66 protein-coding genes and 1 tRNA gene (1 of these 67 running past the window's edge) are annotated in these 52,400 nt (G+C 61.5%); 30 read left to right on the plus strand and 37 right to left on the minus strand.

Annotated features, from left to right (window positions below):
• Window positions 1-37 precede the first annotated feature (37 nt).
• From DXY03_RS12425 to DXY03_RS10230, 4 genes are all read right to left on the minus strand, one after another.
• Complete coding sequence (locus DXY03_RS12425) at window positions 38-196, minus strand: DUF389 domain-containing protein (RefSeq protein WP_179948702.1); 159 nt, start codon at window positions 194-196, stop codon at window positions 38-40.
• Window positions 187-504: a hypothetical protein gene (locus DXY03_RS10220; protein WP_179948703.1), complete on the minus strand. Its 318-nt coding sequence runs from the start codon at window positions 502-504 to the stop codon at window positions 187-189. The genes DXY03_RS12425 and DXY03_RS10220 overlap by 10 nt, the downstream gene beginning before the upstream one ends.
• A 13-nt stretch (window positions 505-517) precedes the next feature.
• A complete protein-coding gene (locus DXY03_RS10225) occupies window positions 518-1,312 on the minus strand; it encodes a prohibitin family protein (protein WP_115010334.1) in 795 nt (264 codons plus the stop codon).
• 103 nt (window positions 1,313-1,415) lie between these two features.
• Complete coding sequence (locus tag DXY03_RS10230) at window positions 1,416-1,694, minus strand: hypothetical protein (RefSeq protein WP_114988186.1); 279 nt, start codon at window positions 1,692-1,694, stop codon at window positions 1,416-1,418.
• 571 nt (window positions 1,695-2,265) lie between these two features.
• Between DXY03_RS10230 and DXY03_RS10235 the strand changes: the two genes are divergently transcribed.
• Window positions 2,266-2,559: a hypothetical protein gene (locus DXY03_RS10235; RefSeq protein WP_115010335.1), complete on the plus strand. Its 294-nt coding sequence runs from the start codon at window positions 2,266-2,268 to the stop codon at window positions 2,557-2,559.
• A 6-nt stretch (window positions 2,560-2,565) separates the two neighbouring features.
• Here DXY03_RS10235 and DXY03_RS10240 read toward each other — a convergent pair whose 3' ends face one another.
• Complete coding sequence (locus tag DXY03_RS10240) at window positions 2,566-2,862, minus strand: hypothetical protein (RefSeq protein WP_115010336.1); 297 nt, start codon at window positions 2,860-2,862, stop codon at window positions 2,566-2,568.
• Between the two features lie 107 nt (window positions 2,863-2,969).
• Between DXY03_RS10240 and DXY03_RS10245 the strand changes: the two genes are divergently transcribed.
• The 5 genes from DXY03_RS10245 to DXY03_RS10265 all read left to right on the plus strand — a co-directional run bounded on the left by DXY03_RS10245 (window position 2,970) and on the right by DXY03_RS10265 (window position 4,830).
• Window positions 2,970-3,458, plus strand: coding sequence for a hypothetical protein (locus DXY03_RS10245; protein ID WP_244272429.1), 489 nt, complete (start codon window positions 2,970-2,972; stop codon window positions 3,456-3,458).
• Between the two features lie 155 nt (window positions 3,459-3,613).
• Window positions 3,614-3,820 (plus strand): hypothetical protein, encoded by a 207-nt coding sequence (locus DXY03_RS10250; RefSeq protein WP_114988190.1) that lies wholly within the window; start codon window positions 3,614-3,616, stop codon window positions 3,818-3,820.
• 81 nt (window positions 3,821-3,901) lie between these two features.
• Window positions 3,902-4,186: a hypothetical protein gene (locus tag DXY03_RS10255; RefSeq protein ID WP_115010338.1), complete on the plus strand. Its 285-nt coding sequence runs from the start codon at window positions 3,902-3,904 to the stop codon at window positions 4,184-4,186.
• 95 nt (window positions 4,187-4,281) lie between these two features.
• Window positions 4,282-4,473, plus strand: coding sequence for a hypothetical protein (locus tag DXY03_RS10260; protein WP_006850529.1), 192 nt, complete (start codon window positions 4,282-4,284; stop codon window positions 4,471-4,473).
• A gap of 39 nt (window positions 4,474-4,512) precedes the next feature.
• On the plus strand, window positions 4,513-4,830 hold the full coding sequence (locus tag DXY03_RS10265; protein WP_115010339.1) for a DUF3288 family protein: 318 nt from the start codon (window positions 4,513-4,515) through the stop codon (window positions 4,828-4,830).
• A 524-nt stretch (window positions 4,831-5,354) separates the two neighbouring features.
• Here DXY03_RS10265 and DXY03_RS10275 read toward each other — a convergent pair.
• A complete protein-coding gene (locus DXY03_RS10275; RefSeq protein ID WP_115010414.1) occupies window positions 5,355-5,558 on the minus strand; it encodes a hypothetical protein in 204 nt (67 codons plus the stop codon).
• A gap of 119 nt (window positions 5,559-5,677) precedes the next feature.
• On the minus strand, window positions 5,678-5,860 hold the full coding sequence (locus DXY03_RS10280; protein ID WP_114988193.1) for a hypothetical protein: 183 nt from the start codon (window positions 5,858-5,860) through the stop codon (window positions 5,678-5,680).
• A 128-nt stretch (window positions 5,861-5,988) separates the two neighbouring features.
• On the opposite strand from DXY03_RS10280, the gene DXY03_RS10285 reads away from it, so the two are divergent.
• On the plus strand, window positions 5,989-6,261 hold the full coding sequence (locus DXY03_RS10285) for a DUF3303 domain-containing protein (protein ID WP_115010415.1): 273 nt from the start codon (window positions 5,989-5,991) through the stop codon (window positions 6,259-6,261).
• Between the two features lie 96 nt (window positions 6,262-6,357).
• Here DXY03_RS10285 and DXY03_RS10290 read toward each other — a convergent pair.
• A tRNA-Arg gene (locus DXY03_RS10290) sits at window positions 6,358-6,431 on the minus strand.
• Window positions 6,432-6,520: 89 nt separating this feature from the next.
• Here DXY03_RS10290 and DXY03_RS10295 point away from each other — a divergent pair.
• Complete coding sequence (locus tag DXY03_RS10295) at window positions 6,521-7,231, plus strand: helix-turn-helix domain-containing protein (protein WP_115010340.1); 711 nt, start codon at window positions 6,521-6,523, stop codon at window positions 7,229-7,231.
• A gap of 33 nt (window positions 7,232-7,264) precedes the next feature.
• Here DXY03_RS10295 and DXY03_RS10300 read toward each other — a convergent pair whose 3' ends face one another.
• Window positions 7,265-7,501: a hypothetical protein gene (locus DXY03_RS10300; protein WP_115010341.1), complete on the minus strand. Its 237-nt coding sequence runs from the start codon at window positions 7,499-7,501 to the stop codon at window positions 7,265-7,267.
• 19 nt (window positions 7,502-7,520) lie between these two features.
• Window positions 7,521-8,378: a 16S rRNA (cytidine(1402)-2'-O)-methyltransferase gene (gene rsmI / locus DXY03_RS10305; protein WP_115010342.1), complete on the minus strand. Its 858-nt coding sequence runs from the start codon at window positions 8,376-8,378 to the stop codon at window positions 7,521-7,523.
• Window positions 8,379-8,404: 26 nt separating this feature from the next.
• On the opposite strand from rsmI, the gene DXY03_RS10310 reads away from it, so the two are divergent.
• Window positions 8,405-9,322: a 3'(2'),5'-bisphosphate nucleotidase CysQ gene (locus DXY03_RS10310; RefSeq protein WP_115010416.1), complete on the plus strand. Its 918-nt coding sequence runs from the start codon at window positions 8,405-8,407 to the stop codon at window positions 9,320-9,322.
• Between the two features lie 7 nt (window positions 9,323-9,329).
• Here DXY03_RS10310 and DXY03_RS10315 read toward each other — a convergent pair whose 3' ends face one another.
• The 14 genes from DXY03_RS10315 to sppA form a co-directional block, all read right to left on the minus strand.
• Window positions 9,330-11,495 carry a polyribonucleotide nucleotidyltransferase gene (locus tag DXY03_RS10315; RefSeq protein ID WP_115010343.1) on the minus strand — a complete coding sequence of 722 codons (2,166 nt, stop codon included), beginning with the start codon at window positions 11,493-11,495 and terminating at the stop codon, window positions 9,330-9,332.
• A gap of 107 nt (window positions 11,496-11,602) precedes the next feature.
• Window positions 11,603-11,905: a 30S ribosomal protein S14 gene (gene rpsN / locus DXY03_RS10320; RefSeq protein ID WP_011363576.1), complete on the minus strand. Its 303-nt coding sequence runs from the start codon at window positions 11,903-11,905 to the stop codon at window positions 11,603-11,605.
• Window positions 11,906-11,962: 57 nt separating this feature from the next.
• Window positions 11,963-13,045 (minus strand): RIP metalloprotease RseP, encoded by a 1,083-nt coding sequence (gene rseP, locus DXY03_RS10325; RefSeq protein WP_115010344.1) that lies wholly within the window; start codon window positions 13,043-13,045, stop codon window positions 11,963-11,965.
• Window positions 13,046-13,069: 24 nt separating this feature from the next.
• Window positions 13,070-14,347 (minus strand): serine--tRNA ligase, encoded by a 1,278-nt coding sequence (serS, locus tag DXY03_RS10330; RefSeq protein WP_115010345.1) that lies wholly within the window; start codon window positions 14,345-14,347, stop codon window positions 13,070-13,072.
• Between the two features lie 42 nt (window positions 14,348-14,389).
• Window positions 14,390-14,551, minus strand: coding sequence for a hypothetical protein (locus DXY03_RS12380; protein WP_006852120.1), 162 nt, complete (start codon window positions 14,549-14,551; stop codon window positions 14,390-14,392).
• Window positions 14,552-14,629: 78 nt separating this feature from the next.
• Window positions 14,630-16,120, minus strand: a complete 1,491-nt coding sequence (locus DXY03_RS10335; RefSeq protein WP_115010346.1) for an AAA family ATPase — start codon at window positions 16,118-16,120, stop codon at window positions 14,630-14,632.
• Window positions 16,117-16,653: a DUF177 domain-containing protein gene (locus tag DXY03_RS10340; protein ID WP_115010347.1), complete on the minus strand. Its 537-nt coding sequence runs from the start codon at window positions 16,651-16,653 to the stop codon at window positions 16,117-16,119. The genes DXY03_RS10335 and DXY03_RS10340 overlap by 4 nt, the downstream gene beginning before the upstream one ends.
• Window positions 16,650-17,780: a membrane protein insertase YidC gene (gene yidC, locus DXY03_RS10345; RefSeq protein ID WP_114988224.1), complete on the minus strand. Its 1,131-nt coding sequence runs from the start codon at window positions 17,778-17,780 to the stop codon at window positions 16,650-16,652. The genes DXY03_RS10340 and yidC overlap by 4 nt, the downstream gene beginning before the upstream one ends.
• A gap of 56 nt (window positions 17,781-17,836) precedes the next feature.
• Complete coding sequence (locus DXY03_RS10350; RefSeq protein WP_114988225.1) at window positions 17,837-18,244, minus strand: PH domain-containing protein; 408 nt, start codon at window positions 18,242-18,244, stop codon at window positions 17,837-17,839.
• Window positions 18,241-18,627: a ribonuclease P protein component gene (locus DXY03_RS10355; RefSeq protein WP_115010348.1), complete on the minus strand. Its 387-nt coding sequence runs from the start codon at window positions 18,625-18,627 to the stop codon at window positions 18,241-18,243. The genes DXY03_RS10350 and DXY03_RS10355 overlap by 4 nt, the downstream gene beginning before the upstream one ends.
• Window positions 18,628-18,688: 61 nt before the next feature.
• Complete coding sequence (rpmH, locus tag DXY03_RS10360) at window positions 18,689-18,826, minus strand: 50S ribosomal protein L34 (RefSeq protein ID WP_011363584.1); 138 nt, start codon at window positions 18,824-18,826, stop codon at window positions 18,689-18,691.
• A gap of 46 nt (window positions 18,827-18,872) precedes the next feature.
• The gene (locus DXY03_RS10365; protein ID WP_115010349.1) at window positions 18,873-19,448 is read right to left on the minus strand and encodes a DUF2808 domain-containing protein; all 576 of its coding nucleotides are present in this window, start codon (window positions 19,446-19,448) and stop codon (window positions 18,873-18,875) included.
• A gap of 75 nt (window positions 19,449-19,523) precedes the next feature.
• A complete protein-coding gene (gene aroH, locus DXY03_RS10370; RefSeq protein ID WP_115010350.1) occupies window positions 19,524-19,907 on the minus strand; it encodes a chorismate mutase in 384 nt (127 codons plus the stop codon).
• Window positions 19,904-20,716 (minus strand): signal peptide peptidase SppA, encoded by an 813-nt coding sequence (gene sppA, locus DXY03_RS10375; RefSeq protein WP_115010417.1) that lies wholly within the window; start codon window positions 20,714-20,716, stop codon window positions 19,904-19,906. Before sppA ends, aroH begins: the two co-directional genes overlap by 4 nt.
• Before the next feature lie 53 nt (window positions 20,717-20,769).
• On the opposite strand from sppA, the gene DXY03_RS10380 reads away from it, so the two are divergent.
• The 3 genes from DXY03_RS10380 to DXY03_RS10390 are packed head-to-tail and all read left to right on the plus strand — an operon-like array spanning window position 20,770 to window position 24,633.
• The gene (locus DXY03_RS10380; RefSeq protein WP_114988229.1) at window positions 20,770-21,711 is read left to right on the plus strand and encodes a DMT family transporter; all 942 of its coding nucleotides are present in this window, start codon (window positions 20,770-20,772) and stop codon (window positions 21,709-21,711) included.
• Window positions 21,708-22,817 carry a glycosyltransferase gene (locus tag DXY03_RS10385; RefSeq protein ID WP_115010351.1) on the plus strand — a complete coding sequence of 370 codons (1,110 nt, stop codon included), beginning with the start codon at window positions 21,708-21,710 and terminating at the stop codon, window positions 22,815-22,817. Before DXY03_RS10380 ends, DXY03_RS10385 begins: the two co-directional genes overlap by 4 nt.
• On the plus strand, window positions 22,792-24,633 hold the full coding sequence (locus DXY03_RS10390; RefSeq protein WP_115010352.1) for a glycosyltransferase family 39 protein: 1,842 nt from the start codon (window positions 22,792-22,794) through the stop codon (window positions 24,631-24,633). Before DXY03_RS10385 ends, DXY03_RS10390 begins: the two co-directional genes overlap by 26 nt.
• An 11-nt stretch (window positions 24,634-24,644) precedes the next feature.
• Here the strand turns inward: DXY03_RS10390 and DXY03_RS10395 are convergent, their stop codons facing one another.
• Window positions 24,645-25,166 carry a DciA family protein gene (locus DXY03_RS10395; protein ID WP_115010353.1) on the minus strand — a complete coding sequence of 174 codons (522 nt, stop codon included), beginning with the start codon at window positions 25,164-25,166 and terminating at the stop codon, window positions 24,645-24,647.
• Between the two features lie 64 nt (window positions 25,167-25,230).
• On the opposite strand from DXY03_RS10395, the gene DXY03_RS10400 reads away from it, so the two are divergent.
• Genes DXY03_RS10400 through DXY03_RS10420 form a run of 5 tightly spaced genes read left to right on the plus strand, consistent with a single transcriptional unit; the run spans window position 25,231 to window position 28,951 of the window.
• A complete protein-coding gene (locus DXY03_RS10400) occupies window positions 25,231-26,004 on the plus strand; it encodes a PspA/IM30 family protein (RefSeq protein WP_115010354.1) in 774 nt (257 codons plus the stop codon).
• Window positions 26,005-26,060: 56 nt separating this feature from the next.
• The gene (trxA, locus tag DXY03_RS10405; protein WP_170950537.1) at window positions 26,061-26,387 is read left to right on the plus strand and encodes a thioredoxin; all 327 of its coding nucleotides are present in this window, start codon (window positions 26,061-26,063) and stop codon (window positions 26,385-26,387) included.
• Window positions 26,374-27,564 (plus strand): aminotransferase class I/II-fold pyridoxal phosphate-dependent enzyme, encoded by a 1,191-nt coding sequence (locus DXY03_RS10410; RefSeq protein WP_115010355.1) that lies wholly within the window; start codon window positions 26,374-26,376, stop codon window positions 27,562-27,564. The genes trxA and DXY03_RS10410 overlap by 14 nt, the downstream gene beginning before the upstream one ends.
• Window positions 27,548-28,339, plus strand: a complete 792-nt coding sequence (locus DXY03_RS10415) for a biotin--[acetyl-CoA-carboxylase] ligase (RefSeq protein ID WP_115010356.1) — start codon at window positions 27,548-27,550, stop codon at window positions 28,337-28,339. The genes DXY03_RS10410 and DXY03_RS10415 overlap by 17 nt, the downstream gene beginning before the upstream one ends.
• Before the next feature lie 39 nt (window positions 28,340-28,378).
• Complete coding sequence (locus tag DXY03_RS10420) at window positions 28,379-28,951, plus strand: HAMP domain-containing sensor histidine kinase (RefSeq protein WP_115010357.1); 573 nt, start codon at window positions 28,379-28,381, stop codon at window positions 28,949-28,951.
• On the opposite strand, the gene DXY03_RS10425 is transcribed toward DXY03_RS10420, so the two are convergent.
• The 3 genes from DXY03_RS10425 to DXY03_RS10435 are packed head-to-tail and all read right to left on the minus strand — an operon-like array spanning window position 28,893 to window position 31,561.
• On the minus strand, window positions 28,893-29,279 hold the full coding sequence (locus tag DXY03_RS10425; protein WP_115010358.1) for a response regulator: 387 nt from the start codon (window positions 29,277-29,279) through the stop codon (window positions 28,893-28,895). The two genes, DXY03_RS10420 and DXY03_RS10425, sit on opposite strands and share 59 nt — an antisense overlap.
• A gap of 19 nt (window positions 29,280-29,298) precedes the next feature.
• Window positions 29,299-29,997: an ABC transporter ATP-binding protein gene (locus DXY03_RS10430; protein WP_114988237.1), complete on the minus strand. Its 699-nt coding sequence runs from the start codon at window positions 29,995-29,997 to the stop codon at window positions 29,299-29,301.
• On the minus strand, window positions 29,990-31,561 hold the full coding sequence (locus DXY03_RS10435) for an NAD(P)H-quinone oxidoreductase subunit N (protein ID WP_115010359.1): 1,572 nt from the start codon (window positions 31,559-31,561) through the stop codon (window positions 29,990-29,992). Before DXY03_RS10435 ends, DXY03_RS10430 begins: the two co-directional genes overlap by 8 nt.
• Before the next feature lie 111 nt (window positions 31,562-31,672).
• Between DXY03_RS10435 and topA the strand changes: the two genes are divergently transcribed.
• Genes topA through DXY03_RS10460 form a run of 5 tightly spaced genes read left to right on the plus strand, consistent with a single transcriptional unit; the run spans window position 31,673 to window position 37,646 of the window.
• Entirely contained in the window at window positions 31,673-34,387 is a 2,715-nt protein-coding gene (gene topA, locus DXY03_RS10440; protein WP_115010360.1) for a type I DNA topoisomerase, read from the plus strand.
• Window positions 34,387-34,815, plus strand: coding sequence for a hypothetical protein (locus tag DXY03_RS10445; RefSeq protein WP_115010361.1), 429 nt, complete (start codon window positions 34,387-34,389; stop codon window positions 34,813-34,815). The genes topA and DXY03_RS10445 overlap by 1 nt, the downstream gene beginning before the upstream one ends.
• A complete protein-coding gene (locus DXY03_RS10450; RefSeq protein WP_115010362.1) occupies window positions 34,812-35,465 on the plus strand; it encodes a DUF2232 domain-containing protein in 654 nt (217 codons plus the stop codon). Before DXY03_RS10445 ends, DXY03_RS10450 begins: the two co-directional genes overlap by 4 nt.
• Window positions 35,437-36,636, plus strand: coding sequence for a nicotinate-nucleotide--dimethylbenzimidazole phosphoribosyltransferase (locus DXY03_RS10455; protein WP_115010363.1), 1,200 nt, complete (start codon window positions 35,437-35,439; stop codon window positions 36,634-36,636). The genes DXY03_RS10450 and DXY03_RS10455 overlap by 29 nt, the downstream gene beginning before the upstream one ends.
• Window positions 36,633-37,646: an ABC transporter substrate-binding protein gene (locus DXY03_RS10460; protein ID WP_115010364.1), complete on the plus strand. Its 1,014-nt coding sequence runs from the start codon at window positions 36,633-36,635 to the stop codon at window positions 37,644-37,646. The genes DXY03_RS10455 and DXY03_RS10460 overlap by 4 nt, the downstream gene beginning before the upstream one ends.
• Here the strand turns inward: DXY03_RS10460 and DXY03_RS10465 are convergent.
• Window positions 37,620-38,741 (minus strand): aldo/keto reductase, encoded by a 1,122-nt coding sequence (locus DXY03_RS10465; protein ID WP_115010365.1) that lies wholly within the window; start codon window positions 38,739-38,741, stop codon window positions 37,620-37,622. The genes DXY03_RS10460 and DXY03_RS10465 overlap by 27 nt on opposite strands.
• Complete coding sequence (locus DXY03_RS10470; protein ID WP_114988245.1) at window positions 38,738-39,286, minus strand: bifunctional nuclease family protein; 549 nt, start codon at window positions 39,284-39,286, stop codon at window positions 38,738-38,740. Before DXY03_RS10470 ends, DXY03_RS10465 begins: the two co-directional genes overlap by 4 nt.
• A 49-nt stretch (window positions 39,287-39,335) precedes the next feature.
• Here DXY03_RS10470 and DXY03_RS10475 point away from each other — a divergent pair, with 49 nt between their 5' ends.
• Complete coding sequence (locus DXY03_RS10475; protein ID WP_115010418.1) at window positions 39,336-40,004, plus strand: riboflavin synthase; 669 nt, start codon at window positions 39,336-39,338, stop codon at window positions 40,002-40,004.
• On the opposite strand, the gene DXY03_RS10480 is transcribed toward DXY03_RS10475, so the two are convergent.
• Genes DXY03_RS10480 through DXY03_RS10495 form a run of 4 tightly spaced genes read right to left on the minus strand, consistent with a single transcriptional unit; the run spans window position 39,989 to window position 43,510 of the window.
• The gene (locus tag DXY03_RS10480) at window positions 39,989-40,360 is read right to left on the minus strand and encodes an AbrB-like transcriptional regulator (protein WP_115010419.1); all 372 of its coding nucleotides are present in this window, start codon (window positions 40,358-40,360) and stop codon (window positions 39,989-39,991) included. The genes DXY03_RS10475 and DXY03_RS10480 overlap by 16 nt on opposite strands.
• A 54-nt stretch (window positions 40,361-40,414) precedes the next feature.
• Window positions 40,415-41,014 (minus strand): cytochrome c oxidase subunit 3, encoded by a 600-nt coding sequence (locus DXY03_RS10485; protein WP_115010366.1) that lies wholly within the window; start codon window positions 41,012-41,014, stop codon window positions 40,415-40,417.
• A complete protein-coding gene (gene ctaD / locus DXY03_RS10490; protein WP_115010367.1) occupies window positions 41,011-42,678 on the minus strand; it encodes a cytochrome c oxidase subunit I in 1,668 nt (555 codons plus the stop codon). Before ctaD ends, DXY03_RS10485 begins: the two co-directional genes overlap by 4 nt.
• Window position 42,679: 1 nt before the next feature.
• Window positions 42,680-43,510, minus strand: a complete 831-nt coding sequence (locus DXY03_RS10495) for a cytochrome c oxidase subunit II (protein ID WP_115010368.1) — start codon at window positions 43,508-43,510, stop codon at window positions 42,680-42,682.
• 200 nt (window positions 43,511-43,710) lie between these two features.
• Between DXY03_RS10495 and DXY03_RS10500 the strand changes: the two genes are divergently transcribed.
• From DXY03_RS10500 to DXY03_RS10525, 6 genes are read left to right on the plus strand one after another with little or no spacing between them, the layout of a single operon-like run.
• Window positions 43,711-44,637: a heme A synthase gene (locus DXY03_RS10500; RefSeq protein WP_115010369.1), complete on the plus strand. Its 927-nt coding sequence runs from the start codon at window positions 43,711-43,713 to the stop codon at window positions 44,635-44,637.
• Window positions 44,630-45,613 (plus strand): heme o synthase, encoded by a 984-nt coding sequence (locus DXY03_RS10505; protein WP_115010370.1) that lies wholly within the window; start codon window positions 44,630-44,632, stop codon window positions 45,611-45,613. The genes DXY03_RS10500 and DXY03_RS10505 overlap by 8 nt, the downstream gene beginning before the upstream one ends.
• Window positions 45,614-45,663: 50 nt before the next feature.
• Window positions 45,664-46,677 carry an ATP-binding cassette domain-containing protein gene (locus DXY03_RS10510; protein ID WP_115010371.1) on the plus strand — a complete coding sequence of 338 codons (1,014 nt, stop codon included), beginning with the start codon at window positions 45,664-45,666 and terminating at the stop codon, window positions 46,675-46,677.
• A gap of 9 nt (window positions 46,678-46,686) precedes the next feature.
• Window positions 46,687-47,541: an ABC transporter permease gene (locus DXY03_RS10515; protein WP_115010372.1), complete on the plus strand. Its 855-nt coding sequence runs from the start codon at window positions 46,687-46,689 to the stop codon at window positions 47,539-47,541.
• A gap of 4 nt (window positions 47,542-47,545) precedes the next feature.
• Complete coding sequence (locus tag DXY03_RS10520) at window positions 47,546-48,094, plus strand: hypothetical protein (RefSeq protein ID WP_115010373.1); 549 nt, start codon at window positions 47,546-47,548, stop codon at window positions 48,092-48,094.
• Window positions 48,095-48,099: 5 nt separating this feature from the next.
• Window positions 48,100-48,789: an N-acetylmannosamine-6-phosphate 2-epimerase gene (locus tag DXY03_RS10525; protein ID WP_115010374.1), complete on the plus strand. Its 690-nt coding sequence runs from the start codon at window positions 48,100-48,102 to the stop codon at window positions 48,787-48,789.
• On the opposite strand, the gene groL is transcribed toward DXY03_RS10525, so the two are convergent.
• Window positions 48,790-50,469: a chaperonin GroEL gene (groL, locus tag DXY03_RS10530; protein WP_115010375.1), complete on the minus strand. Its 1,680-nt coding sequence runs from the start codon at window positions 50,467-50,469 to the stop codon at window positions 48,790-48,792.
• A 130-nt stretch (window positions 50,470-50,599) separates the two neighbouring features.
• On the opposite strand from groL, the gene DXY03_RS10535 reads away from it, so the two are divergent.
• A complete protein-coding gene (locus DXY03_RS10535; protein WP_114988256.1) occupies window positions 50,600-50,776 on the plus strand; it encodes a hypothetical protein in 177 nt (58 codons plus the stop codon).
• A 9-nt stretch (window positions 50,777-50,785) separates the two neighbouring features.
• On the opposite strand, the gene fabG is transcribed toward DXY03_RS10535, so the two are convergent.
• Both fabG and DXY03_RS10545 read right to left on the minus strand, forming a co-directional pair.
• Window positions 50,786-51,538: a 3-oxoacyl-[acyl-carrier-protein] reductase gene (fabG, locus tag DXY03_RS10540; protein WP_115010420.1), complete on the minus strand. Its 753-nt coding sequence runs from the start codon at window positions 51,536-51,538 to the stop codon at window positions 50,786-50,788.
• Window positions 51,539-51,585: 47 nt separating this feature from the next.
• Window positions 51,586-52,400, minus strand: partial view of a TrkA family potassium uptake protein gene (locus DXY03_RS10545; protein ID WP_115010376.1) — the 3' portion only. Its footprint extends 241 nt past the window's final position; the window shows 815 of its 1,056 coding nt (coding positions 242-1,056); its start codon lies off the right edge, out of view — the gene reads right to left on this strand; the stop codon is at window positions 51,586-51,588.

Consider the following 52,400-nt stretch of genomic DNA (forward strand, 5'->3'; position numbering starts at 1 on the left):
TTGACGGCCATTCTGTTTTTGCTGCCCACCGGTGCCGTCAGTTGCTGGCATCGGGGTTGACCTTGGCGTAGGTCGCGATGGCACCTGCAGCCAGAGCGATCCCCAAATCAAATGTGTTGGGCTCAAGCCGGGCGACGATCTGTTCTGGCAAGGCCTCGACCACAAGCAAGCCCTGACTGCGTGCGATTAGGCCCATCCCATCGACAGGATCAAGGTGATCCCTGCTCTGGCAACAAGGGTGATCAGTGATCGTGACAACAGCCTGGCCTGCCCGATCAGAATCGCGAACACCGCCACCCGCAGCGGCAGGATCCACGGCGCCACAACCATGGCACCAATGATCACAGCATTGTTGTCGGCGACCAAACCCAGGCTGGCGATCAGGCTGGCGCCAACCGTCAGAACGATGAAGGACTCGTTCAGTCGTGCTTCGCCGTCGTAACTGCGGCGCAGTTCTTCGAGACGATCTTTGTCTTCGAGAAGCGATTGTTGATCAACAACCACGGCTGGCGTTGGTTCAGCTGCGTCGCCCCACAATTACTGGAGGTGTGCTGGCGTTGCTGCCCGGAAGGGCCGGTACCACCTCCGTTTGCCCATCCCATTTGTCGAGGAAAAGCTTGTAAAGCACCTGATCGTCAAGGCTGCGGTTGAGAGTGTCGTAGCGCAGGGCTTCTTGCTCAGCGATCTTCACTTCGGTCTGGGCGCGGAGCAGTTGCTGCTCTGCGATCTGTTTCTGTTCAATGGCAGCGCGATATTCCTCGGCGATCTGCAGGCCTGTGAGGTCTAGACCGCGCACTTCCACATAATCAAATTTGTCGAGTTCTTCGGCGATCGTGCGCTCCACCAGGGCGGAGATGTCGTTCCATTCGGTGGCAATGGTGACGAGCTCGTATTGGGAGAAGACCGATTTCAGGGCTTTCAGCAATGACGGCTGAATGATGCGGGGGTAGATCTCGCGATCGTTGCCGGCGATCGTTCTGTAGATCCGTCCGGCTTCGTTGGGGCGAACGGCATATTTCACGGTTGCGGTGGCTTCGATCACCTGGAGGTCTTTGGTGAGGGTGGCAAATTCCTCCGGTTTGACCTGGGTGCGCACATCAAAGGGATACACCGATTGAATGAACGGCACCTTGAGATTGAGGCCCGGGAGTCTCGATCCTCCGCTCACCTTGCCCAAGGTGGTGACCACGGCAACCTTGCCGGCCGGAACGATGAACAGAGCCTGCCCCAACAACAGCAGCGCGCTGAGAACGACGGCAACCACCACGGCGAGGCTATTGGCGGGATCGTTGATCCGTCGTGGGGTTTGCATGCTGGGCCGAGATCCTGAATCGATGATGTCGGGTTTGCTCGTGGACCGTTGGATTAAGGCCCGGTTCTCCGCCTAACCGACATCATCAGGATCCGAAGGATGCCTAGTTCAACCAAAGCGATTTAAAGGCTCTTGGGTATGAATCGCGCATGCTCATCGAGGTCTCGCGGATGAAGGTGATGCACGCCTTGGATCCGTCGAACACTTTCGCTTTGATCATCATCTGCATGGCTTGCTGAAGCGTTTTTCCTTGTCCCAGGCTGGTGTCGATGATCTTCACCGCTTCGGCCGGTTCACAAGGACCCAGCTCAAGAGCGCCTGCTGAAGACGGGAGCACGCTCAGAGCAATCGCTAGCAGCAGCAATCCGTTCAGGGCACGCATCTGGTCGAGATCTTGTGTTGCTGCACGGAGCCAGCCAATGGCGTGAATCTGAGTCTTGCCTGACAAAATTTTGGTTTGATTTCACTGGCCTGGGCCCTGGCTCATCAGACCTGAATCAGTCTCTTCAGTCATTGAGATGAGTCAGATCCGTGAACAAAGTTGTCCAGATGTGGCTTGCCTCTTCTGCATGGACATGCTCCTTGGCCATGTGAGCTCTGCAGACAGGGCTGCCTTGTCATGGGAGAAGGCATAAAAAACCTCCGTTAAACGGAGGAATAAGCCAAGTAATCCCCATCACCCGGCTTTTCAATAAGTGTAGTGCTTCTCGTCAAGTTTGTGCAGCTGATCCACCAGATGTGGTGGATTGAATTTCACAAAACACCGTTTGGCGGCAGCTTGTCCACAGGAAGGTGGAAAACTTTGGCAGCCCGTGTTGTCGCCATTTCTTCAAAAGGCCTGCAATCACTGGTTCGTTCGGGTAGGCTGTGGATATCCCCATCACTCGGCCGCCCATATGAGGCGGCTTTTTTGTGCCTGGGCTGCCAGTGTGGTCCCGTATTCCACAAGCCCTATGACGGTGAACCGGGAGCAGGCCAGGGATGCGCTGGCGACACTTCTCGAGGTTTTCGCGGGGCCGAACTACTCGGGCGCATTGCGTGATGGTGATCTCACCACCCGCCTTGAGCGATGCACGGGCTGGGTGAAGGCTGAAGCCTCTGAGGCGGCATCTCTGATCGAATCATGCGTCCCCCATGGCAAGCCGATGCTTGCTCAGGCTCAGCAACGCCTGGCTGTTCTGGAATCGTTGAAGATGTTGCAGGCGGTTGCCGTCAGCCATTTCGGCCCCCTCGACGATCCCAGCTAAGGCGCGTCAGTCGCGACGCAGCCAGGGCGAAGCATTGCTAAACCAGTCGCCGAGATCATCTTCTGGATGTTCAGGGTCGTCTGGATGACGTCGCCCCAGGTCGAGATCGGCCATCAAGCCGTCGAGGCCTTGTTGTGTGCCTTCCCGTTGAAAACGTTGCGCTCTGCTCACCCACGTGCTCACGCTTCGATCGCGTTCGGCAAATTTTTGAAGGTAGACGCGTTCCTGGAGTGACACGAACTCACCCTGCGCCAGGCGGCTGCAAATGTTTTGCAGTTTCAAGCGTGTCGATGTGGTCAGCATGATCGGTTCACCTTTTTCAGGTGATAGGGAGTTCCGACCCTGCCGTCAGTGGCCCAAGGCACCATTCGTTGCACGGGTGCATGGGCTGGTTTTCATATCCTGACGGGATGGATCATGAGGAAACCCAGAGCCTGACGCCGATTGCATCGGACTCGCCTTGGCTGGAGCGCTGTGGCACCTTGTTGCGTCCGCAGAGTGATCCTGCCTTGTTCGGTTCAGCGGACGCAGATCTGTATTTCGCTGCAGACGGTCAACCGCGCTTTTACGTGATGCGGATTCGCCGCCGGCCTCCTGTGCTCAAGTCGATGACGCGGCACCATCGCGTGAGTCAGTGTCTGGGGTCTGCCGATGCCCAGCCCTGGTGGCTGGCCATGGCCCCTTCCACGGATTCCGGTTGTCCGCCCCCCGCTTCCTCGATCGCTCTGATCAAGTTTCAGGCCGGAGAAGCCTTCAAGCTGCATCCGGGAACGTGGCATGCAGGCCCTTTTGTTCAGGAGCAATCAGCGCTCTTTTTCAACCTTGAATTGAGAACGACCAACGAAGACGACCACAATTCGCTCGCATTGGCGCAGCTTTTGCGGTTGAACTTGATTTAATTGCCTCTGGCTGTAACGGGATGAACAGCGCAACTGTGATTGTGTGCCCTATATTTATTGTGTAGCAACCGCTACTAACGTTCACTTCGCTACACAGCGAAGCGCAGTTCGACTCAGGGCATGGAACGGGGCCTGAGCTTTCTACGAGGAACACCATGAATGCTCTTCAGCTTCTGAAGGAGCGTGAGCTGCGCGTGCAGCTCCGCAACAGCTCCAAAAAGGCCGTGGCTCGCGGATCTGAATCCGGCGACTACACCTCTGCACATCTCTCTCCCGTCAAGCTGGCGAAAGAGAAGGTTGCTCCAACTCAGTTGAAATACCGAGGAGTGACCTACGAGGCCATGCGAGCCAATTGGCTCTGATCCCTGTTTCATTCAAGGGATGAAGCCCCACTTCGGTGGGGCTTTTTGTTTGGATGGACTGATCGTGCGTGCAAGTCGACAGTGGCCTTTGATGTTGCGACCACCGGGTCAATGTCGTATCTGGATGTAAGGGATCAACTGCCATCGATTGACCCAGAAAATCTTTCGCCGCAGGACGTTCTGACCATTCTCCTGCATCTGTTCCAGCAGCAGCCCGGATTCGTTGACCGTGGCCATGAGGTCAACAATAAAGAGACAGCTTGGGTGAATGGCTTTCTCTTTCGTCTTCAAAATGACGCCTCAGCTGAGCGTCTTTCCATTGAGGAAGTTGGTTCCAGTGTCGATAAAATCTCGGCTTTGCGCTGATTACAACAGCTGATCAAGCGATCCCAACGAGTTTCTGTTGATCCTGCACAGAACGTGCGTGCTCCTCGAGCCTTTGTTCAGTTCGAACCAGGCGCATGTTTGCTGTTCAAGAGCTAACAGTTGATGGTTGGTCCAATCGTGCCGAACACGCTTCCAAAGACAATGCCTTCTGGCATGCCCGTGCCCGTAGTGATGCTGATGGGCACACGTATCGCCTGATCAGCGAGGAAAAGCACGTTGTCTGCCTGCTCACCAGTCGTGGTTCTGAGTGCTGGGAGCTCGACTGATCTGCTGCTCTGCTCCCCCTGTTCAGGCATGATCGGTGGATGGCCGACGACACGCAGCAAACCCATCCGCTTTACGCCATTGATCGCGACCAGATCGATGCTGTGTTGGGTCATGAAGGCGAACCAGGCCCGCAGCAGTTGACAACGATTGCGGCGTTATTATCGCGATATGCGGATTTTCCTGGCGCTGAAGATATTCGTGATGATCTGCAGAAATGTCTCACACTATGGGGACTTTCGCGCGATGAGTTGAATCTCAAGACGCGTGAAATCTGGGAGAGTGGCTGGCGGCCTGGGCAGGATCCTGTGGCTGAAGGTGTTGGTTCTGGGGCCGATGTGGAGGATGCAGACGCTTGATGCTTGCCGGAATGGCTCTTCCCTTAACTGTTTAAACGTGAGCCCCAGATGAGATCGGGTGGCTCCTGTTTCATGGGCGATCAGCCAAAGAGGAAGGCCGCCCTTCCCGGTGGAAAGACGGCCTAACGCGCTCGTTTGTGCATCGTTCAACCCATCACTTCAGCTAGGGAAAGAAAGGGTCGAAGCGTCTGGCTCGAGGCGCCCTGGGGCCATGGGCTCGAGGTGTTGGGTCGTTTTCTCCGAGGGCACCTGAAACGGTGCAAGTGGAGCGTCGATTGGCGTGGCGGACCATTGCGTGCCCACCAAAGGACAAACCCAGGTCATTGTTGAGACTGTTGGAGCAGGGGCCAGAAAGTCAGTCTGCTTCTTCGGTCTGCTGGGGTGGAGTTTCGTCCGTCATGGGCTCCTCCGATCTCGATGCCCATAGTTTTGTGCCTTCTGGGCACAAAGTCATCAGCATTAAGGCGCATTGCCTTGAGGGCTTGAACGATCGATTGTTGGGATGGCGTGCCTTTCAGTTGGTTTCAAGCCTCGGGCTGGTTGTCGACGCCCCTTGATGCCCGCTCTGCCGCTGTGAGGTATTCCTCGATGAGGGGGGAGTGTTCACCCCGCTGAACGGCGCTGATCTCCCGTTCGATGTTCTGAATGAACAGCTCGTTCCCGTTCCGCTTGGCCACCGCAAGCACACGTTCGAGGCGTTCCAGTTCCGCCTGCTGCTCGTTATTCATGCCATGGAACGACAGTGATTCCCCACGCTGGCAGGGTTGGATCAAGAACGCCGAACAAGCTTGCCTGACGTGTTGCTGAGCTCGATGGGTTGTGCTCTGAGGCTGAGGTCAAAACCCGCTTATGCAGCCTCTGATTCCTCCTCCTCATACAAAGCCTTGAGCTGATCGAGCTCAACCATCAGATATTGAATTTCAAGCCAGTCCGTCGAGAGGTCAATGGCGGTTTCCAGGCGGTCAATCTGACGCTTGAGAAGCTCCGGCATTCCGCCATCTGGCTGCATGGCTCCCATGTAACCGCGCATAACGCTGGATGCAAGACGATTGCTGACGACGATTGAGGGAAGGGCTTGCAGCGATCTATCCAGCCGTGTTTGCCCTCACAGACAAGCTGTTTGGCCTGTGGGAATGTTCGTTGGCTTCAACACCTTCCATGACCTTTTTGATGCGCTGGTCGTTCAAGACCGGCTACCACGAAATTGCTTCTAAGAAGTTCCTGGCAACGGGTGCGCCTTTCCCTGAGTGCACGTCCTGGAAGCGTTGGCACGCACCGGGTTCTGTTGAGGGCTGGATTCTCGTGGAGGCAGACAACGCCGATGCCTGTTACGAGCACGCCGCGGAGTGGGCCGAGTGCCTTGACTGGGAGGTCACCCCAGTGCTGTCAGATGAGCAAGCTGGCCCCCTCATCGCCAAGGCCTACAGCTGATTGTTTGATCTGATCGGTGCCCCTCATGCTCCGGGGGGCTCCACAACCCGTTTGAACCCTTCTGACACGTATTCGTTGGAGTGGCTTCGTTTTACACGCCCCCTGATGGATTCGAACCATCGACCGACTGCTTAGAAGGCAGTTGCTCTATCCAGCTGAGCTAAGGGAGCAAGCGCCCACATCTTGGCAGGCTGCTTCGAGGCAGGCTGGATTTGGAAGCCTTGCGCCACCTAAGGTGATGGGCTCTTGATCGGCATCCATGGCCCCGCGTCGTCTCAGCGACAGCGAGAAGCAGGATCTGGTCGGTCGTTACAAGGCCGGCGAGTCAACATCAGCTTTGGCTGAGGCCTTCGGCTGCAGCCCTAACACCGTGAGCCGCACGGTGAAAGCACTGTTGCCAGCTGATGCTTATACCGCGCTGAAGGCCAGCAGGCAAAAGGGGCTGGCGACTCCTCCTCCGCCAACCGTCACTCAGGCGGAAGAACCAGAGGCTGACTCCCTCAAGGAAGACGACAGCAGCCTGGCTCTTGATGACGCCGATGACTTCGGCGAAGACTCTGATGAGGAGCTCGCCGAAGACGATGACAACGGCAGCGTTGAAACGTTCACGGAGCTTGTTCCCCTGCTCGGGGTGGGCGATCTCAGTGATCGCCCAATGAATCAAGCCCAACCGTTCAGTGTCGACCTGCTGCCGGACAGCGCTTACATGCTGGTCGACAAGGTGGTCGAGCTGGATGCGCGCCCCCTCAAGGAGTTCCCCGAGTTGGGCCTCCTCGACGATGCCGAGCAGGAACGTCAGGGGTTGTGCCTGTTTGCCAGCCCCCGCGCGGCCAAGCGCCAGTGCGGGCGGAGTCAGCGGGTGATCAAGGTTCCTGATACGGCTGTATTTCAGCGCACCAGCAGTTACCTGCTGGCCAGGGGCATTACACGACTGGTGCTGGACGGAACCTTGATTGCGCTGGATGCCTGAGCACCGCCGCTGATTGCTCTTACCTGATTGCTCTTAATCGAAGCGATCGCGTTGATCGGGAAGCAAAACGGCCGTTGCGGTTCCGCCGCTGATTACCCCGATCACCATCGCAATCCCCACGAGAAAACCCGTGGGAAGAGGCACTGAGCGCTGCCCCCCGAGTTGGAGCCCGTGGCGATCCTGAAGGTTCTGGGCTCCAAGGCAGAGCAGCAGCAGCAGCAGCAGGCCACCGCCAAAGCTGATCAGCAGAAGACGCAGGCGAATTAACACAGCACAACCGTCGACGGGCTCAGTTTGACGTGCCCTGGTGCAAGAGGGCATACAGGCGTCGTCTGGACAGCCCTGTGGTCTGGGCCAGTTGCCGGGCAGCGTCGCTGGCGCTTGCACCCTCGTCCTGCAACACCTGCAGCTGCCTGAGCAGGTCGTCGTCGTTGGGTTCTTCCACGTCCTGCGATGGTGCTCCCCCCAGCACAACCGTGCACTCCCCCTGAGGTGGGTGCTGCTGAAAGTGCAGCAGGGCGCGATCCACCGTTGGTCCCACCTGCTCCTCATGGCGTTTGGTCAGTTCCCGTGCTACGTGCAGAGGACGGTCTCCTCCGCAGTGGTGCTGGAGTTCCTCGAGCAACGTGATCAGGCGGTGCGGCGCTTCGTACAGCACCGTTGTGCGGGGTTCATGGCTGATGGCTTCGAGGCGGGCCCGCCGTTCCTTGCCTTTGGTCGGCAGAAATCCTTCGAAGCAGAAGCGTCCGCTGGGCAGGCCGCTGCTCACCAGAGCAGTGGTGGCGGCGCAGGGGCCGGGGATGCAGATCACGGGATGGCCGGCCTGGTGCGCGGCGGCCACAAGCTCTTCACCGGGGTCGCTGATGCCCGGCAGCCCGGCATCACTGATCACCGCCAGGCTTTGACCCTCCGCCAGCAGATCCAGCAGTTGGGGCACGCGGGTGCGGGTGTTGTGCTGATGAAAGGACAGCTTGCGACCGCCCGCACCAAGTCTGCTGAGCAGCTGTCCGCTGTGGCGGGTGTCTTCACAGGCGATCACATCCACGCTGCGGAGCAAGTCACGGGCGCGTGGTGACAGGTCCCCCAGATGACCAATGGGAGTGCCCACCAGATAAAGGCTGCCGCCACTTGGTTCATCCCCCTGCATCACAATGGCCAGCGCCTCTGTTGATCATGATGCCCAGCTCTGCCGTCCTCCCCGCTGGCGTTGACAAGGAGGCTCTGCTGACGGAAGTGCGTCGCCTGAGTTGGGGTGCCGCCGACATCCTGCGGGCCTATGCCCGCGGTGAGCAGCCTCCGCATGGTTTCCCCAAGGCTTTGAGTGTCGATGAAGGCGGAGAGGGCCCCGTCTCTGCAGCTGATCTGGCCGTGAACCAGTGGTTGCTGGATGGTCTGTCGGCCGCGTTCCCCCAGGCCGACTGGACGCTGCTCAGCGAGGAGACCGCCAAGGAGCAGCTCACGGAAGGCCAACCGCTGCCGGCGGAATGGCTGTGGATTCTCGATCCCCTGGATGGCACCAAGGATTTCCTGCAGGGCACAGGCGAATACGCCGTTCATCTGGCCCTGGTGCGCGACAAGCGGCCGGTGATCGGCGTTGTGCTTCTGCCGGAAGCCGATGAACTTTGGATCGGCATCGTTGGTGAGGGTGCCTGGTGTGAAGACCGTCAGAGTGAGCGGTCGCCGGTTCGCTTCAGCGACAGAAGTGAGGTTTCAGATCTGATCCTGGTGGCCAGCCGCAGCCACCGCGACGACCGTTTGGTCAAGCTCATTGATGCCCTCAATCTCGGCGGTTCCAAAGCCGTGGGCAGCGTTGGCTTCAAGGTGGCCACGATCCTGAGAGGTGAAACCGACCTCTATGTTTCCCTCTCCGGCAAGAGCGCTCCCAAGGATTGGGACATGGCTGCTCCGGAGGCGGTGTTGCTGGCGGCCGGTGGTCGTTTCACCCATGCCGATCAGGCCGACCTCACGTACAACACTGGCGATGTGCGTCAGGCCGGCTGTCTGATCGCCAGCCATGGAAAAGCCCACGCCGAGCTCGGAGAGCGTGCGACGCGGGCCATGGCCGAGATCGATCCCGGCTTTCAGGTCTGAGACCTGATCAGCTGAGCGGTGCCACCGGGGTGGGCTGAGGCTCCACTTCGGCGGCATCGCCGGCCTGGGGCACACCACGCAGTGTGAGGTTGATGCGGCCGCGGTTGTCGATTTCGCGCACCCGCACGGTCACCTCGTCGCCCACCTTCACCACGTCTTCGACCTTCTCGACGCGAGCTTCGGAGAGCTGCGAGATGTGGATCATGCCTTCCTTGCCCGGAAGGATCTCCACGAAGGCGCCGATCGGGATGATCCGGGTGATCGAACCGGAGAACACCTCACCCTCGTTCACCTTGCGGGTCAGGCCTTCGATGATCTTCTGGGCTTCTTCAGCCGCAGCACCATCGTGGGACGCGATGGTCACAATGCCGCCGTCCTCGATGTCGATCTTGGTGTTGGTGCGCTCGGTGATGCCCTTGATCGTGCGTCCACCGGGGCCAATCACGGTGCCGATCAGCTCTGGATCAATCCGGAAGCTGAGCAGACGTGGGGCATGGGGAGACAGGTTGTCCCGAGGGGTGTCGATCGCCTCGAGCATCTTCTCGAGGATGTGGAGCCGTGCCGGACGTGCCTGGTTAACGGCTTCAGCCACCGTCTTCACCGAGAGGCCGGTGATCTTCATGTCCATCTGCAGGGCGGTGATGCCCTTCTCGCTACCGGCCACCTTGAAGTCCATGTCGCCAAGGAAGTCCTCGATGCCCTGGATGTCGGTGAGGATCCGCACCTCATCGCCCTCTTTGATCAGACCCATGGCTGCGCCACTCACCGGAGCCTTCAGCGGCACGCCGGCATCCATCAGCGACAGGGTGCTGCCGCAGACGGAACCCATCGAGGTGGAGCCATTGGAGCTGAGCACTTCGCTCACCACGCGCACCACGTAGGGGAAGGTGTCCTTCTCGGGAAGCACCGGAAGAATGGCGCGTTCGGCGAGGGCGCCATGGCCGATCTCACGACGACCGGGGGAGCGCATCGGCCGCGTTTCACCGACGGAGTAGGGCGGGAAGTTGTAGTGGTGCAGGTACAGCTTCTCGGTGTTGGGATGGAGATCGTCCATCTCCTGGGCATCGCTGGGGGTGCCCAGGGTTGCGGTGGAGAGCACCTGGGTGAGTCCGCGTTGGAACAGACCAGAACCATGCACCCGGCGCGGCAGGACGCCGGCCATGGCGCTGATCTGACGCACCTCGTCGAGGCCGCGTCCATCCACACGCTTGCCGTCTTTGAGAATCTGCTGGCGCATCAACTTCTTGGTCAGCGCCTTGAAGCTGTTGCCGAGCAGTTTCGGGCTGCTGGCCAGGGCTTGGCGAACGGCGTGGTCGTCCTTGAGACCTGCGATGGTCTCGGACACCTCGCTCTTCACGGTTTCCAGGGCTGTGTCCCGCTCGTCCTTGCTCTGATCAAATTTGCTGAGGACAGCGCTGATCGCCTTGGTGCACTGCTTCTCGAGATAGGCAGGAACGGTGCTGTCTTCCTCCGGCTTCTCCGGCTTCACCTGGGTGATGCCCAGATCCTTCAGCAGCTGTTCCTGTGCCTTGATCAGTTCGCAGATCGCTTCGTAGCCGAAATCAATCGCCTCGATTACGTCTTGCTCGGGCAGCTGGTTGGCGCCGGCCTCAACCATCACCACGCCGTCAGGGGTGCCGGCGACCACCAGGTCCAGATCACCCCGTTCGATCTCCCGATAACTCGGGTTGAGCACGAAGTCATCCCCGAGCAGTCCCACCCGCACGGCGGCCATCGGGCCGTTGAAGGGGATGCCCGCCAGCAACGTGGCAATCGATGCACCCGTCACCGCAAGAACATCGGCGGGGACCCGCTCATCAAGGGACAGGCAGGTGGCCACCACCTGCAGGTCGTCGCGCAGCCAGCTGGGGAACAGTGGCCGCATCGGGCGGTCAATCAGTCGGGCCGTGAGCGTGGCCCGTTCGGGGGGGCGGCTCTCACGACGCATGTAGCTGCCGGGAATGCGGCCAGCTGCATAAAGCCGCTCCTCGTAATCGCAGATCAGTGGCAGGAAATCAATGCCTTCTCGGCCGCCTGAACGGGTTGCGGTCACAAGCACGGCGGTGTCGCCACACTCCACCAAGACGGATCCTCCCGCCTGAGGGGCGAAGCGCCCGGTGGTCAGTCGAATCTCGCGTCCGTCAAAGGAGATCGACTGGGTTTGTCCTTGCACGACGTCTTATGTCCTTTTGTCAATCCCAAGTCTGACATTTCATGGCTGCTCTTCACAAGAAAGGGGAGGCCAAGCCTCCCCCTCACGACGCCGTGGCGACAGGCTGATCACCAGCTGGACTTGACCACGCCGGGGAGTTCACCTTTGTGGGCGCGCTCACGCAGCTGGTTACGGCAGAGACCGAAATCGCGATAGACGCCGCGGGGCTTGCCGGTGGCCCAGCAGCGGTTGCGCACACGGATGCGTGCGCTGTTGCGGGGCAGAGCCTGGATCTTGCGATGGATTTCCAGGCGATCCATCGGATCTTCGGCTGCGTTGAAGGCTGCCATCAGTGCTGCGCGCTTGGCTGCATAGCGCTCAACCGTTTTCTTGCGCTTCACATCGCGAGCGATCATCGACTTCTTGGCCATGCAGCTGAGAGCAGCGAGTGAACGAATCGTCAACGATACATGGGCGCCATCACCCCCCTAGCGACCCATCAATTGCTGGACCACCGGCAGTTGGCTGGTGTCACGCACGATCAGCACAAGCGTGAGCCCAACCAACAGAAGAAAACCGGATTGCACGAAGGCCATTTGGATCCGTTCGGACACCGGACGCCCCCGAACGGATTGAATCGCCAGCATCATCATCTGCCAGCCATCGAGCAGCGGCAGCGGCAGTGAATTGAGCACCGCCAGATTGATGGAGATCAGGGCTGAGAAGAGCACCAACCCGGATCCCCCCTGCTGGCTGAGCTGAGCTCCCATCTCAACGATTTTGACGGGGCCACTCACCTGCCCCGCCGTGGCGCGGAAGTTGGTCAGGAGGCCGGCGTAGCCACGCACGGTTTGCTGCAGCATTTGGCTGAATTGCGAGCCGGTGGTGAGCACCAGTTCACCGGGATTGCGCACAGGGCGCATCTCCCCACTGATGTTGGCCTGCAGCTGGGCGCCGATTTTTCCTGTGCCCTGTTGATCGTCAGGGATGAGTTCAAGGGTGGACGTCTCGTCTCCTCGCTTTCGCTCCACACGGATCGCTCGCTCGGGTGCTGCTTTCACATCCCGAACCATCGCTTCAACGCCCCGTTGTCCTGCAGCAAGGGGTTGGGCATTCAGGCTGAGGATCTGGTCACCGGCACGAAGCCCGGAGCGGGCGGCAGCGCCACCCTGTTGCACCTGCACCACCAGAACCCCCGGATCCGGCGCGGCGGGAACGCCGACAAACGCTGCCTGAGCGAACAGCACCACCAGTGCCAAGGCCAGGTTGGCCAATACCCCTGCAGCCACCACTAGGGCTTGCTGGGGGATGGGCCGGTTGCGCAGCAGATCCGGATCATCAGCCGGGATCGTGCTCTCCTCATCGTCGTCAGGGAAGGCGACGAAACCACCCAGGGGCAGCAGCCGCAGGGCGTAGGTCACCCCACGCCGTTGCCGCTTGATCAGGGCCGGGCCAAAGCCAATGGAAAAACCGCTGACGCGGATGCCCTGGAGCGTGGCAGCGAGGAAATGGCCGGCCTCATGCACCACGATCAGCAGGGCGAGCACCAGAAGGGCGGCCAACACGTTCATATGTCCGTCAGGAGTCCAGTCGGATCATTCTGGCTGGAGTCGCTCGCGGCCGACGTAGGGCACCAGCGCTTTGGGCAGCAGGACGCTGCCGTCGGGCTGTTGGCCGTTCTCCAACAGGGCCGCCATGGTTCTGCCGACGGCCAGGCCACTGCCGTTCAGGGTGTGAACCAACTTTGTGGCCTTGCCCTCCTTGGTGCGAATGGAGGACCGTCGTGCCTGGAAATCGCCACAGACGCTGCAACTGGAGATTTCCCGGTAAGCCCCTGCTCCCGGCAGCCAAACCTCGAGGTCGTAGGTCCGGCGGGCGGAAAAGCCGAGGTCGGCGGTGCAGAGGTCCAAGACCCGATAGGGCAGCTCCAGCGCCTGAAGCACGGCCTCTGCATCGGCCGTGATCTGTTGGTGCGCCTCTTCGGAGTGATCGGGGTGCACAAACCAGTACAGCTCCACCTTGTTGAATTGGTGCAGGCGGATCAGGCCACGGGTGTCGCGGCCGTAGCTGCCGGCCTCACGGCGGAAGCAGGGGCTGTAGGCGGCGTAGCGCAGGGGCAGTTGATCTGCCGGGATGATTTCGTCCCGGTGCAGGGAGGTCACGGGCACCTCAGCGGTCGGTGTCAGCCAGAGGTCGTCCTCCGCGCAACGGAAGCTTTCCTCAGCGAACTTGGGCAGTTGTCCTGATCCGGTGAGGCTGGCGCTGTTCACCAGCACAGGGGGCAGCACCTCGCGGTAGCCCTTGCTCGTGTGGAGGTCGAGCATGAAATTGATCAGGCCACGCTCCAGCCGTGCCCCCTGGCCCATCAGCGTGACAAAACGGCTCTGCGCAATGCGGACGGAGCGTTCGGTGTCGAACAGCTGTAACCGCTCAGCGATCTGCCAGTGCTCGTCGAGGCTGTCATCAACCCGGGGGGTACCCCAGCGGCGCACTTCAACGTTGTCGTCTTCGCTGCGCCCATCAGGACAGGCCTCTGAGGGGAGGTTGGGGAACCCCAGCAGCTGCTGCTTGAGCTCACTGGAGAGCTGCTTCTCTTCTTCCTCCAGCACCGCCACCTTCTGCTTGATGGCATTGCCCTGTTGGCGGAGTTCGGCGACCTCGTCGCCTTTGGGATCAGCGCCCGAATTGATGCGTTGGCCGACTTCCTTGCCGATCCGGTTTCCTTCCGCCTGCAGGTTGCTGCGTTGTTGCTCCAGATCGCGCTGCTGCTGGGCAATCAACTGCAGTTTGGTGAGATCAACAGCCTTACCTCGACGCCCCAGTTGCTGGGCGATCGTTTCGGGGTTGTCACGCACAAGGCGCTGATCGAGCACGGTTTCAGGGGCGTCAGCGCCGGCAGCCTATGGCAGTCCGTTTCAGAGCACCTGGCCGACCATCACCGCCGCGATGCCCGAGAACAGGGTGATGCCAAGGGCGGTGAGGGGGCTTTGCCCCTGGGCGACGGCCATGGTCGTGATCACACCGGCACCAAGGCAGGCCACGCAGAGCTGAGTGGCGATGTCGTTGCGGCTCTCCACGTTGGTCCTGCTGTTGTTGGGACCGTAGGGAGCGCGCCGGCCAGCGCCTTACTCAAGGCGGGTGTTCGTTACGCCGCGTCAGGCTTCGTTACCTGCAGCAACAGAGGCGGGGCGGGCACGGCCGCCGTCAGCCCACTGTTTCAGCCGCTCGAGTTGTTCGCTGGCGGTGCGGGAGAGGGGGATGAGCTGGGAGGCCGCTCCAATCAGATCAGGCTCCATCAACTCACGGTTGTCGGCAAAGGCCAGGTGCATCGCTTCGATCACGGTCTGCTCCAGCTCGGCACCTGAGAAGCCCTCACTGCGGCTTACCACCGTCTCCAGGGGAAGCTTCAGCCCCGGTCGTCTCCGTTCCAGATGCAGCTCAAGAATGCTGTGGCGCTCAGCGCTGCTGGGCAGATCGAGCATGAAGATCTCATCGAAACGTCCCTTGCGCAGCAGCTCCGGTGGCAGCTTCTCAACGCCGTTGGCGGTGGCCACCACGAACACCGGTGACTGTTTCTCCGCCATCCAGGTGAGCACGTTGGCCAGAACCCGCTGGGTTGTGCCGCCGTCACTGCGGCCATCCCCGCCGAAGCCCTTGTCGATCTCATCGATCCAGAGCACGCAGGGTGCCATGGCTTCAGCCCGTTGGATCATCTCGCGGGTGCGTGCCTCGCTGGCCCCCACCAAACCCGCGAACAGCCGCCCCACATCCAGCCGCAACAGTGGCATCGACCAACTGCAGGCAATGGCCTTGGCCGTGAGTGATTTGCCGGTGCCTTGAGGACCCACGAGCAGGACGCCACGGGGCAGAGGCAGTCCGAAACGCCGTGCATCTTCCGAGAAGGCCCGGTGCCGTTGGTTCAGCCAGGTCTTGAGACCATCGAGGCCTCCGATGGCTTCGGTGCCCGCATCGCTGCGACAGAACTCCAGCACTTCACTGCGGGCAATCGTCTGGCGTTTTTCGTCCAGAACGTCCTGCAGATCCTCAGATCCCAACTGGCCACGGCGGGCCAGGGCCCGGGCGGCCACCTGGCGAACACGCATCTCGCTGAGCCCGCTGCAGGCCTGAGCCAATTCATCCAGGACAGGAGCTGGCAGTGGGCTGCCGCTGCTAGTGCCGATGCTGCTGATCAGACGGCGCAGGTCGTCGTTGTCGGGAAGGGGGAGATCAAGAAGCGTGAGGCTTTCTTCCAGATCGCTGGGGGGTGTCCATTGCCCGCAGCACAACACCAGGGTGTGCGGGGTGCTGCGCAGGGATACTTCGAGATTGCGCAGCATCCGGGCAACGCCCGGGTCATCGCAAAAACGATGAAAATCCTTGGCGAGCAGAAGGGTTGGGCTGCCCGCATCCCGTTGCTGAAGCCACTGCAGCATGGCCATCGGTTGACGGCTCCCCTGGCCATCGGCATTCACCGGCCCGCTGATGCCATCGATGAAATTCCAGCAGACCAGCTGGCGTGCAAGCCGCTGAGCAGCCTCTCCCAGCAGGCTCTCCACCCGGGCTTCCTCATTGCTCCGCACCCAGATCAGGGGTGTGCGCGCCCGCACCAGAAGGTCGATCTGATGTCCCCAGGTGGCACTGCTCATGGCTGATCGATCTGCTGCTGAAGCTGCTGCAGGGCCTGCCAGCGGGGATCCACAGCCTTTGTCTTGGTGTCTGGGATCACGGGCTGCTGCTGGAGGCCGGGTGGGCCTGGGCAGTGGTCACCGCAGTGGTTGACGACCGGCAACAGCAGGTTGAGTTGTTCGAAGGCCCATTGCTGGGGGTCAAATTGACCGCGTGGATCGAGAACATCCACCAGCCCTTCCATCTCGGCCACCTCTCCGGAAAGCTCCAGCTCGTCGGCCGTCGGTTGCTCGTCTCCCAGCCAGATCAGCTCGGAAGGCGTGCAGCTGAGCTTCTGATTGAACTGATTCAGGCAGCGATCGCAGCAGAGAGTGACGATCGTGTTGAGTCTCCCCTCAACCGCCAAGACGTTGCCGCGGTGCTCTGCGGAAACATGGCCTCGCACTGGTGTGAGTGAGGGGAGCTCATCCAGCTCACCCTCAACCTCCCAGACTTTCGCGGTGCCGAGGGCCCGGAGCTCCTGGAGGGGAACAGGCTCCAGTGCCTCGATCACTTGCCCTTCGGTTCAAAGGGCAGGCGTGAGCCGCCTGAGGTGGCAGAGACCGTCACTGTTTTCTGGGCCATTTGCTGATCCAGAATTTTCTGCAGGTTGTCGGGCAGTGCCTCTTTGGTGAGGATGAAGGTCTGCAGGCCTTGGAAGATGTTGGCGATCAGCATGTAGAGCAGAACGCCGGCGGGGAGTGGGAAGAACAAGAACATCCCCGTGATCATCACCGGAGTGATTTTGTTGGCCGTGGCCTGCTGAGGGTTGGCAGGCATGCCCATGCCAGACAGCAGTTGGGAGATGAACAGGGTGATGCCGAAGCCGGCAACGAGAATGGCGATGTCCCAGTTGATGGCACCGTCGGCATAAAAGCCGACCTGGCCCAGGGCTTTAATGAACAGGAAGCCGCTACGGGCTGCCAGGCCCGGAATCTTCGCTTCAACGGTGGCGTCACCGGAGGCGAGTGCCGTGATCGTGCCGTCCTCGCTGACGCTGACGATGTCATCACCTTTGGTCACTGCCCATGTGGGGGAGAAGCGTCCAGGGTTCTCAACATCCGTGAGCACGTCGCTGAAGGCGCGACCGTCTTTCGTATGAAGGTTCACGGTGGCGCTGTCGCCAACGCCGATCTTGGTGCCCCTCGGCAGGCTGGCGATCACCGGCACGTGGTCGGTTTCACCGATGAAGATGGAATGGCTGGCGCTGTTGAAGGGTTTGGGTTCAACGGCAGCGATCTGGTCGGCCGGCAACACCTTCATGTTCAAGGTGTAAGGGACATCGGCGAACGGTGACCCCCGCAGGGTTGCAAACAGTGCAAACAGGATCGGCATCTGCACCAGCAGCGGCAGGCATCCCGCCAGGGGGCTGCCGAATTCCTTCATCACATTGCCCAGCTCCTCCTGCTGTTTCTGAGGATTGTTGGCATATCGGCTTTTGATCTCAGCCTGACGTTTCTGAATCACCGGTTGGGCGATGCGCATGCGCCGAGCGCTGCGAATCGATCCTGCGCTCAGGGGGTAGAGCGCGATCCGGATCACGAGGGTGAGGGCGACGATGGCCAGGCCATAGCTCGGAACCAACCCGTAGAAGAAGTCCAGGATTGGAATCAGCAGGTTGTCGGAGATGTATCCGATCACGTTGAAGAAACGGGGGGGCGGGATGTTGTGAGGCCAGTGTGCATGAACAACTGCACTCAGGCGGCGAAACCTTCAGTGGTTTTCTCTTGAGCTTTGGCCGCACGGCTGCTGATGCGTTCGAGGATGTAGGCCTCAACTTCCCGGAATCGGGGCATCGAGCGCAGTTCGAGCCTGGCGCCGTCCTTGAGCACTAACACCATGTCTCCCCAGGCACCGAAGCCCCGGGGCACGGTGCGCACTTCGCTGATCTGTGAATACACCACCTGGGTTTTGTCTTTGCCCATCCAGCCCCCCGTCACCGAGATGCGGCGACTGGTGATGCGGAAGCGAAGCCAAAGGGCCCGAACAACAGCTCCGATGGTGAAGGGAAGACCGATCAGCGTGAAGCCAAGCAGGATGTTGAAGATCAGATCCCCGCGGGCTGGTCCACCGTCGTAGTGGACATCTTCCTGAATGCTGGTCATGGATCCAGTCCGGCGCTTATCAGAAGACTGTCGCATTCTTCGAGCAACTGTGTGGGTTCGGCTTCCGCGGCTTCCGGGCGAAGGCTGATCAGCAACCACCGGCCCGCCAGATCGTTTCGTTGTTCAAAACGTCGACGCAGGTGGTCGTGCAGAAGCCTCCTGAGGCGGTTCCGCTTAACGGAACGCTTGCTCACCTTGTTGCTGATCACTAGGGCGCAGCGGCAGGTTCTTTCCTGGATGCCCCGCAACTCCCGGCGAAGCAGATTGGAATCACCTGCAGCGACGCGCAGAACCATCAAGGTTCCGTGTTGGCGCTTGGAGGACCGGTGCAAACGGTTGAAGCATCGATGCCCGCGCAATCGCATGGAGGCGGGAAGGACCATCAACCAATCCTGTTTGGGGATGTCGAATCTGGGATGAATCCTCTGGATTCATCCCACACCGTCAAGCGGCGAGGCGGGCGCGGCCGCGCTTGCGGCGCGTGCGGATCACACGACGGCCGGTGTGGGAGCGCATCCGTACACGGAAACCCGAGACGCGCTTCCTCTTGCGGTTTGTTCCCCCGAGGGTGCGCTTGGTCATGGACGTCTCCTGGCTACCGGCCGATCTGAATCTGGGATTTTATCAGTCAGTCCACATCGATCAGCCAGCTGCCGCGGTAGCTGGACATCGGCACATCTCCGGGGGCCTGCACCAGGGCGTTGAACTGATACATGCGATTCCCCTGGGGGTTGAACAGCTTGATGTGAAGCGAGTAGTCCCCGTCTGAAGGCAGCGGCGTGTCGGGGAAGACCACGATTTCTGTTTGGTCTTTGTTGACCTCGATCACCGCCGGGATCTCTTCGAGACACTTGCTCCGGCTCATCATGCTGCCAACGCTGGTGCGGCAAATGCGCATGCGGTGGGGCTTGAGCTTGGAGTCGAAGTAGTCCGGAACGGTGACGGTGAGTTTGAGAATCGCGGTCTTGCGGTCCTTTTCGCGCAGGGTGAGGTACCACTCCGAGCGGTCGTTTTCGTTGCTGGAGGTTTGGTAGTAGTACAGCTTCCGGTAGTCCCGGTCGTTGTCCCAGCGGAATTCCATCAGCCCCGGTGTGCCCTGGGCGTGGGCGATCTGCTCGGGAGTTCCGGTGAGTGCTGAGCCCATCAACAGAGCTGCAGCGGTTCCGGCTCCAGCAAGCAAGCGTCTGATGGTGGAACGGGCCATGGGAAGAATCTTGATGATGGGATTCTCCTGAGTCCAACCAGTGGGCGGTGATCTCAGGGGTCGGAGGCTGATCTGTCAGTTGTGACCAGATCTGTCTGGACGGAGCCGCTGGGCGTCGCCCTGATAAGGATGCACGGGTAGCTGGTCCTGTGGGATCCAGGCGTGGGCCAGAACACGGATGCAGCGGGGGAGGTCGCCTTGAACAGCCATTTGCTGGCAATCCAGCAAAGCCACCGTGTCCCAGCCGGGCCGCCGTCGTGCAATGGCCGCCGGGAAACAGGCGTCGAGATCGGCTGTGACCGAGAAGGTCACCGACACCAGCTGGTCGGGGGTCAGACCATTGCCATCGACAAGGGCGTCCATCAGGGCGCTGACCGCCGCATGGATGGCCTCCGTGCTGTTCTCCGTGCAGGTGGTGGCCCCGCGCAGGCCTCTCAGAACAAGGGGTGAGCTGGTCATGGGCGGTACAGCCAAAGCACCTGACCGCTCCCCATCAATTCAATCGAGAGTCGCTGCTGCAGTTGATGCAGGAGCTGGGACCCAGGCAGCAGGCCACTGAGCTTGCGGCGTTGCTTGCCCAGGGTGACGGGGCGAATGTCGTCCGCATCGAGATCGGCCAGCTGCGCCGCGAGGCGACGGGCATGGTCTTCGTCGCCGAGTTCATCCACCAAGCCCAGCGCCTGTGCCTGTTCTCCGCTGAACACCCGTCCATCGGCGAAGCGCTTCACCGTTTCCAGCTCAAGGTTTCGTCCCTGCGCCACAACACCAACGAACTGGCCATAGCTGCTGTCGATCAGCTCCTGAAGCAACGCACGTTCGGCATCGCTCAGCGGACGATCCGGGGAAAGGATGTCCTTGAACGGGCCGCTCTTCACCGTGTCGAAGCGAATCCCGATCTTTTCGAACACCCGCGAGAGGTCGTTGCCCCGCAGGATCACCCCGATGGAACCGGTGATCGTGCCGGGATTGGCGACGATTTTCTCCGCAGCCACACCGATGTAGACGCCGCCGGAGGCGGAGATGTTGCCGAAGCTGGCTACCACACGACAGCCCTGTTCCCGGAGCCGCAGCAGGGCTGCATGAATCTCCTGGCTGTCTCCGACCGTGCCGCCGGGGCTGTCAATGCGCAGCAGCAGTGCTGGAAATTCCCTTTGCTTCACCTCCCGCAGCGCTTTGAGCACCCGCTTCCGCGTGGCACCGGTGATGGGGCCATCAACAACGATGCGCGCCATCCGTCGTCGGGATTTTCGCCGCCAGGGCCAGATCATGTTGCGCATCTGCATCGCTCCAGATCTTAAAAAGAGCACCCCAGCGCCCATCCATGCCGTCGTTGCGACTCTGGTTTCTGATGGTGTTGCCCTTCGCGCTCTGGGGAACGGCGATGACCGCCATGGCCCCATTGCTCGCCAGCGCAGGGCCTTGGCTGGTTGCTGGCTTGCGCCTTGTGCCCGCCGGTTTGGCTCTTCTGCTCTGGGGCCAGTGCACCGGCCGAGGCCTGGCGATAGATTCCCGTGATCGGCCTTGGTTCCTCCTGTTCACCCTGGTGGATGCCACCTTGTTTCAAGGGCTGTTGGCGCGGGGGTTGGAGGGCACAGGCGCGGGTCTCGGTTCCGTCCTGATTGATTGCCAACCTCTGTTGGTGGCCCTGATGGCACGCGCGTTGTTCATGGAGTCGATCAATCCCATCGGCTGGATGGGGCTGGCCATCGGTTTGGCTGGAATCGTCTGCATAGGCCTACCGGCTGAGCTGTTGGGACATTGGTGGTTGCTGGCTGACCCGCCGGTGGTGCAGCAGTTGTTTCAGCCCGGTGAGGGCTGGATGTTGCTTGCGGCCGTCGCCATGGCAGCTGGGACGGTGTTGATTCGCTTTGCCTCACGCCACAGTGATCCGGTCAGCGTTACGGCCTGGCACATGGTGCTGGGGGGACTTCCCTTGCTCGGGGTTCATGCCCTGCAGCGCACGGATGCCGGCTTGGTCTGGACGGCAACGGACTGGGCGCGCATGGGGTACGCAAGTTTGCTCGGAAGCGCCCTGGCCTACGGATTGTTCTTCTGGTTCGCCAATCAGCGCGATCTCACCAGTTTCAGCAGCCTTGGATTTCTCACCCCTGTGTTTGCCTTGGCCACCGGTGGTTGGTTGCTGGGAGAGCGCCTTGATCTGCTCCAGTGGATCGGTGTTGTGATGGTGCTCGTGTCGGTGATCTTTGTGAGTCAACGTCGCCGGTTCTGGGAGCCGCTACCGCTTGCGGACCCCTCCTCATGACGGAGTCGCCGCTTCACCTCGTCATCGTCAACACGCCCATCGGGGCCCTCGGTAGTGGCGAGGGTGGAGGTGTGGAGCTCACCCTCCGATCCTTGGTGCAGGGGTTGGTACGGCGTGGCCACAGGGTCACGGTTGTGGCCGCCAAGGGCTCCACGCTCCCCGTCGACTGCAGCGGAGTTGAGTTGCTGGAGGTGGAGGGTGTGAACCAGCCCAGCTGGCAGCACGCCGCCGAGCATGCGCCGGTCGAAATTCCCCGTAATGGGCTTCTGCCGGCTCTCTGGGAGGCCGCGCTCGATGTGGGTCAGTCCGCCGCCGCCGTGATCAACGGTGGCTACGACTGGCTGCCGCTGTGGCTGACGCAACGGGTCAGCGCCAGGCTCTTTCATCTCGTGAGCATGGGGGATGTGGCTGCGGTGATGCGCGATGTGATCGAAGCCGTCGCCGCCTGGGATTCCCGTCGCCTTGCTTTTCACACCCACCGCCAGGCCGCTGATTTCCGGCTGCCTTCTCCGCCCAGTGTTGTGGGCAACGGATTTGATCTCAGCAACTACACCTTTCAAGGGCAGACCAATGGCCCTCTGGGTTGGGCGGGCCGCATCGCACCGGAAAAGGGGCTGGAGGATGCTGCTGCTGCCGCTGCCGCCCTGGGTGAACAGCTTCTGGTTTGGGGATTGCGTGAGGACGATGCCTATGCGCGGCAGGTGGAGTCGAGTGTTCCCAAGGGCACGATCGACTGGCGTGGATTTCGATCGACCCAGGAGCTGCAGCAGGAGATGGGCCACTGCCGCGCTCTGATCAACACACCGAAATGGAATGAGGCCTACGGCAATGTTGTGGTTGAAGCCCTGGCCTGTGGTGTTCCGGTCGTCGCCTATGACCGCGGTGGACCGGGGGAGCTGATTTGTTCCGGTCGCACTGGCTGGTTGGTGCCGCCCGACGATGTTGCTGCCCTCACGGAGGCGCTTCGGCGCGTCGACAGCATTGAGCGCTCCCTCTGCCGCAGCTGGGCTGAAGAGCACGCCTCCTGTGAGGTCTTCAGTCAGCGTGTTGAAGCGTGGGTTCGAACAGGACTGATGGCGGATGTCAGCATCAACCGCAGGAGCTGAGGGTCCCTTGTCGGTCAATGTTTCAGGACGCCAGCGACGCCAGGTTCTGGCACTTGTGCTGACCCTGGGACTCGTTATCACCTTTTGGCGGTTGGGATCCACCGGTGTGGTGGATGAAACTCCGCCGTTGTTTGCCGCAGCCGGACGGGCCATGGCTGACACCGGCGATTGGCTGACGCCTCGGGTGAACGGCTTGCCCCGTTACGACAAACCGCCCCTGGTGTACTGGCTGATGGGGTTCGGTTATGCCTTGCCCGGCCGCGAGGTTTGGGATCCTCTCGGCAGTTGGGCGGCACGGCTTCCTTCCGCCCTGGCCACGCTCGGACTGATGCTTGGCCTCGCCGATACGGTGCTGCGCTGGCCGTTCCCCGGCGATGCGCGTCCGCGTTTGACGGCACTGATCGCACCGCTGGCCTTTGCCTTCTCGCCGCTGGTGCTCGTCTGGAGCCGCACCGCAGTGAGTGATGCCCTGCTGTGTGGCCTGTTGGGTCTCAGCCTGTTGTTGCAGTGGAGGCGTTTTGCCGCCCCCCAAGAGGTGGCCTGGTGGCCAGCCTGGGTGATTCTCGGATTCGCCGTGCTGGCCAAGGGGCCTGTTGCTGTGGTGCTGTCTGGTCTCGCTCTGCTGATGTTCGGAGCGTTGCGACGGGATCTTGTTCAACCCTGGCAGCGGCTGCGCCCGCTGCCAGGGTTGCTGCTCACCGCTCTGATCAGCCTTCCCTGGTATGCCCTGGAGTTGCTGGTGGAAGGACAGCCCTTCTGGGACAGCTTTTTCGGCTACCACAACCTTCAACGCTTCACCTCCGTGGTGAACAATCACCTGCAGCCCTGGTGGTTTTTCGGCCCGGTGATGCTCGTGGCTGCCCTGCCCTTCACGCCCTACCTGCTGATTGGCCTGGCACGGGTGCCCCGATCTCGGATCGCTCCGGAGCATTCGTTGCATCAATTCGCAGCGTGCTGGCTGTTGGCGGTGCTGCTGCTGTTCACCACCGCAGCCACCAAGCTCCCGAGTTATTGGTTGCCCGCCACCCCCGCGGCGGCCCTGTTGGTGGCCCAGGCCACTGTGGGCTCTGAGGTGGGCTCTTCGCGCTGGCAACGGATGGCCTGGGCAACTTGCCTGGCCTTGATCGCCGTCCTGGCTGCTGGGTTCTGGCTGGGATCGCTCTGGGTTCCCTTGATCGAGGATCCGGAGATGCCGACGCTGTCGGTGGATTTACTCGCCAGCGGTTTGTTGAAGTGGGCTGCGGTCTGGTTCATCGCTGCAGCCGTGCTTGGAGCCGGTCTGTTGCTTCAGCGTCGTGCTGCTGCTCAAGCCTTGCTGGCCATGCAGGGCTGTCTGCTCGGATTTCATCTCACGGCTCTGGTTCCCATCGCCGAACTCGCCGATCGTCTGCGTCAGCAGCCCGTGCGTGACGCGGCCTCACTGATGTTGTCGCAGCAGCGCCGTGGAGAGCCCATGGTCATGGTTGGCGTCATGAAGCCTTCGCTGCACTTCTACACAGGCCAGGTGATCCTTTACGAAGGCCAATCCGATGGGGCGTTGGTCAACATTGCGGATCGCCTGGCCCATGAACAGCGACGCGGCTGGAGTGGATATCCCCTCGGGAGCCCCGGTGCCTCCAGAACCGTGCTGGTGCTGATCGATCGCGGAACGGCAGAACGGGATCATTGGAGGAACCTGCAGCCTGAGCTGCTGGGACAGATCGGGATCTACGACGTTTGGCGTCTGGACCGCACTCGCCTTGAGCAACGGGCACAAACCCTGATGGCCGATGGCGTCGATGCCGACTGGGAGGAGCCGCGCCCGGAGCGGTATTGAGTTGTAGCGCCTTAGGAGGGCGACAAGGTTTGGCGATGGCAAAAACCGCAGTGCCCCCAGAGCTTGATTTCTCCGTTGGGTGCTGGTCGGCCGCAGTCCGGGCATGTCCCCATGCCGTGCACATCGGTGCGGCTCGGATGCTGAGCCCAAATGCTGGCTTCGCTCTCCAGCACTGGGGATTGGAGGGAGTGGTGTTGCTGAATGCGCAGATCACGCACCGCGTGGCCGGCTTGGTGCAGGGCGCTGATCAGTTGAGGCTTGTTGTAAAGGAGAGCCTGGCGCCATTGAGGATGGCTGGCTCCCACGGTCAGCACCCCGCGTTGCAGCGATAGGGGGCGGCAGTGCGGTGCCAGTTGCGCTCCCGCAACTCTCGGCCAGTCCTGCCAGAGCGCTGCCAGATGGTCGTCCTTGCGCCACTCCCTCTGAAGTGCGCCAAGACAGGTTTTCAAGGGTTCTGCCGGTGCTGGCGCAGCTGACTGCAGCAGCTCCAGGCCCGGAAGGCGACGCCGTTGGGATTCAGGTGCAACCGCCATGGGTTGATCTTAGGCAGAACTGCTGCAGGAACCTCGCTAATCTCAGCGCGTCTGAGGCCAAGTCATGGGTTTCTTTGATCGGCTGAGCAGGCTGGTTCGTGCCAACGCCAACGCTGCCGTCAGCAGCATGGAGGACCCGGCCAAGATCCTTGATCAATCCGTCGCTGACATGCAGGCGGATCTGGTCAAGTTGCGTCAAGCGGTTGCCATGGCGATCGCGAGTCAGAAGCGACTGACCAGCCAGGCTGAGCAGGCTGCAGCTCAATCCAAGACCTGGTATGAGCGTGCAGAGCTGGCGTTGAAGAAGGGTGAGGAATCCCTGGCTCGGGAAGCATTGACCCGCCGCAAGACGTTCCAGGAGACAGCAACCTCGCTGACGGCCCAGGTGCAGGCCCAAGACGGCCAGGTGGAATCCCTCAAGAAGAGTCTGGTTGCCCTCGAAGGAAAGATCGCTGAGGCCAAGACCAAGAAGGACATGCTCAAGGCCAGGGCCCAGGCGGCCAAGGCCCAGCAGCAGTTGCAAAGTGCCGTTGGCAGCATCGGCACTGATTCCGCTATGGCGGCCTTCGAGCGGATGGAGGAAAAGGTGGAGGCCCTGGAGGCCACCGGCCAGGCTGCGGCTGAGCTGGCTGGATCTGATCTGGAGAGTCAGTTCGCGGCTTTGGAAAGCGGTGGCGGTGTTGATGATGATCTCGAGGCGTTGCGCGCTCAGCTGAAGGGAGGCCCGGAAGCCGTTGCTCTTCCCGCATCTGAGACCTCCGAGGCCGTGAAGCCCGTGCAGGTGGAAGAGGTGGATGCTGAACTCGAAGACTTGAAACGATCCATCGACAAGCTCTGATCAACCCAGGAAAGTCGTCCGGCTTTCCATAGGATCAGTTCAGTCATTTGAGTGCCTTGGCTGGAGCTGTTGCCGATTTCACCGACGCTGGTTTTGAACGTGAAGTTCTAAAGGCTTCCGGCACGGTCCTCGTCGATTTCTGGGCTGCCTGGTGCGGCCCCTGCCGACTGATCGCACCGTTGATGGATTGGGTGGCGAGCGACTATGGCGATCGCGTCAGCGTCGGCAAGCTCGAGGTGGATTCCAATCCTCAGACCCGTGACGCTTACCAGGTTCAGGGCATTCCCACACTGATCCTCTTCCGCAACGGTGAAGTGGTGGCGCGGCATGAAGGTGCCATCGCCAAACCGCAGCTGCAGTCCTTCCTGGATGCCAACCTCTAAGCGGCTTGCCTCACTGGGCAGCGCTGTTTTTGCCCGTGTTGATGCCGCCAAACAGGCTTATCGGCTCGAGGCGTCTTCTTCGGTCCGTCCGGATCTGGTGGATCTCTCCATCGGGTCCTCTGATCTTCGGCCTCCCCCGGCGTTGTTGGACTCCATGGCCTCAGCGGTCATGGAGTCCAGCAGCAGCTCCTATTGCCTTCAAGCCGGACTGAGGCCTTTTCATGCCGCCGTCGCGGACTGGTGTCGGTACCGCTTCGAAGTTGCCGTGGATCCTGATCATGAGGTCCAGTTGTTGGTGGGATCCCAGGAAGGAACCGCCCATCTGCCGCTGGCGGTGCTGGATCCCGGTGACGCCGCCATGCATCTAGACCCCTGTTATCCGTCCCATACCGGTGGATTGCACCTGGCGGGAGCCCGGACCACGGCCCTTTCTCTTTCCCCTGAAAACGACTGGCGGCCAGACCTGACGACCATCAGCCCCCAGCTCTGGGATCAACTGAAGCTGTTCGTTTTGGGGTATCCCCACAACCCTTCAGCCCGGGTGGGGGATCAGGAGGATCTCAATCGCATCACGGCGATCGCAGCTCGGCATGACGTGGTGATCGCTCACGACAATCCCTATGTGGATCTCGCCCTGGATGGAGAGCCTTCCTCGCTGTTGCAGGCTTCGAACTGGCGGGAGTGCGGCATTGAATTCTTCTCCCTTTCGAAGGGCTGGTGCCTTGGGGGATTCCGACTTGGTTTTGCAGTTGGTGCGGCACCGCTGATTGCCGCCCTGCGTCGCGCCAAGGCCGTCATCGATTTCAACCAGAGCCTGGCTCTGCAGCAGGGTGCGATTCAGGCCTTGCAACGCTTCCCCGATTGGCCGCGGCAACTGCATCCGACCTATCGCGAACGACGGGATCGTGTGGTCGAGACCCTCAGGGCACGCGGTTGGTCGGTTCCCTGTCCAGAGATGGCGATGTACCTCTGGTTCCCAATGCCTGATGCGGCCCATTGTCGGGGCTGGAGTGATGAAGATGCCGCGAGGGAACTGCTTCAGCGCAGTGGTGTCGCCTTGACCCCTGGGTCTGGGTTTGGTGTCGGCGGTCGCCAGTGGCTGCGCATGGCGCTTGTGCGGCCAGTGAATGAGTTGGTGGACGCTGCATCGCGTCTCGCGGATGCGATGGATGACTGATCCACGCATCCCGCAACATCGATTCCCACACTTCGGTGGTGGCCGGTTGATGGCGACGTATCGCCGCCTCGCTGGTGCCTCGGCACGCCACTGGTCCATCCGTCATGTTCCTGTGTGCAGCAGCACGGAGGAGCTGCTGGGGGCCTGGTTGCGCGATCAGCCTTCATTGATGGCACCTCGCGCCGTCATTGCCACCCACCAGCGCCGGGGAGTTGGCCAATGGGGGCGCGCCTGGGTTTCTCCGCCAGGTGGTGTCTGGATCAGTGCTGCTTTGCCTTGGCGGAGCCAAGGGTCCGGTCAGGCCGGCTTGCTTGGCTTGGCGCTGGCCCTTTCGGTGGTGCACCGGCTTGAGCAGCAGGGCCTTTCGGTTCAGATCAAATGGCCCAACGACCTGTTCGTGAACGGCCGCAAATTGGCGGGCCTTCTGCCAGGGGTGGTGCAGCGGGGCTCCCAGCTGCGTTTGCTACGCATCGGCCTGGGCCTAAATGTGCGGAATGCAGTTCCTGGCCATGCCATTGCCCTGAGAAGGCTTGAAGGACAGCAGGCTGCGGATCCGATCCGATGGACGGCGGAGGTTTTGCTGGCCTTCGATCATTGTCACGACGAAGGAGGCGATGGGGCCTGGTGCCTCGATGGCGTTCAGGCCAGGCTCTGGTCTGATCAGCTCGTCCATCCTCAAGACGGTCAGATCTGGAGGATTGCTGGCCTTGAACGTGATGGAGGGCTGCGGTTGCGTCAGGGTTCAAGGACTGAAACCTGGCGCCGCTGGCCCTGAGTTGGTGTCCCATCCATAGGATTTCTGAGCACAGCCGTCTTGTCCGTTGCTGGCTTGGTTCGCGCTGATCCGGATGTGGTCAGCTGTGGCGACCATCTCCTGGTGCCGTTGCTTCAGCGCTGGTATGAGGCCTCTCGGGAGCTGGCGCCGAGTCTCCAGCTGAAGGGCATCGAACGGGGGGATGAACTGGTGGTTCAAACCGACCCTCGGGCCTTGATGCTGGCATTGGATCAGTTGCTCGACAACGCCTGCCAGCACGCCAATCGATCCATGCCGATTCAGCTCAGTCTTGCTGGGAGTGACGGGCGCGACCATTGCATTCTGGAGTTCGCCAGTCAGAGCCTTGGCGCTCCTGTGGCTTCGGAGGATCTGGAACGCTGGACTGCACCGTTTTTCCGGGGCAAGCCCGAACGGAATGGCGAACGGGTGGAGGGCCCGGGTCTGGGGCTCTCCTTAGCGCGCGAACTGGTCAGGGGGTGTGGAGGAACGTTGGAGCTCCACCAGCAGCCCTCATCGCAAGGAACCACCACAGTCGTTCGCTTGCATCTGAAGCTCAGACCATCGAACGGGTCTGGAGCAGTTGCGGCAGCTGTTCGAACAGATCCGGCTTGAGCACGTAGGCCTCCGCTCCATTCGCCAGAGCTTCGTGTTTCTTGTCGGCGTCATTGAGAGCCGTCACGATCACCACCCTCAACGCAGGCTGGGAAGCAGCCTGGTGCTGCAGCTGTTTCAGGCAGGCCAAGCCGTCCATGCCTGGCAGCATCAAGTCCAGCAGCAGCAGATCGAAACGATCAGAGCCGGCTTCGTCGAGAAAGTCTTCTGCGGACCCGAAGCAGATGCAGGCGTGCCCCTCATCGGTGATTTCAGCACTGATCAGCTGCTGAATGCACGGATCATCCTCCACGACTGCAACACGAAGAGCCTTGGGGGTCTCCTCCATTAGCGCAGGGGCACTGCACTCATTGTGGGCATCCAGTGAGCGCCCGACCATCCTGGAATCGAGCAATGCGTTGTGCTCGGGCCGCCACATCGTCCTCATGGGTCACCATCACCAGGGTGATGCCCTGTTGGTGGAGTTCATCAAACAGTTCCAGCACCTCGGCGGTGGTGCTGGAGTCCAGAGCCCCTGTGGGTTCGTCCGCCAGCAGCAGACTGGGGCGGTTGATGATGGCCCGGGCGATGGCCACCCGTTGTTGCTGCCCTCCGGAGAGCTGATTGGGCTTGTTCTCCAAACGCTGCGCTAGACCAACGCGGCGCAGGGCCGATTGGGCACGCTCGATCCGTTCCTCCCTGGGCACCCCCGCATAGATCATCGGGAGCATCACGTTCTCCATGGCGCTGGCGTGGCCGAGCAGATGGAACTGCTGAAAGACAAACCCGAGCGAGCGGTTGCGAACGTCGGCTAAGGCATCGTCATCCAACTGTTCAACGGCCGTGCCATTGAGCCGGTAGGTGCCACTGGTGGGCCGGTCGAGGCAGCCAAGGATGTTCATCGCCGTGCTCTTGCCTGAGCCGCTGGCCCCCATCACCGCCAGGTAATCCCCCTCCTGAACGGTGAGATTCAGTTGGTCCAGAGCTTTGACTTCGAGATCACCAGATCCATAGATCTTGCTGATCCCCCTGAGCTCAGCAACCGGCTGCTGCACAGCCTCAGCCAAGACCCTTCAGGCTTGACAGGGCGATGGCCTGTTGAAGCAATGGAGTTCCTGCAACCGCTGTGTTGGCCCACTGGAACAGGGGATTAGAGAGGATTCCACCAACGGCGGTGATCGCCACACATCCAATCAGGGCAGCCCGAAGCGGCTGCATCCCCATCAACGACCAATTCACGTCGGGGTAGGCCTTGACCACATCGGAGGCCTCCTGGGGTTCCTTCACCACCATCATTTTGATGACGGAGATGTAGTAATAGATCGACACCACGGAGGTGACCAGGCCAACCACCACAAGCAGGTATTCGTGGTTCGCCCAACCGGCAAAGAACAGATAGATCTTTCCGAAGAAACCCAGCATTGGCGGAATGCCACCCAGAGAAAGCAGGCAAAGACTCAGGCCGAGGGTGATCAGGGGATCTTTCTGGTAAAGCCCCGCGTAATCAGAAATTCGATCGCTTCCTGTGCGGATCGAGAAGAGGATGATGCAGGCGAAGGCCCCTAGGTTCATGAATAGGTAGGCCGCCATGTACAGAACCATGGCCGCGAAACCGTCCTCGGTGCCGCAGACCATGCCGATCATCACGAAGCCGGCCTGGCCGATCGAGCTGTAGGCCAGCATGCGCTTCATCGAGGTCTGGGCGAGAGCAACAACGTTGCCCAGGGTCATGCTCAACACCGCCAGAACGGTGAACAGCAATTTCCATTGATCGTCGAAGGCACCAAAGCAACCCACCAGGATGCGAAGGGCCAGGGCGAATCCGGCGGCTTTGGAACCCACGGAAAGGAACGCCACCACAGGGGTTGGTGAGCCTTCGTAGACGTCAGGCGTCCATTGGTGGAAGGGAACGGCTGCGATCTTGAATGCAACGGTGGCCAAGACGAACACCAGGGCCAAAGCAGCCAGAGGTGTGGTGCTGGTTTGCAGAGCCAGGCCGATGGTGTCGAGGCTGGTGCTGCCGCTGAGGCCGTACAGCAGGGAAGAGCCGTACAGGAAAACAGCAGCGGCTGCCGATCCCACGAGCAGATATTTGAGTGCTGCTTCCGAGCTGCGGGCATCCCGCTTCATGTAGCCCGACAGCAAATAGCTGGCGACGGAGAGTGTCTCCAGCGAGATGAACACACTCACCAGATCCGTTGCCCCGCAAAGGAGCATGGCGCCGAGGGTTGCGGCGAGGAGGATGGCGGCGTACTCGCCAACAGGTGTGCCGCTCTTCTCCGCGTAACGCCAGCTGATCAGCAGCGACAGAAGCGTTGACAAGGCAATCACAGCCCGGAACGCCACCGCCAGGTTGTCGGCGAGGAAGGCTCCAAGGAACGAGGGCTCCAGCGGTGCGTTCCACTGCAGGGCCAGCAGCACCAGGGAGGTCCCCAGGCCCAGGTAGCAAATCGGCGGCACCCAACGTGTGGCGACCTTTTCGCCGGCCAGGTCCACCAAGAGGGTGGCGATCATCGCCAGCAGAACTGCAGCTTCGGGCAGTACGGCGGAGGCGTTTAGAGAGAGATTCAGCAGCTCACCAGGGGCAGCCGTGGCCTGGGTGGCGAGAAGGAAAGCACCCATGTCGGGCATGGCAGCCTGGAACCGTTGCGCTGGGGCGACTGTAGCGGCGCTTGACGCGCCGACGGTCATGCAGAGCGCTGCTCGGTGCGATAAAGAAGGGGAACGGTTTACCTGCCGCTAGTGGCGCACACCCTCGTCATCGTTGAGAGCCCCACGAAGGCCAAGACCATCCGTGGCTTCCTTCCCAAGGGATTCAAGGTCGAAGCCTCCATGGGGCATGTCCGCGACCTTCCCAACAACGCCAGCGAGATTCCTGCATCGGCCAAGGGGCAGAAATGGGCCAACCTCGGTGTGAACACCGACGCGGATTTCGAGCCGCTGTACGTGGTCCCGAAGGACAAGAAGAAGACGGTTCGCGAACTCAAGGACGCCCTCAAGGGTGCTGATCAGTTGCTCCTGGCGACGGACGAAGACCGGGAAGGCGAAAGCATCAGTTGGCACCTCCTCCAGCTGCTGGCGCCGAAGGTGCCGGTGAAGCGCATGGTGTTTCACGAGATCACCAAGGAGGCCATCGGCAAGGCCCTGGATCAGACCCGCGACTTGGACATGGAGCTGGTCCATGCCCAGGAAACCCGGCGGATTTTGGATCGCCTTGTGGGGTACACCCTGTCCCCTCTCCTCTGGAAAAAGGTGGCCTGGGGACTCTCCGCCGGGCGGGTGCAGTCCGTTGCGGTTCGGCTCCTGGTTCAACGGGAACGGGCCCGCCGCGCCTTCCGCAGCGGCAGTTACTGGGACCTCAAGGCCCAGCTTGAGCAGTCGGGCAGTGCCTTTGAGGCCAAGCTGACCCATGTGGGTGGCCAGCGGATCGCCACCGGTAACGACTTCGACGAGAGCACCGGCGGGCTGAAGGCAGGCAGTGCCGTGCGGCTGCTCAGCGAGAGCGAGGCCAAGGCGTTGGCTGAATCCGTGCGAACCAGCGCCTGGACTGTGGATGCGGTGGAGGAGAAGCCCACCGTGCGCAAGCCGGTGCCTCCCTTCACCACCAGCACCCTTCAACAGGAGGCGAATCGCAAGCTGCGCCTTTCAGCCCGGGAAACCATGCGCTGTGCCCAGGGGCTCTACGAACGCGGTTTCATCACCTACATGCGGACCGACTCGGTTCACTTGTCGGATCAGGCGATCAACGCATCCCGCAACTGCGTGGAGAGCCTTTACGGCAAGGAGTATCTGAGCAAAGGGCCGCGGCAGTTCAGCACCAAAGCCCGCAATGCCCAGGAGGCCCATGAAGCGATTCGTCCATCCGGCGAAAGCTTCCGAACCCCCGGTGAAACCGGTCTGGATGGACGAGATCTGGCGGTGTATGAGCTGATCTGGAAGCGCACCGTGGCCAGCCAGATGGCTGAAGCCAGGCTCACGATGCTCTCGGTGGATCTCAGCTCAGGCGAGGCCAGTTTCCGGGCCAGCGGCAAGCGCATCGACTTCCCCGGTTTCTTCCGCGCCTACGTGGAAGGCAGTGATGATCCCGATGCGGCCCTTGAGGGTCAGGAAGTGTTGCTGCCGGCGTTGAGCGTTGGCGATGCACCGGAGCCGAAGACCGTTGAGCCCCTTGGCCATCAGACCCAGCCGCCGGCACGGTTCAGCGAGGCATCACTGGTGAAGATGCTGGAAAAGGAGGGCATCGGCCGGCCGTCGACCTACGCCTCGATCATTGGAACGATCGTGGATCGCGGCTACGCCACGCTGTTGGGCAACGCGCTGAACCCCAGCTTCACCGCCTTTGCTGTGACGGCGTTGCTCGAGGAGCATTTCCCTGAACTGGTGGACACCAGCTTCACCGCTCGAATGGAGAACACCCTCGATGAGATCTCCCACGGCAAGGTGCAGTGGTTGCCTTACCTGGAGGGCTTCTTCAAGGGTGATGAAGGCCTGGAAAACCAGGTGCAGCAACGGGAAGGGGACATTGACCCCGGTGCATCCCGCACCATCGATCTGGAGGGCTTGTCCTCCGTGGTTCGCATCGGCCGCTTTGGCGCCTACCTGGAGGCCAAACGGGTCAGCGACGACGGTGAGGAAGAGCTGATCAAGGCCACCTTGCCCCGGGAGATCACTCCGGCTGATCTGGATGAAGAGCAGGCCGAACTGATCCTCAAACAGAAGGCCGACGGCCCCGAAGCCATCGGTGAGGATCCTGAAACGGGGGATTTGGTCTACCTGCTCTTCGGCCAGTACGGGCCTTATGTGCAGCGGGGCCAGGTGAGTGATGAGAACCCCAAGCCCAAACGTGCCTCTCTGCCCAAGGGGCAGAAGCCGGAGGATCTCACCCTGGAGGATGCCCTCGGATTGCTCCGTTTGCCGCGTCTTCTCGGCGAACATCCTGATGGTGGGCGCATTCAGGCGGGGCTGGGCCGCTTTGGCCCTTACGTCGTCTGGGACAAGGGCAAGGGCGAAAAGGATTACCGATCGCTCAAGGGGGATGACGATGTTCTGGCGGTGGGGCTGAGCCGTGCCCTTGAGCTGCTTGCCATGCCCAAACGGGGTCGGGGTGGACGCACCGCCCTCAAGGACCTCGGTAAGCCAGAGGGCAGTGATGAAACGATTCAGGTCTATGACGGTCCTTACGGCCTGTATGTCAAACAGGGCAAGGTGAATGCCTCGCTGCCGGAAGGCAAGGGCGCTGACGATGTGACCCTTGAGGAGGCGGTGGAACTGCTCGCCGCCAAGGCAGCATCGAAGAAGGGCGGTCGTAAAACCGCCGCGAAGAAGCCAGCCGCCAAGAAACCAGCCGCCAAGAAACCAGCCGCCAAGAAACCAGCGGCCAAGAAACCCCCCGCCACCACCAAGACCGGTCGGCTCAGGGCCAGTGCGGTGCGGGTGATCAAGCCGGCTGACAGCTGATGGCCCGTCTGCTTTGGCTGCTGCCTGTGGGGCTCCTGCAGGCCTGTGCCGGCACACCGGTCGCTGAACAGTTGGAACGCTCCTTCGCGGTGCCTGAAGCCAGGCCGGCTCAGGCAGCTGCGCCCGCACCGGTTGTGAAGGCCAGCCCAACAGTTGCCAGCCCATCGGTTGCCAGCCCTACTGCTGCGACTCCCTCCACGCCGGCGGCCAAGGCTGTTTCCCTGCCTGAGGCAACGGATGCTCCTGATCCCGTTCCACAGCCAAAACCGCGGACGGTGTCATCCCAACGTCTGCCCCAGGCGCCCTACCGGATCACCATCCGTTTGGCCGGAGCCGACCCTGCCGCTCCTGCTGAAGCCGTCACCCGCGCCCTGCGTGAGGCGGATGTTGGCTTTGCGGTGGAACGGATTGAGCGGGTTGAACCATGACCGACGTGACCCCCCGGTTGAGCCGCCAGCAGGCTCTGAGGCTGGTTGAGGGGGCATATCTCGCGGCCGCGACTGGGCTGATCTGGTTGGCTCTGTACTACTTGCCGGTGGGTGGTGCGCTGTTCCGTCTGGCCCTTCCCTTGCCCCTGATCCTGCTGCAGTTGCGTCGTGGCAACCGTTCCGGTGCAGAGGGTCTGCTGCTCTCTGTGCTTCTGCTTACCGCCTTGATGGGCCCTTTGCGTGGACCGCTGCTGCTGTTTCCCTACGGCCTTTTGTCGCTCTGGCTGGGCTGGAGCTGGTGCCGGGGGATCAGCTGGTGGCTGAGCTGGTCGGGGGGCGTTGTTCTTGGAACAGCAGGGTTTTTGGTGCGCGTTCTGGTGCTTTCGTTGCTGGTGGGAGAAAACCTCTGGGTCGTGATCACCCGGGCCGGTTCCGCTCTGCTCGAGCGCTTGATCGCGGTACTGCATCTGCCGATCACACCGGATCTCACCCAGGTGCAGTTGATGGCGTTGCTGTTGGTGGTGGTTCAGGAGGTCATCTATGTGCTGTCTCTTCATGCTTTGGCGTACTGGATCTTTCCCCGCCTGAAATCACCGATTCCGGAGCCCCCGAGGCTGCTGCATGGACTCATTGCCCTCGATCCCCTCTGAAGCCTCGGTGTTGCCTGAGGGCTGCCAGCAGCTGGGAGGTCTCGGTGCACGAACGTTGGACGCAGCGGCACTTCGTCCCTGGACCTCCAACGATCAACCGCTGGATCTTTTGCTCGTTCTGGCGGCCACACAAACGGCTGAGCATGAAGGGATTTCCGCCGCTGGCTCCACCGTGGCTTCGCGGCGCTACACCGCCCTGGCTGATGCGGAGCTTCTGATTCACGGGCCGGCGCGACAGCGCCGTTGGCCTCTGCCGCCTCTGCCCGCTGGCGTCTCCCCCGCCCTGCTCAGCCATGTCGCGGCGCGACGCTTGACGTTGAGGCCGCAGGTGGCGGCCCTCGGCTTGGCCCAGAAACCCGATTTCCCTCACCTGCATATTGAGCCCCTGGACCAAGGCCCTTCGGCCTGCCTGTCCAGTGGTGCGGCGATGCCATTGCCGCGGGTGCAGCATTTGTGGCGACAGGGAGAGCTGCTGGGGCGGCGGTTGCATCGCCCCCTGGTGGTGGCGGAGTGTGTTCCAGGGGGCACCACAACCGCTCAAGCGGTGTTGACGGCCCTCGGCGTGGAGGTTGCCCATCTGATCAGCGGTAGTGCTCTTCATCCGCCGCAGCAACTCAAGAAAGACCTCGTTGTCCGAGGGCTTCAGCGGGCTTCGCTTGGTGCGCATCCTTCGGCCGAGCAGATCCTGGCCGCTGTTGGTGACCCTTTTCAGGCCTTCACCGCAGGGGTGTTGGTGGGTGCGGTGTCCGCGGGACAACCGTTGCTGCTGGGGGGCGGTTGCCAGATGCTGGCTGTTCTGGCCTTGGCGATGCAGGCTTTGCCCGCCCGTCAGCAGGACCAGCTGGCGGCCCAGGTGCTGATCGGCACCACCGGTTGGCTCGCTGATGAGGGTGCGGATCTGGCAGGTCAGTCCCCCTTCGGCGGGTTGGTGGATGCCACTGCGAGCCACCTGGCTGCTGCCCTCTCCGTTCTGGCCTGCGGCGTGCGTTTTCACAGCAGCACCCATCAACCCTTAAGGGACTACGAACGGGGCTATGTGAAAGAAGGGGTGGGGGCCGGCGCTCTTTTGCTGCTCGCCCAGCTGCGTGGATGCTCTTGTACCGATCTGATTCTGGATTGTGAGCACGCCCTGGAGCAGCTGCTCAGTCGCCCCGTAACGTCAAGCCCATGAACGTCTGGAGAGAGCGGTTGGGTCCCCTGCGCCGGCGCCAAGTGCTCCAGATGATCGGGGCGACGGGAACCGTGCTGCTGGCGGGCTGTCGTCCGGCGACATCCGCGCCAACCCTGATGGCTCCGGCTGGGGTTGTGCCGAAACCGTGGGCTGATGCCTTGCCCAAGCCCTGGAGCCTGACGCTGGCTCCAGCCCAGCAGGACTGGACGCCGGCGGATCAGGCGCGTGCCGATGTGTTGGTGATCGGTGATGGATGGCTTGATGCCCATCCAGCGGACACGCTCCAGCCCATTGCCTCTGAACCGCTCCTGAGTCAGTTGGATGGTCAGGCCAAGGCTCTGCTGGCCAGCCTCGGTGCTCTTCAGGATCGGGTGTTGCCGCTGGCCGTCAGCCCCTGGGTGATGCTGCTGCGGGATGACCCGGCCATGTCCCAGGAGGGGTGGCCCCTGTTGCTGGATTCCGCCATGGCAGGGCGTGTGGTGCTTCCCGCCAGCCCCCGCTTGGTGATGAGCCTGGCGGACCATTTGGGCGGAGGCCAGGCTTTGCCTTCGCTGCGTCGCCAGGCCCTCACCTATGACGACCGTCAAGCCACCAACTGGTTGCTCAAGGGTGAGGCCAAGGTGGTGGTTCTTCCCCTGAGCCGCTGCATCGCTCTGTTGGGGCGGGATCCCCGTCTTCGGGCGATCCTGCCTGCCTCCGGCGCGCCCTTGCACTGGACTGTTCTGCTCAGGCCGGAGGCCAGTCGTGAACCGGTTCCCCAGCGCTGGGTCGAGCAGGGATGGCGGGATCCCCTGCGTCGCCGCTTGGTGCAGCAGGGATGGCGGGCTCCGATTGCATCGCCAGGGCTGATGGTGGATCAGAACGCCCTATCGGCGCGTCTGCGGCCTCTGCTCTTTCCGTCCGCAGACACCTGGTCGGGCTGCTGGTCGCTGCCACCGCTGTTGTCCGAAGACCGGAGTGCCCTGGAAGAGCGCTGGCGTGATTCAGCTCCAGAGCCGCCGTCGCGGTGAAGCCTTCAAGCGTTGGTGGGTGTCCGCCAGCAGATCAGGAATGGGCAAGTGATGCGGGCAACGGGGAAGGCACTCCCCACAGCGTTCACAGGCGGAGGCGTCGTGCTCTTCCCACCAGTGACCGGCACGGCCGATGAGGTTGTAGCGCTCCTGCGCAAATTCGGTGAGCCCATGGCCAATGGCCAGATTGCGCATCCGCAAGAGTTCGGGGATCGGAACCTCGTTCGGACAGGGAAGGCAGGCCTGGCACTGCTTGCAATGCTCCTGGCCAAGCCGTTCCTGCAGCCGCCGCTCTGCTGTGACCAGAGCCTGTTGCTCGGCCTGGCTGAGGGGCCCATCCCCCTGCGCCAGGGTTGCGGCGAGTTGAAGATCCCCTGCAGCTGCGGCGCCAACGGTCAGGGTGCTGATGCCCTGTGCCAGCAGGAATCGGTAGGCCAGCTCGAGGGGGGCAAAGGGGGTGCAGTCCTCCACCAGTGTTGGGCTGGGGGCCTGGAGGCGACCGCCTTTATCGGCAGGGGAGATCGCCATCACTCCGAGGCCGTGCGCCAGGGCCCAACGGGCCAGGGGCAGGCGCTGGGGATCCAGCCAATGCAGGTGCAGGCTGCAGAAACTGAAGCGCTGGCTGCGCAGCGCCCGATCGATCAGCGGGTTGCTGCCATGGCTGCTGAAGCCCACCTGGCTGACGCGTCCACTGCTGACGGCCCAGTCCAGAAGCCTGGACCCATCACCCACCAGTGCCCAGTCCAGGTGCTCCTCCCGGTTGATGCCATGGATGGCGAGGTTGTCGAGCTGTGGACAGCCCAGGCGCTCCAGAATTTGATCAAGGCGGCGTTGTCCTTCCTCGAAGCTCAGCCCTGGCAGCAGTTTGCTGGTGATCACCCAGTGGTCAGACCCTGTGCGGCTGTTCTGGCGAAGGGCCTCTCCCAGAAAACGTTCCGCAGGTCCGTAGGCCGGGGCGGTTTCCAGATGGTTGATCCCCGCTGTCGCTGCCGCGTCAAGCACCTCGGCCATCTGGGCCGCTGAGTTCAGGGCACGCATCGTGCCGAGGGTGAACAGGCTGACGGGGCGGCCGCTGCCGAAGGCGCGGGTGTTCACTCCTCCGAGGGCGTCTCGCTGTCTTGGTTGCGCAGATGGCGCACCAAGGCCGCAGGGCTGAGGTCGTCGACGAAACGGCTGAAGGCACTTTGATCTTCCGCATCTGCCTCCGCATCCACCGGTATCGAGGCTTCCGCCACCACCTCTTCCAGCATCCAGATGCCGCTGCCCGTGCGGATCGCCAGCGCAATGGCGTCGCTGGGTCGGGCATCCACTTCGATCAGTTCCAGCACTTCGTTTTCAGCCAACTCGGCTTCGTCCAGATCGGGTCGCAGCTTCAACACCGCATGAAAGGTGCTGTCTTCAATCGCGTGGACGATCACGCGTTCCAGTTCGAGCCCCCCAGCCACCAACAGTGCTGCCATCAGGTCATGGCTGAGGGGTCGTGGTGGTTCTCCCCCCTGCAGTCCGGCCATGATGTTGTGGGCTTGCGCCTGATCGATCCAGATCGGCACCTGACGGCGGCCACTGGGATCCCGCAGCAGCACCATGGGTGTGCGGCTGGCGGCATCGAGGGCGATTCCGGCGACGCTCATTTCGACCATGTCGGCGGCGCAGCTCTATCCGATTATGGCCAGAGAGCCGCTGCGGGCGATGTTTACGGGGCTGGTGCAGTCAGTTGGAAGGATCGAGCGCCGTGCCGGGGCGGTGGTGGTTTGGGGCTGTGCTCCTTTTGCCCCGTTGGCCCTTGGCGACAGCGTGGCTGTGGATGGCGTTTGCCTCACGGCAGCAGAGCTGATCGCGGATGGTTTCCGCGCCGATGTGAGTGAGGAAACCCTGCGCCGCACCACGTTGGGACGCAAAGCGGACCGTGGTGGTGCGGTGAACCTCGAGCCAGCGCTTCGACTGAGCGACCGCCTTGGAGGTCATCTGGTGAGCGGTCATGTGGATGCGACTGGAGAAGTCACCTGCGTGGAGACCCTCCCCCACTCCTGGGCCCTGTCGATCCGCTGGTCGGATCCCCGATTCGGCCGTTATGTCTGTGAGAAGGCCAGCATCGCGGTGGATGGGATCAGCCTCACGGTGGCTGACTGTTCAGCCGATGGAACGACATTCAGCCTCGCCGTCATCCCCCACACCTGGGAGGCGACGACCCTGAAACACCTGGCTGCCGGGGACACCGTGAACCTGGAGGCCGATCAATTGGCCCGTTACGCCGAGCGGCTGCTGCATGCCGCCGCTGCCGATGACGGAAACACCTATGGCCACAACAAGACCGAGAATCTTTCAGCCAGCTGGCTGGCGGCTCACGGCTGGTCTTGATCCATCTGCTGCAGAACGATCATTCCGGAGTCCCGCTGCAGCTCGATCTTGAACTCCTGGCCGGGTTCCAGGCCGAGCCGACGGGTGTAAGCGTGGCCGATCAGCAGGTTGCCGTTGCCATGCACACGGGTTCGGAATTCGGCCTGGCGACCTCGGCTTCCGCCTGTGGAACTGCTGCTGCTTTTCGGCAATTGCCATCCCTGGTCCGCCGCTTTTGCCTCCACCAGAGCCCGATAGAAACTCTTTTTCAGCAGTCGTCCGCTGGGGCCGACGTAGCCGCAGCCGCGGGCGATGTCATCTTCCGGCCGATTGCTGAGCGATCTGGCCTTGTCCAGCAGTTCCTTGCCGACCAGCATTTCAGGAATTGATTCAACTGAATTCTGGCCACGCTCGCCAATCAAGGCAAGGGATCAGAGCAGATAAAGGATCACGAAAAGAATCACCCAGATCCCATCAACAAAGTGCCAGTACAACTCCGCTGCTTCCAGGGGGAAGTGGTCGGCTGCAGTCACACGGCCCTGCGGCTGCCTCGCCTGCCACCAGACGATCAGGATCATCAGGGCGCCGAGGGTCACGTGGAGACCATGAAATCCCGTGGCGGCGAAGAAGGTGCTGGCGTAAAGGTTGTCGGTGAGACCGAAGGGGAGTGTGAAGTACTCCACCATCTGGCTCACCAGAAAGGCCAGGCCCAGGCCTGCGGTGATCAGCAGCCAGTGTCGACAGCGGCCGTGGTCGTCCTGTCGGATCGCCTGGCCGGCCCGGTGGAAGGTGGCACTGCTCACCAGGAGCAGAACCGTGTTGAGGATGGGTAGGGGGAGCTCCAGTTCATAGATGGCTCCATCCGGTAGGGGATTGACCGCTTTGAAGGTGAGGTAGGCCGCAAAGAAGCCGGCGAAGGTCATGGCGTCCGCTACAAGAAATGTGGCCAGGCCGAACATGCGGTGATCGGGATGCTCGGCATGCTCCCCGTGGCTGTGGTTCTGATTCTTCGTGGGAACTGTGGTGGTCATTTGCCGCTGCTCCAGAGATCACGACCGCTGGTTGCGGTCAGGTCCAGCTCGTCCGGTGGGACGCCGTAGCCGTAGGGCTCTTCCACCAGAGGGGCCTCACCAATCCAGTTTTCGACCGGTGGCGGAGAACTGGTCAGCCATTCGGGCGTGAGTGCTTTCCAGGGGTTGTCGCCTGCGACAGGACCGCTGAGGGCGCTGTGGATCACATTCCAGAGGAAAGGCAGGGTGCTGATGGCCATCAGCAGGGCTCCGACGGAGCTGATCTGATTGATCAGGGTGAATTGGGGGTCGTATTCAGCAACGCGTCGCGGCATCCCATTGAGGCCCAGCCAGTGCTGGGGGCCGAAGCACAGGTTGAAGCCGATGAACGTGAGAGCACAGTGCAGGCGGCCGAGATCTTCATTGAGCATCCGGCCGGTGAACTTGGGATACCAGTGGTAGATCGAGGCGAAGATCACGAACACCGATCCACCGAAGACGATGTAGTGGAAGTGCGCGACGACGAAGTAGGTGTCGTGCACATGAATGTCGAACGGCACCTGCGCCAGGGCGACCCCTGTGATGCCTCCGAGCACGAAGTTCACGATGAAACCGCAGGAAAACAGCATGGCGCTGTTGAGGCTGATGCGGCCGCCCCAGAGTGTTGCCAACCAGTTGAAGAATTTGATGCCGGTGGGAACGGCGATGAATGCGGTTGCAATGGTGAAGAACAGGCGCATCCAGGGAGGTGTGCCGCTGGTGAACATGTGGTGCGCCCACACAATCAGGCCCAACACAACGATGGCCATGATCGAATACACCATCGTCACGTAGCCGAACAGCGGCTTACGGGCATGAACCGGCAGGATTTCGCTCACCAACCCGAAGGCCGGCAAGACCATAATGTAAACGGCTGGGTGCGAATAGAACCAGAACAGATGCTGGTAAACCACCACGTTTCCCCCAAGGGTGGGGTTGAAGAAGCCTGTATGGGCAACGATGTCGAAACTCAGCAACACCAACGTTCCCGCCAGAACCGGTGTTGAGAGAACCACAAGAATGCTGGTGCCCAGCATCGCCCAGCAATACATGGGGAGCTGCATTAGTTTCAAACTGGGGCGACGCAGTTTGAGAATGGTGGCGATGAAGTTGATGCCTCCGAAGATCGAACTTCCGCCCAGGAGCAGCACGCTCAAGATCCAGATGATTTGCCCAGTTGCTGGTGTGGTGATGCTCAGAGGTGGATAGGCCGTCCAGCCCGATTGCGCAGCCCCCGTAAGGAAATAGCTGGTGATAAGCATCAAACCGGCTGGAGGGATCAGCCAGAACGCCACAGCATTCAGGCGCGGGAAGGCCATGTCCCTTGCACCCACATAAAAGGGGATCAAATAGTTTCCAAAAGCACCATTCACCACGGGGACAATCCAGAGAAAGATCATCACCGTGCCGTGGAGCGTCAGCACCTGGTTGTAGACATCACGTGCCATGAAGTCGGACACGGGACTGGTGAGTTCCGTGCGAATGGCACCGGCTAGGGCCCCGCCAATCAGATAAAAAACAAAGCCGCAGACGAGGTACTGCAGCCCGATCACCTTGTGATCAACGCTGAAGCTGAAATATCGCAACCAGCCGCTGGGTTGAAGGCGTGGAGGGCTGGACGTTTCCGGGGGCAAACTGATGGTCATCTCAGGCGTTCGCGATGGTGAGCGTTTCGTCTTCAGGTGCGGCTTTGGCGTTGTCCCTGTACCAGCTGTCCCAGTCCTCCGGGCTTTCCACCACAACGGTGGAGCGCATTCCACCGTGGTAGGGCCCACAGAGTTCGGCGCACACGATTGGATAACGGCCGGTGCGTGTAGGTGTGAAACTCAGCTGGGTTGGTTGGCCGGGAATGACGTCCTGCTTCAAGCGAAATTCAGGCACCCAGAAGGCATGAATCACATCTTTGGCTTCCATCCGCAGAGTGATCGGTCGATCGGCTGGCACATGAAGTTCACCTGACGTGATGTCTCCCTCTGGGTAATGAAAGAGGAAGGCAAATTGCATGGCTGTCACTTCAACGGGTAAAGCATTTGTTGCGATGGCTGATTCAATCGAGCCTGAACTGATGCCTCCCCAGATCTGTTCGTCGTGGGCTTCGCCCATGTGGTCATGGGCCAGAGGCACCATGCCACCCATCCGGTCGTAAATGTCGTAGCTGTACAGACCAACAAACAGCACCACAACAGCAGGAACAGCTGTCCAGAAAATTTCAAGTGGCAGGTTTCCTTCGATGGCAAGGCCGTCGCCGAGCTGGCCGCTGCGTCGCCGAAAGCGAATCAGGCTGAACACGAGAAGACCAACGATTCCGATAAACAGAATGCTGCCAATCGTGAATAGAACCTTAAAAAGCTCGTCGTAAATCGGCGCGTTGGCGCTCGCATCGATGGGGAGAAGGTTGATGTTCTGGCCGATCCATAGGCCGCCCAGAGCAAGAACCATCCCGATCACCAACGTGAGAATGGCGGATGGGATCTGCACCTGATCAATCCCAGGTTTTCATCAGCGTATGGGCCTGGCTGCGGTTCTCCATGAAGTGATTGTTAAGGCCTTATTTCTGTCAGGAAAAGGGGATGATTTTTCCTCATTTGTGTTGCAGACGTCCACACAGCGTGACGTCATCTTCTGCATCGCTACGGTCCAAGCAATCCCTTTTGGGTGCATCGGATGGAGCTTGTTCGATGATGCTTTCCTCAATGTCGACATTGCGTCGACGTCTTGGGTTGTTGTCGGCTCATCTAGTGGTTGCCGTGATCGCTTTGGTGGTGATCGGTGGAGCAACCCGGGTGATGGAAGCCGGCTTGGCCTGCCCGGACTGGCCCCTGTGCTTCGGCTCGTTTTTGCCGGGTCGCCAGATGAATGTTCAGGTTTTCCTTGAGTGGTTTCACCGCCTTGATGCCTTCGTCATCGGCATTGCCCTCGTGGTGATGGCTGTGGCGACGACGCTTCAGCGGCGCCAACTGCCGCGATGGCTGCCTTGGCTGGCCATTGGTCTGATGTTTTTGGTGGCGATGCAGGGAGGTTTGGGTGCGCTGACGGTGATCCAGTTGCTGCCCTCCGCTGTGGTGACAGCCCACCTGGCTCTCGCGCTCACCCTCGTGGCGCTCCTGAGTGGGCTGACCCAACGCCTGCTTCACCCCGCTGCTGCCGTCGCTCCGCTCTGGTGGCGCATCGGGGCATCGCTTGGCCTGTTGTCGGTCTTTGTGCAGTGCCTGCTCGGTGGTCGCATGGCCACCGCATGGGCAGGGCAGCGATGCCTTGCTGGAGGAGAGGCCTGCCAGCTGGTGCTTTCCCATCGCCTGACGGCGATGCCGGTGGTCGTTGTTGTGCTCGGCTTCGCCGGGGCAGCCGTGCTGGCGGGTGGTTGGGCTCGTCAGCAGTGGCCCTGGCTGGGTGGGGCCGTGCTTCTGGTGCTGGTTCAGGTGGCCCTTGGCGTTCTCACCCTCCGTCTTGGTTTGTCGCAACCGGGGGTGACCGTTGCGCATCAACTCGTGGCTGCACTGCTGATCGCTCTGCTGGCGGCGCTTCTGGTTCGCTCTCCGAACCTCCCCTCACCGTCCCGTTCCGTCGTCCTCGACGACACCTCGTTGGAGGCCTGTCATGGCTGAAATCACCGCAACCGTTCGTCCGACTCGTGAGGAGGTCGTTCCCTCCCGCAAGCGGGTGAAACTTCCGGCCTGGCTGGAAGTCGCCAAGCCCCGCCTGATCCCTTTGCTGCTGGCCACCACCCTGGGTGGAATGGCTCTCAGTGAAGGCTGGCCGCTCTCATCGCCTCGGCTCGTCTGCACCCTGGGGGGAGGGGCGCTTGCCTCCGCTGCTGCAGGGGTTCTGAACTGCTTGTGGGAGCAGGATCTCGATGGCCGGATGGCCCGCACCAGCGGTCGCGCACTCCCCTCCGGTCGGCTGTCGCCCACCAGTGCATTCATCGGCGCCATCGCCTGCACCCTCGCGGCGGCGATGCTTCTCGTCAGCGGTGTGAACTGTCTCGCTGCTGGGTTGTCCCTGCTCGGCCTCTGCAGTTACGTGCTGCTCTACACAGCCGTGCTCAAGCCGCGGACGTCCCAGAACATCGTCATCGGTGGTGTCGCCGGGGCCATTCCGCCCCTGGTTGGGGCGGCGGCCGCTACGGGCCATGTTGGCCTCGGGGGCTGGTGGCTGTTCGCTTTGGTGATGGTCTGGACGCCAGCCCATTTCTGGGCTTTGGCCCTGCTGTTGCGCGAGGACTATCGCGCTGTCGGGATCCCGATGCTGCCCGTGGTGAAGGGTCCTGTGGTGACGGCGCGGGCGATCAAGACCTACGGCTGGATCACCGTTCTGCTCAGCGGTTTGGGCGTGTTTGCTTTGCCTTCAGGTGGCGCCTTCTATGGCGTGATGCTGCTGCCCTACAACGGCCGATTGCTGCAGCTCGTCGATCGGCTGTCCCTGGATCCCGACAGTCTTGTGAATGCCAAGGCCCTGTTCCGTTGGTCGATCCTTTATCTGTTTGGTCTGTGCCTGCTTCTCATTCTCAGCCGGACGGATCTGGCCTCAGGCTTTGCTCACCAGGTGATGCAACTTCTCTCCCTGCCAACGGCGGTGCAATGAGCACTCTCTAGATTCCCTGAATTGGCCGAGCAAGTCCCTGACGGTGCCTGATGGCGTTGATTGAACTGCGCAAGATCTCTAAGGCCTACGGTTCGGTACCGGCTCTGCGTGAGCTTGATCTCACCGTTCCTGAAGGATGCCTGTACGGGCTGCTTGGCCCGAACGGTGCCGGCAAAACAACGGCCATGCGCATTCTGGCCACCCTGCTCGCCCCCGACAGCGGCTCAGTTGTTGTTGGGGGTGTTGACGGTTTGGTGCAGCCACGAGAAGTGCGCCAGCTCATGGGCTATGTGGCTCAGGAGGTGGCCATCGACAAGATCCTGAGTGGCCGGGAACTGCTGCAATTGCAAGGTGATCTCTACCACCTGCCACGGAATGATCGCGACAGCCGCATCGCCGATCTGATTGACCGCCTCGCGATGGGCGATTGGATTGACCGCCGCTGCGGCACCTATTCCGGCGGCATGCGCCGGCGTCTGGATCTGGCCGCCGGTCTGCTGCACCGCCCCCGGTTGCTCGTGCTCGATGAACCCACTGTGGGACTGGATATCGAGAGCCGCAGTGCCATCTGGCAGCTGCTGCGTCAGCTGGTTGATGAGGGCACCACTGTTCTGCTGAGCAGTCACTACCTCGAAGAAGTGGAGGCTCTGGCGGATCAGTTGGCGATCATCGACGCCGGCCGTGTGATTGCCGAAGGCAGCCCTGATCAGCTCAAACAACGGCTGGGGGGTGATCGCGTGACTCTGCGAATCCGAGAGTTCAGCAATGCCGATGAGGCGACCCAGGTGCGTGCCCTGCTCGAACCCTTGGATGGGGTGCGTCAGGTGGTGGTGAACCGCTCCCAGGGCTTTTCCCTCAACCTGGTGATTGAGGGAGGGGCCGTGATCGATCAGCTGCGTCAGACCCTCGAGGCTGCAGGTTTGCCTGTGTTTGCCCTGGCCCAGAGTCGTCCCAGTCTGGATGATGTCTACCTTCAGGCCACAGGACGCACCCTGATGGACGCTGAACTGGCCATCTCAGGCCAGCGCGACGTCAAACAGGAAAAGCGTCAATCCATGCGTTGAGTGCCAACGATGACTTCCCCAACAGCATCTGTTGCTCTCCAGCAGCAGCCATCCGGAGCCCTCGCCGAGCTCAGCCAGGAAACGTTGGCCCTCACCCGGCGCTTGTTTCTTCAGTTGATGCGTCGCCCTTCAACCTTGATCGCAGGGGTTCTGCAACCCCTGATCTGGTTGATTCTCTTCGGTGCACTGTTCGCCAATGCCCCTGAGGGGCTGTTGCCAGGGGGCATGAGCTACGGCCGTTTTCTTGGTGCTGGAGTGATTGTCTTCACAGCCTTCAGCGGTGCTTTGAATGCCGGCCTGCCGGTGATGTTTGATCGCGAATTCGGTTTCCTCAATCGGCTGCTAGTGGCACCGCTGCGAAGCCGCAGTTCCATCGTGCTGGCGTCGGTGATCTACATCACGGCGCTGAGCCTGTTGCAGAGTTTGGCGATCATGGGCACGGCAGCAGTGCTCGGTTACGGATGGCCCGGCATCAGCGGCCTCGCCCTGGTGCTGGTGACGTTGCTGCTTCTGGTTTTTGCTGTGACAGCCCTCAGCCTCGGACTGGCCTTCGCTTTGCCGGGGCACATCGAGTTGATCGCTGTGATTTTTGTGGCCAACCTGCCGTTGCTGTTTGCCAGCACGGCCTTGGCCCCATTGTCATTCATGCCCACCTGGCTGGGCTGGCTTGCGGCCTTGAATCCCCTTACCTTCGCGATAGAACCCATTCGAGCGGCTTACCAGGGTCCTCTGGACCTTTCGGCCGTTCTGCTGGAGGCCCCCTATGGGGAAGTCACCGGCACCAGTTGCCTGCTGATCCTTCTGGTCCTCACCATCGGGCTGTTTCTTGCGATTCGCCCTCTGCTCAACCGCAAACTTTCCTGAATCCGTGCTCTCTTCTCCGTTCCAGCAGCCATCACCTCGACAGAACGCTCTGGCCCAACAGATCCAGGAGGCCCGAACCTCAGGTGATCAGGCCTTGCTCGCGGGTCTGATCAGTCAGTGGGTTCACCGTTACGGCTTTGACGGAGCAGCTGAGCTTGATCTGAGTTTGCCGGAACCTTCAGCTTCAAAGCATGGGTTCAGTTCCGTGCCGATGCCTGTCGCGGAGGACGAGATTGCTCCAGAAGACGACGTTTTGGTTGAGAACGAGGTGGATGGTCAGGTCGAAATGGTTGCTGAGGACGAGGTGGTCGTGGAAGAAGAGCAGCAGATTGCGGCTGAAGACGACGTGTTGATTGAGAGCGAGGTGATGCCGAACGGGGTGGTCGTTGAAGAAGAAACGATCGTCGAAGAGGACGAGAGTGCAGCTGAAGAAAAGCCGCTTCAACGCAGCTTTGCGTCGGCACCTGTGCCTGCCCCGCCGATCAGCACGCCCCGTTCGCTGCGGCGTTGGCTTCCCCGCCGGGAGGATGACGCTTTCCCCAAGGCGTCCTGAACAGCATGATTCCCAACCCTGAATCCCTGGATCAGGGCCTGATCGTCTCGGTGCAGGCCCCCCAGGGTTCGCCGATGCGCGATCCCGATGTGATCGCAGCCATGGCGGATGCAGCCCTGCGCAATGGTGCTGTGGGTGTGCGCTTGGAAAGCCCTGAACACATCGGTGCTGTGCGTCGGCGCTGTCCGGATGCCTTGATCATCGGCCTCTGGAAATGCACGTTCCCGGACAGCTCGGTGTACATCACCCCGGGCTGGAAAGAAATTCAGGCGGTGTGGTCTGCGGGGGCCGATGTGATCGCGATTGATGCCACAGCCCGTCCGCGGCCTGCAGGGCAGGACCTAGCCGCGTTGATCAAGCGCAGCCGTGATGAGCTGAGAGCCCCGCTGATGGCTGATGTGGATTCGCTGGAGAATGGTCTGCGCGCAGCCGAACTGGGCTGTGACTGGGTTGGGACCACGCTCTACGGCTACACAGAAGACACGGCACAGCAGTGCCCCCCTGCGTTTGATCTGCTCCCCCCACTTCGCGCTGAACTTCCCAGCTCGGTTCGTCTGATCTGTGAGGGGGGAATTGCCTCTCCAGCAGATGCACGGTTGGCATTGCAGGCCGGAGCCGACACCGTTGTGGTGGGGACGGCGATCACCGGAGTGGACCTCCAGGTGATCGCCTATCGCCGGGGAATGATCAGCTGATCACATCATCCCGGGCATGCCCATGCCGCCCATTCCGGGCATGCCCATGCCACCCATTCCGCCCATGCCACCCATGGGGTCGCCGTCTCCGGCGGGAGCTGGTGCAGGGGGTTCCGGCTTATCGGCAATCACAACCTCGGTGGTGATCAGCAGAGAAGCGATCGAAATCGAATCCTGCACGGCCAAGCGCACCACCTTGGCGGCATCAACGATGCCAGCAGCCATCAGGTCTTCGTAGGCACCACTGAGGGCATTGAATCCCTGGCCGCTGCTGCGCATGCCCGCGATCACAACGTCACCGTTCTGACCGGCATTGGTGGCGATCTGATGAATCGGCGCCGTCAGTGCCCGCTGCACGATCTCAACGCCGGTGCGCTGGTCGCCGTTCAGGGATGAAGCCAGGGCGTCCAGGCTGTCGGAGAGTTGTAGCAACGTGCTGCCGCCTCCGGCAACGATGCCCTCCTCGACGGCTGCACGGGTGGCATTCAGGGCATCCTCGATCCGCAGTTTGCGGTTCTTCAGTTCCGTTTCCGTCGGTGCTCCGACCTTGATCACAGCCACGCCGCCGGCCAGCTTGGCGATCCGCTCCTGGAGCTTTTCGCGGTCGTATTCGGATTCGGTGGCCTCCAGTTCACGTCGGATCGCGCCGACGCGCTCGCTCACCGCCTGGCGATGGTCGTCGGTGGCGACGATCGTGGTGCTCTCCTTGCTGATGGTGACGCGGCGCGCCTTGCCGAGATCCTCGAGGGTCACTTTGTCGAGGGTCATCGCCTTGTCTTCGCTGATTAGCGTTCCGCCCGTGAGGATGGCGATATCGGCGAGGGCTGCCTTGCGGCGTTCGCCAAAGGAGGGTGCCCGAACAGCGGCCACCTGCAGAACCCCACGGCTCTTGTTCATCACCAGGGTGGCGAGGGCCTCGCCTTCCACTTCCTCAGACAGGATGAGCAGGGGGGAACCGCTCTTCTGAACGGTTTCCAGAACGGGGACCAGATCCGTGATCGTGCTGATCTTGCGATCCGTCAACAGGATCAGGGGGTTTTCAAATTCACAGACCTGACGGTCGGCATCCGTCACGAAGTAGGGAGAGCTGTAGCCCCGGTCGAAGGCCATGCCCTCGGTGATTTCCAGTTCCGTTGCCAGAGACTTCGATTCCTCAACCGTGATCACCCCATCGGTGCTCACCTTGTCCATCGCCTCAGCGATCATCCGACCGACTTCGTCGTCACCGCCGGAGCTCACCGTGGCCACCTGACGAATGGCATCGCCGGCCACGGCCTGGCTCCGCTCGCCCAGTCCAGCCACGACCTGTGCAGCGGCCTTCTCCATGCCTCGGCGGAGTTCCACAGGGCTTGCGCCAGCAGCGGTGTTGCGCAGACCTTCCCGCACCATGGCCTGAGCCAGAACGGTTGCGGTCGTGGTGCCGTCACCGGCCTTGTCCTTGGTCTTCGAGGACACCTGCTGCATCAGCTTGGCGCCAAGGTTTTCGAACGGGTCGTCCAGTTCGATTTCACGGGCGATTGAGTCGCCGTCGTTGACGATGTCGGGTGCGCCGAATTTCTTCTCGAGCACAACGTTGCGACCGCGGGGGCCGATCGTGACGCGCACCGCATCGGCGAGTGCATCAACACCCCGCTCAAGGGCGCTGCGGGATTCGTCAGAGAAGGAAAGGAGTTTGGCCATAGTCGCGGGCACGCCGTTGGTCACTGTCCCACAGCGATGTGGCCCCCGTGGAGAGGCGTTGTGGTGGGGAAAGCCGAATGGTAGGGGCTGCCTGGATGCCGCCGTCAAATGAACTGATTAGGGTCCGGTCATGGCTGAATCCGGAGCGCTGTTTTTTGTTCTGATGGCGGGGCTGGCCGGTTCGATGGCCCTGGTTTACGTGCCCTTGCGCATCTTTCTCACCGCTACTGCCCGCAGTCGACGGTTACGCCTGCTCCAGCGCATCCGCCGCTTGCGGGATGAGTTGGCCCAACCCCTTGATTCCTGATCCTGAGGGTCAGGCCATCACCATGCCACCATCCACCTGCAGCACCTGGCCTGTGATGTAGGCCGCGGCCGGGTCGGCGGCAAGGAAGCGCACGGCACCGGCCACCTGCTCCTGGGTGCCAAAGGTTCCCAGGGGGATGTCTTTGAGGATGGCCTCCGCATCGAGGTCCTTGGTCATGTCTGTGGCAATGAAACCCGGAGCCACAGCGTTCACGGTGATCCCACGGCTGGCGAGCTCTTTGGCGGTGCTGCGGGTGAGACCGATGACGCCCGCTTTGGCGGCGGCGTAGTTGGCCTGTCCTGCATTGCCCATCAGCCCCACAACGGAGGTGATGTTGATGATCCGACCGCTCTTCTGTTTGAGCATCGGGCGTGCCACGGCTCGCGTGCAGAGGAACACTCCACTGAGATTGAGGTCGATCACCGATTGCCAATCGTCGGTTTTCATCCGCATCAGCAGGCCGTCCCGCGTGATGCCGGCGTTGTTCACCAACACATCCAAACGGCCGCTGCGCTCCAGCACCGTCTTGATCAGGCCATCCACCTCGGCCTCAACCGACACGTTGGCTTGCAGGGCATAGGCACTGCCCCCAGCTGTTGTGATGGCAGCGACAACTTCATCGGCGGCGGCGGCGGAACTGGAGTAGTTCACAACCACCTCTGCACCGGCTTCGCCCAGGGCCAGGGCGATGGCCCGGCCGATGCCGCGACCTCCTCCCGTCACCAGGGCGGTCTGTCCGGCAAGAGAAGCGCTGGGAGACATGGAGGCACCGTTGATCGGAGGATCGTACGGAGCCGTCGTCATCCAGCTCAACCCGGCATCGTTTCAATCGTGTCGACGGTCTCCCCAAGCAACGACTGAAAGGTGGCGAGCTGGGTTTTGCTTCCCAGCACGATCAGGAGTTGCCCCGGTGCCATCTGGGTGTCGCCGCCTGGATTGGCGATCAGCTTTCCGTTCTCCCGGATTGCCAGCACCATGGCCCCGCTGCGACGGCCCAGCTCCAGCTCCGCCAGGCTCCTCCCGCGGATCTCCATCAGGTGCTGAGGGTCGTGACTCAGCTGGAATTCCTCGATTTCATAGTCGGAGCCCGCCAACAGCTCCATGAAGTTGAGGGCCAGCGGTCGCAGCGCCGAAGCGGCCATCACCCGGCCACCAGCCACATAGGGACTGACCACCACAGTGGCGCCCGCCAGCCGCAGCTTTGAGGCGGCTTCATCGCTGTTGGCGCGAGCAATCAAGCGGCAATCCGGTCGTAGGTCTTTGGCGCTGAGGATCACGTAAAGATTGGAGGCATCGCTGGGTAGGGCTGCCACGAGGCTGCAGCAGCGTTCCAGACCTGCGTCCAGCAGGGTTTCATCGAGGGTTGCATCGGCCTGAAGCACCCAGAGGCCATTCTCGTCTGCCACGGCCTTTCGCTCTGGATCGGTTTCGATCACCACGAGGGGCACCGCGTCCCGTTGCAGTTGGGCTGCAATCTCCTGTCCGATCCGGCCGTAGCCGCAAAGAATCACGTGGTCGTGAAGGCCTTCCAGCATGCGGAGAAAGCGGAACTCCCGCAGTCTGCGGAAATATCCCGACTCCTTCAGCCCGAGAACGCGTTGGATGGCCAGTTGCACAACCACCA

Source organism: Synechococcus sp. N5 (genome assembly GCF_900473925.1).
Taxonomy (GTDB): Bacteria; Cyanobacteriota; Cyanobacteriia; order PCC-6307; family Cyanobiaceae; genus Parasynechococcus.

What these genes read in the sequence shown, in the direction of transcription:
- DXY03_RS10505 (WP_115010370.1), top strand. Translation starts at nt 44,630, where the DNA reads ATGGCTGAAATCACCGCAACCGTTCGTCCGACTCGTGAGGAGGTCGTT.
- aroH (WP_115010350.1), bottom strand. Translation starts at nt 19,907, where the DNA reads ATGACCAGCTCACCCCTTGTTCTGAGAGGCCTGCGCGGGGCCACCACC.
- DXY03_RS12425 (WP_179948702.1), bottom strand. Translation starts at nt 196, where the DNA reads ATGGGCCTAATCGCACGCAGTCAGGGCTTGCTTGTGGTCGAGGCCTTG.
- DXY03_RS10415 (WP_115010356.1), top strand. Translation starts at nt 27,548, where the DNA reads ATGCGATGGATGACTGATCCACGCATCCCGCAACATCGATTCCCACAC.
- DXY03_RS10515 (WP_115010372.1), top strand. Translation starts at nt 46,687, where the DNA reads ATGACTTCCCCAACAGCATCTGTTGCTCTCCAGCAGCAGCCATCCGGA.
- DXY03_RS10480 (WP_115010419.1), bottom strand. Translation starts at nt 40,360, where the DNA reads ATGCTGGTCGGCAAGGAACTGCTGGACAAGGCCAGATCGCTCAGCAAT.
- groL (WP_115010375.1), bottom strand. Translation starts at nt 50,469, where the DNA reads ATGGCCAAACTCCTTTCCTTCTCTGACGAATCCCGCAGCGCCCTTGAG.
- DXY03_RS10535 (WP_114988256.1), top strand. Translation starts at nt 50,600, where the DNA reads ATGGCTGAATCCGGAGCGCTGTTTTTTGTTCTGATGGCGGGGCTGGCC.
- rpsN (WP_011363576.1), bottom strand. Translation starts at nt 11,905, where the DNA reads ATGGCCAAGAAGTCGATGATCGCTCGCGATGTGAAGCGCAAGAAAACG.
- DXY03_RS10425 (WP_115010358.1), bottom strand. Translation starts at nt 29,279, where the DNA reads ATGGAGGAGACCCCCAAGGCTCTTCGTGTTGCAGTCGTGGAGGATGAT.
- DXY03_RS10470 (WP_114988245.1), bottom strand. Translation starts at nt 39,286, where the DNA reads ATGGTCGAAATGAGCGTCGCCGGAATCGCCCTCGATGCCGCCAGCCGC.
- DXY03_RS10235 (WP_115010335.1), top strand. Translation starts at nt 2,266, where the DNA reads ATGACGGTGAACCGGGAGCAGGCCAGGGATGCGCTGGCGACACTTCTC.
- DXY03_RS10450 (WP_115010362.1), top strand. Translation starts at nt 34,812, where the DNA reads ATGACCGACGTGACCCCCCGGTTGAGCCGCCAGCAGGCTCTGAGGCTG.
- DXY03_RS10350 (WP_114988225.1), bottom strand. Translation starts at nt 18,244, where the DNA reads ATGACCAGCATTCAGGAAGATGTCCACTACGACGGTGGACCAGCCCGC.
- DXY03_RS10295 (WP_115010340.1), top strand. Translation starts at nt 6,521, where the DNA reads ATGGCCCCGCGTCGTCTCAGCGACAGCGAGAAGCAGGATCTGGTCGGT.
- DXY03_RS10500 (WP_115010369.1), top strand. Translation starts at nt 43,711, where the DNA reads ATGATGCTTTCCTCAATGTCGACATTGCGTCGACGTCTTGGGTTGTTG.
- DXY03_RS10525 (WP_115010374.1), top strand. Translation starts at nt 48,100, where the DNA reads ATGATTCCCAACCCTGAATCCCTGGATCAGGGCCTGATCGTCTCGGTG.
- DXY03_RS10240 (WP_115010336.1), bottom strand. Translation starts at nt 2,862, where the DNA reads ATGCTGACCACATCGACACGCTTGAAACTGCAAAACATTTGCAGCCGC.
- DXY03_RS10285 (WP_115010415.1), top strand. Translation starts at nt 5,989, where the DNA reads ATGACCTTTTTGATGCGCTGGTCGTTCAAGACCGGCTACCACGAAATT.
- DXY03_RS10380 (WP_114988229.1), top strand. Translation starts at nt 20,770, where the DNA reads ATGCCGTCGTTGCGACTCTGGTTTCTGATGGTGTTGCCCTTCGCGCTC.
- DXY03_RS10245 (WP_244272429.1), top strand. Translation starts at nt 2,970, where the DNA reads ATGGATCATGAGGAAACCCAGAGCCTGACGCCGATTGCATCGGACTCG.
- DXY03_RS10485 (WP_115010366.1), bottom strand. Translation starts at nt 41,014, where the DNA reads ATGACCACCACAGTTCCCACGAAGAATCAGAACCACAGCCACGGGGAG.
- DXY03_RS10395 (WP_115010353.1), bottom strand. Translation starts at nt 25,166, where the DNA reads ATGGCGGTTGCACCTGAATCCCAACGGCGTCGCCTTCCGGGCCTGGAG.
- rpmH (WP_011363584.1), bottom strand. Translation starts at nt 18,826, where the DNA reads ATGACCAAGCGCACCCTCGGGGGAACAAACCGCAAGAGGAAGCGCGTC.
- DXY03_RS10410 (WP_115010355.1), top strand. Translation starts at nt 26,374, where the DNA reads ATGCCAACCTCTAAGCGGCTTGCCTCACTGGGCAGCGCTGTTTTTGCC.
- DXY03_RS10275 (WP_115010414.1), bottom strand. Translation starts at nt 5,558, where the DNA reads ATGAATAACGAGCAGCAGGCGGAACTGGAACGCCTCGAACGTGTGCTT.
- DXY03_RS10390 (WP_115010352.1), top strand. Translation starts at nt 22,792, where the DNA reads ATGTCAGCATCAACCGCAGGAGCTGAGGGTCCCTTGTCGGTCAATGTT.
- DXY03_RS10435 (WP_115010359.1), bottom strand. Translation starts at nt 31,561, where the DNA reads ATGCCCGACATGGGTGCTTTCCTTCTCGCCACCCAGGCCACGGCTGCC.
- DXY03_RS10445 (WP_115010361.1), top strand. Translation starts at nt 34,387, where the DNA reads ATGGCCCGTCTGCTTTGGCTGCTGCCTGTGGGGCTCCTGCAGGCCTGT.
- DXY03_RS10260 (WP_006850529.1), top strand. Translation starts at nt 4,282, where the DNA reads ATGTTTGCTGTTCAAGAGCTAACAGTTGATGGTTGGTCCAATCGTGCC.
- DXY03_RS10230 (WP_114988186.1), bottom strand. Translation starts at nt 1,694, where the DNA reads ATGCGTGCCCTGAACGGATTGCTGCTGCTAGCGATTGCTCTGAGCGTG.
- sppA (WP_115010417.1), bottom strand. Translation starts at nt 20,716, where the DNA reads ATGATCTGGCCCTGGCGGCGAAAATCCCGACGACGGATGGCGCGCATC.
- fabG (WP_115010420.1), bottom strand. Translation starts at nt 51,538, where the DNA reads ATGTCTCCCAGCGCTTCTCTTGCCGGACAGACCGCCCTGGTGACGGGA.
- DXY03_RS10385 (WP_115010351.1), top strand. Translation starts at nt 21,708, where the DNA reads ATGACGGAGTCGCCGCTTCACCTCGTCATCGTCAACACGCCCATCGGG.
- rsmI (WP_115010342.1), bottom strand. Translation starts at nt 8,378, where the DNA reads ATGCAGGGGGATGAACCAAGTGGCGGCAGCCTTTATCTGGTGGGCACT.
- DXY03_RS10335 (WP_115010346.1), bottom strand. Translation starts at nt 16,120, where the DNA reads ATGAGCAGTGCCACCTGGGGACATCAGATCGACCTTCTGGTGCGGGCG.
- DXY03_RS10225 (WP_115010334.1), bottom strand. Translation starts at nt 1,312, where the DNA reads ATGCAAACCCCACGACGGATCAACGATCCCGCCAATAGCCTCGCCGTG.
- rseP (WP_115010344.1), bottom strand. Translation starts at nt 13,045, where the DNA reads ATGAACGTGTTGGCCGCCCTTCTGGTGCTCGCCCTGCTGATCGTGGTG.
- DXY03_RS10355 (WP_115010348.1), bottom strand. Translation starts at nt 18,627, where the DNA reads ATGGTCCTTCCCGCCTCCATGCGATTGCGCGGGCATCGATGCTTCAAC.
- DXY03_RS10510 (WP_115010371.1), top strand. Translation starts at nt 45,664, where the DNA reads ATGGCGTTGATTGAACTGCGCAAGATCTCTAAGGCCTACGGTTCGGTA.
- DXY03_RS10265 (WP_115010339.1), top strand. Translation starts at nt 4,513, where the DNA reads ATGGCCGACGACACGCAGCAAACCCATCCGCTTTACGCCATTGATCGC.
- DXY03_RS10400 (WP_115010354.1), top strand. Translation starts at nt 25,231, where the DNA reads ATGGGTTTCTTTGATCGGCTGAGCAGGCTGGTTCGTGCCAACGCCAAC.
- DXY03_RS10280 (WP_114988193.1), bottom strand. Translation starts at nt 5,860, where the DNA reads ATGCGCGGTTACATGGGAGCCATGCAGCCAGATGGCGGAATGCCGGAG.
- DXY03_RS10455 (WP_115010363.1), top strand. Translation starts at nt 35,437, where the DNA reads ATGGACTCATTGCCCTCGATCCCCTCTGAAGCCTCGGTGTTGCCTGAG.
- DXY03_RS10460 (WP_115010364.1), top strand. Translation starts at nt 36,633, where the DNA reads ATGAACGTCTGGAGAGAGCGGTTGGGTCCCCTGCGCCGGCGCCAAGTG.
- ctaD (WP_115010367.1), bottom strand. Translation starts at nt 42,678, where the DNA reads ATGACCATCAGTTTGCCCCCGGAAACGTCCAGCCCTCCACGCCTTCAA.
- DXY03_RS10475 (WP_115010418.1), top strand. Translation starts at nt 39,336, where the DNA reads ATGTTTACGGGGCTGGTGCAGTCAGTTGGAAGGATCGAGCGCCGTGCC.
- DXY03_RS10310 (WP_115010416.1), top strand. Translation starts at nt 8,405, where the DNA reads ATGATGCCCAGCTCTGCCGTCCTCCCCGCTGGCGTTGACAAGGAGGCT.
- DXY03_RS10365 (WP_115010349.1), bottom strand. Translation starts at nt 19,448, where the DNA reads ATGGCCCGTTCCACCATCAGACGCTTGCTTGCTGGAGCCGGAACCGCT.
- DXY03_RS10250 (WP_114988190.1), top strand. Translation starts at nt 3,614, where the DNA reads ATGAATGCTCTTCAGCTTCTGAAGGAGCGTGAGCTGCGCGTGCAGCTC.